General features: G+C 73.3%; 41 protein-coding genes. 25 read left to right on the forward strand and 16 right to left on the reverse strand.

The features are described 5' to 3' along the window. Nucleotides 1-72 precede the first annotated feature (72 nt). Nucleotides 73-366: a hypothetical protein gene (locus OERS_RS13415; RefSeq protein ID WP_068626153.1), complete on the reverse strand. Its 294-nt coding sequence runs from the start codon at nt 364-366 to the stop codon at nt 73-75. Between the two features lie 461 nt (nt 367-827). Here OERS_RS13415 and OERS_RS13420 point away from each other — a divergent pair, with 461 nt between their 5' ends. From OERS_RS13420 to OERS_RS13435, 4 genes are all read left to right on the forward strand, one after another. Then, nucleotides 828-3,857 (forward strand): helix-turn-helix transcriptional regulator, encoded by a 3,030-nt coding sequence (locus tag OERS_RS13420; RefSeq protein ID WP_139107839.1) that lies wholly within the window; start codon nt 828-830, stop codon nt 3,855-3,857. A 186-nt stretch (nt 3,858-4,043) separates the two neighbouring features. Continuing rightward, nucleotides 4,044-5,996, forward strand: coding sequence for a glycosyl hydrolase family 18 protein (locus OERS_RS22265; RefSeq protein ID WP_068626156.1), 1,953 nt, complete (start codon nt 4,044-4,046; stop codon nt 5,994-5,996). A 265-nt stretch (nt 5,997-6,261) separates the two neighbouring features. Beyond that, nucleotides 6,262-8,892 (forward strand): glycosyl hydrolase family 18 protein, encoded by a 2,631-nt coding sequence (locus OERS_RS13430; protein ID WP_211268484.1) that lies wholly within the window; start codon nt 6,262-6,264, stop codon nt 8,890-8,892. 237 nt (nt 8,893-9,129) lie between these two features. Further along, entirely contained in the window at nt 9,130-9,840 is a 711-nt protein-coding gene (locus OERS_RS13435; protein WP_068626158.1) for a hypothetical protein, read from the forward strand. A 79-nt stretch (nt 9,841-9,919) separates the two neighbouring features. Here the strand turns inward: OERS_RS13435 and OERS_RS13440 are convergent, their stop codons facing one another. Further along, the gene (locus tag OERS_RS13440; protein WP_068626160.1) at nt 9,920-10,636 is read right to left on the reverse strand and encodes a hypothetical protein; all 717 of its coding nucleotides are present in this window, start codon (nt 10,634-10,636) and stop codon (nt 9,920-9,922) included. A 183-nt stretch (nt 10,637-10,819) separates the two neighbouring features. After that, a complete protein-coding gene (locus tag OERS_RS13445) occupies nt 10,820-12,658 on the reverse strand; it encodes a DUF4012 domain-containing protein (RefSeq protein WP_068626162.1) in 1,839 nt (612 codons plus the stop codon). A gap of 175 nt (nt 12,659-12,833) precedes the next feature. Between OERS_RS13445 and OERS_RS13450 the strand changes: the two genes are divergently transcribed. The 9 genes from OERS_RS13450 (at nt 12,834) to OERS_RS13490 (ending at nt 22,853) form a co-directional block, all read left to right on the forward strand. Continuing rightward, nucleotides 12,834-13,430 (forward strand): RNA polymerase sigma factor, encoded by a 597-nt coding sequence (locus tag OERS_RS13450; protein WP_322788300.1) that lies wholly within the window; start codon nt 12,834-12,836, stop codon nt 13,428-13,430. Between the two features lie 56 nt (nt 13,431-13,486). Then, on the forward strand, nt 13,487-14,971 hold the full coding sequence (locus OERS_RS21565) for a hypothetical protein (protein WP_068626164.1): 1,485 nt from the start codon (nt 13,487-13,489) through the stop codon (nt 14,969-14,971). 313 nt (nt 14,972-15,284) lie between these two features. After that, nucleotides 15,285-16,505, forward strand: coding sequence for an inositol-3-phosphate synthase (locus OERS_RS13460; RefSeq protein ID WP_082849239.1), 1,221 nt, complete (start codon nt 15,285-15,287; stop codon nt 16,503-16,505). Beyond that, the gene (locus OERS_RS13465; protein WP_068626166.1) at nt 16,502-17,548 is read left to right on the forward strand and encodes an SCO3242 family prenyltransferase; all 1,047 of its coding nucleotides are present in this window, start codon (nt 16,502-16,504) and stop codon (nt 17,546-17,548) included. The genes OERS_RS13460 and OERS_RS13465 overlap by 4 nt, the downstream gene beginning before the upstream one ends. Beyond that, nucleotides 17,545-18,501, forward strand: a complete 957-nt coding sequence (locus OERS_RS13470; RefSeq protein WP_068626168.1) for a sugar phosphate isomerase/epimerase family protein — start codon at nt 17,545-17,547, stop codon at nt 18,499-18,501. Before OERS_RS13465 ends, OERS_RS13470 begins: the two co-directional genes overlap by 4 nt. Continuing rightward, nucleotides 18,498-19,292 carry an EboA domain-containing protein gene (locus OERS_RS13475; protein ID WP_068626169.1) on the forward strand — a complete coding sequence of 265 codons (795 nt, stop codon included), beginning with the start codon at nt 18,498-18,500 and terminating at the stop codon, nt 19,290-19,292. Before OERS_RS13470 ends, OERS_RS13475 begins: the two co-directional genes overlap by 4 nt. Next, nucleotides 19,292-20,170: a TatD family hydrolase gene (locus tag OERS_RS13480; protein ID WP_068626170.1), complete on the forward strand. Its 879-nt coding sequence runs from the start codon at nt 19,292-19,294 to the stop codon at nt 20,168-20,170. The genes OERS_RS13475 and OERS_RS13480 overlap by 1 nt, the downstream gene beginning before the upstream one ends. After that, nucleotides 20,170-21,450 (forward strand): metabolite traffic protein EboE, encoded by a 1,281-nt coding sequence (gene eboE, locus OERS_RS13485; RefSeq protein ID WP_068626171.1) that lies wholly within the window; start codon nt 20,170-20,172, stop codon nt 21,448-21,450. Before OERS_RS13480 ends, eboE begins: the two co-directional genes overlap by 1 nt. Further along, a complete protein-coding gene (locus OERS_RS13490) occupies nt 21,447-22,853 on the forward strand; it encodes an alkaline phosphatase family protein (protein WP_068626173.1) in 1,407 nt (468 codons plus the stop codon). The genes eboE and OERS_RS13490 overlap by 4 nt, the downstream gene beginning before the upstream one ends. Before the next feature lie 220 nt (nt 22,854-23,073). Here the strand turns inward: OERS_RS13490 and OERS_RS13495 are convergent, their stop codons facing one another. Next, a complete protein-coding gene (locus OERS_RS13495; protein ID WP_083201460.1) occupies nt 23,074-26,694 on the reverse strand; it encodes a S8 family peptidase in 3,621 nt (1,206 codons plus the stop codon). Nucleotides 26,695-27,015: 321 nt separating this feature from the next. Here OERS_RS13495 and OERS_RS13500 point away from each other — a divergent pair, with 321 nt between their 5' ends. Then, nucleotides 27,016-27,696, forward strand: coding sequence for a hypothetical protein (locus tag OERS_RS13500; RefSeq protein WP_068626177.1), 681 nt, complete (start codon nt 27,016-27,018; stop codon nt 27,694-27,696). Between the two features lie 7 nt (nt 27,697-27,703). On the opposite strand, the gene OERS_RS13505 is transcribed toward OERS_RS13500, so the two are convergent. The 6 genes from OERS_RS13505 to OERS_RS13530 form a co-directional block, all read right to left on the reverse strand. Next, entirely contained in the window at nt 27,704-29,344 is a 1,641-nt protein-coding gene (locus OERS_RS13505; protein ID WP_068626180.1) for an AMP-binding protein, read from the reverse strand. A 147-nt stretch (nt 29,345-29,491) separates the two neighbouring features. Then, a complete protein-coding gene (locus OERS_RS13510; protein WP_068626182.1) occupies nt 29,492-30,160 on the reverse strand; it encodes a hypothetical protein in 669 nt (222 codons plus the stop codon). Beyond that, nucleotides 30,150-32,090: a hypothetical protein gene (locus OERS_RS13515; RefSeq protein ID WP_068626184.1), complete on the reverse strand. Its 1,941-nt coding sequence runs from the start codon at nt 32,088-32,090 to the stop codon at nt 30,150-30,152. The genes OERS_RS13510 and OERS_RS13515 overlap by 11 nt, the downstream gene beginning before the upstream one ends. Next, on the reverse strand, nt 32,087-33,193 hold the full coding sequence (locus tag OERS_RS13520) for a hypothetical protein (RefSeq protein ID WP_068626186.1): 1,107 nt from the start codon (nt 33,191-33,193) through the stop codon (nt 32,087-32,089). The genes OERS_RS13515 and OERS_RS13520 overlap by 4 nt, the downstream gene beginning before the upstream one ends. After that, nucleotides 33,190-34,812 carry a MoxR family ATPase gene (locus OERS_RS13525; protein ID WP_068626188.1) on the reverse strand — a complete coding sequence of 541 codons (1,623 nt, stop codon included), beginning with the start codon at nt 34,810-34,812 and terminating at the stop codon, nt 33,190-33,192. The genes OERS_RS13520 and OERS_RS13525 overlap by 4 nt, the downstream gene beginning before the upstream one ends. A 111-nt stretch (nt 34,813-34,923) precedes the next feature. After that, complete coding sequence (locus OERS_RS13530) at nt 34,924-37,746, reverse strand: cation-translocating P-type ATPase (protein WP_068626190.1); 2,823 nt, start codon at nt 37,744-37,746, stop codon at nt 34,924-34,926. Nucleotides 37,747-37,905: 159 nt separating this feature from the next. Here OERS_RS13530 and OERS_RS13535 point away from each other — a divergent pair, with 159 nt between their 5' ends. Beyond that, on the forward strand, nt 37,906-38,223 hold the full coding sequence (locus OERS_RS13535) for a YbjQ family protein (RefSeq protein WP_211268485.1): 318 nt from the start codon (nt 37,906-37,908) through the stop codon (nt 38,221-38,223). 37 nt (nt 38,224-38,260) lie between these two features. Here the strand turns inward: OERS_RS13535 and OERS_RS13540 are convergent, their stop codons facing one another. Both OERS_RS13540 and pnuC read right to left on the reverse strand, forming a co-directional pair. Then, nucleotides 38,261-39,307 (reverse strand): AAA family ATPase, encoded by a 1,047-nt coding sequence (locus OERS_RS13540; RefSeq protein WP_068626192.1) that lies wholly within the window; start codon nt 39,305-39,307, stop codon nt 38,261-38,263. Then, nucleotides 39,304-39,939, reverse strand: coding sequence for a nicotinamide riboside transporter PnuC (pnuC, locus tag OERS_RS13545; RefSeq protein ID WP_068626194.1), 636 nt, complete (start codon nt 39,937-39,939; stop codon nt 39,304-39,306). Before pnuC ends, OERS_RS13540 begins: the two co-directional genes overlap by 4 nt. A 128-nt stretch (nt 39,940-40,067) precedes the next feature. Between pnuC and OERS_RS13550 the strand changes: the two genes are divergently transcribed. Beyond that, the gene (locus tag OERS_RS13550) at nt 40,068-40,508 is read left to right on the forward strand and encodes an OsmC family peroxiredoxin (RefSeq protein WP_068626195.1); all 441 of its coding nucleotides are present in this window, start codon (nt 40,068-40,070) and stop codon (nt 40,506-40,508) included. A 115-nt stretch (nt 40,509-40,623) separates the two neighbouring features. Here OERS_RS13550 and OERS_RS13555 read toward each other — a convergent pair whose 3' ends face one another. Beyond that, nucleotides 40,624-41,664, reverse strand: coding sequence for an NAD-dependent epimerase/dehydratase family protein (locus tag OERS_RS13555; protein ID WP_068626198.1), 1,041 nt, complete (start codon nt 41,662-41,664; stop codon nt 40,624-40,626). A gap of 180 nt (nt 41,665-41,844) precedes the next feature. On the opposite strand from OERS_RS13555, the gene OERS_RS13560 reads away from it, so the two are divergent. From OERS_RS13560 to OERS_RS13570, 3 genes are all read left to right on the forward strand, one after another. Continuing rightward, nucleotides 41,845-42,753: an ABC transporter ATP-binding protein gene (locus tag OERS_RS13560; RefSeq protein WP_068626200.1), complete on the forward strand. Its 909-nt coding sequence runs from the start codon at nt 41,845-41,847 to the stop codon at nt 42,751-42,753. Then, nucleotides 42,750-44,855, forward strand: coding sequence for a YhgE/Pip domain-containing protein (locus OERS_RS13565; protein WP_068626203.1), 2,106 nt, complete (start codon nt 42,750-42,752; stop codon nt 44,853-44,855). Before OERS_RS13560 ends, OERS_RS13565 begins: the two co-directional genes overlap by 4 nt. 217 nt (nt 44,856-45,072) lie before the next feature. After that, nucleotides 45,073-45,543: a DIP1984 family protein gene (locus OERS_RS13570; protein WP_068626205.1), complete on the forward strand. Its 471-nt coding sequence runs from the start codon at nt 45,073-45,075 to the stop codon at nt 45,541-45,543. Nucleotides 45,544-45,599: 56 nt separating this feature from the next. Here OERS_RS13570 and OERS_RS13575 read toward each other — a convergent pair whose 3' ends face one another. Further along, a complete protein-coding gene (locus OERS_RS13575; protein WP_068626207.1) occupies nt 45,600-46,202 on the reverse strand; it encodes a helix-turn-helix domain-containing protein in 603 nt (200 codons plus the stop codon). Between the two features lie 246 nt (nt 46,203-46,448). On the opposite strand from OERS_RS13575, the gene OERS_RS13580 reads away from it, so the two are divergent. The 5 genes from OERS_RS13580 (at nt 46,449) to OERS_RS13600 (ending at nt 52,424) form a co-directional block, all read left to right on the forward strand. Then, entirely contained in the window at nt 46,449-47,210 is a 762-nt protein-coding gene (locus OERS_RS13580) for a GNAT family N-acetyltransferase (protein ID WP_068626209.1), read from the forward strand. A gap of 98 nt (nt 47,211-47,308) precedes the next feature. After that, a complete protein-coding gene (locus OERS_RS13585; RefSeq protein ID WP_068626211.1) occupies nt 47,309-47,812 on the forward strand; it encodes a GNAT family N-acetyltransferase in 504 nt (167 codons plus the stop codon). Continuing rightward, on the forward strand, nt 47,802-48,401 hold the full coding sequence (locus OERS_RS13590) for a GNAT family N-acetyltransferase (protein ID WP_248948568.1): 600 nt from the start codon (nt 47,802-47,804) through the stop codon (nt 48,399-48,401). Before OERS_RS13585 ends, OERS_RS13590 begins: the two co-directional genes overlap by 11 nt. A gap of 60 nt (nt 48,402-48,461) precedes the next feature. Next, nucleotides 48,462-48,899, forward strand: coding sequence for a carboxymuconolactone decarboxylase family protein (locus tag OERS_RS13595; protein ID WP_068626223.1), 438 nt, complete (start codon nt 48,462-48,464; stop codon nt 48,897-48,899). Nucleotides 48,900-49,580: 681 nt separating this feature from the next. Then, entirely contained in the window at nt 49,581-52,424 is a 2,844-nt protein-coding gene (locus OERS_RS13600; protein ID WP_068626225.1) for an FAD-binding and (Fe-S)-binding domain-containing protein, read from the forward strand. A gap of 96 nt (nt 52,425-52,520) precedes the next feature. Here OERS_RS13600 and OERS_RS13605 read toward each other — a convergent pair whose 3' ends face one another. Both OERS_RS13605 and gadC read right to left on the reverse strand, forming a co-directional pair. After that, nucleotides 52,521-53,513: a DUF6301 family protein gene (locus OERS_RS13605; RefSeq protein ID WP_068626214.1), complete on the reverse strand. Its 993-nt coding sequence runs from the start codon at nt 53,511-53,513 to the stop codon at nt 52,521-52,523. Nucleotides 53,514-53,574: 61 nt separating this feature from the next. Then, nucleotides 53,575-55,101: a putative glutamine/gamma-aminobutyrate antiporter GadC gene (gene gadC, locus OERS_RS13610; RefSeq protein ID WP_068626216.1), complete on the reverse strand. Its 1,527-nt coding sequence runs from the start codon at nt 55,099-55,101 to the stop codon at nt 53,575-53,577. Between the two features lie 188 nt (nt 55,102-55,289). On the opposite strand from gadC, the gene OERS_RS13615 reads away from it, so the two are divergent. Beyond that, the coding region (locus OERS_RS13615) for a nitroreductase family protein (protein WP_211268486.1) at nt 55,290-55,511 on the forward strand (222 nt) is incomplete at its 3' end.

Raw genomic sequence — 55,511 nt, forward strand, 5'->3', positions numbered from 1 at the left:
GGATGTGTATAAGGGACAGGGTCGGGGCCCCGTGCGTGCCGGGGGCCTCGAGCAGGGTGGGTGGCGTGGTGGTCACGGGGTCACCTCCTGCACGGTCCCGCGGCCCGACGACGTCGCGCCGGGTCCGGTGGTCGAGGTCACCGCGGTGGTCGGGGCCTCGGGAGCCGCGTCCGCACGGGAGGCCACGAGGTGGGTCCCGAGCAGGGCCGTGCAGATGAACAGGTAGAGACCGATCGTGAAGGTGATCGACTGTCGTTCCAGGTTGGGCCGGGCGGGAGCGGGGTCGCCGCGTCCTGCGCGCGGGTGCGGCACGCGACCGCTGAACGTGGTGGGGCGTGCGGTGCTGAGGTGGGTCGTCGTCGACATGCTGGTCCTTCCCGGCGCCGTGCTCTCGACGGTGCCGACCGGACGCCGGGCCCGACGGCGCGCCGGAGCGCGGGGTCGAGGAGCGGCGGGGGAAACGGTGCACGGAGCGCACTGGCGACCGCCCCGGAGGGCCCGCCGGAAGGGCTGACGAAGGTCAGCGGGCAGGACGAAGGGGTGCGAACGCGCAGTGCGGGGATCTATGACTGCTGCCGTCCTGCATCGCTCTCACCTCCTTCTCATCTGCTTCTGGTTCCGTGCACGTACTGAGGTACCGAGCTTTCGGCAGTCAGGACGGAGGGACGAGGTCACCCTAGACCTCGTCTCAGGTGGCGGCAAGCCACCACAGGGGAAACCGTCGAGGATACGCACGGGTAACAGCACAGGATGCCTGGCTTTACGTCGGGTTGTTAACATTCCTGAGAGTCGTCCGGCCATCGTTGCCCCGGACGGGAGGGTCTGACATGCCAGCCAGCCAGCAAGACTTCCTGACCTCAGAGCAGGGACGCACGTCCCGCGCGGCCACCGAGCACCGGCCGGAGCGGCTGTCCTCGCGCAGGGCGGAGATCGATCTCGCGTTGGCCGCCGTCGCGGACGGCCGCGGCGCCTTCGTGTGGTCGGGCGAGCCCGGCATGGGAGCGAGCACCACGCTCGAGCTCGTCCACGAGGCGCTCCACGAGGCGCCGGGTCCCCACCCGCCCCTCGTGCTGCGGGTCGCGCAGAGCGTCGGTCCGCAGCGTTCGGGGGGAGCGGTGCGGTCGATCGTCTCCCAGCTGGCCCAGGCGACGGGGCACGACGTCCCCGACCGCCTGGTGCGCCCGCTCGACGTCGCGGACCCCGAGTACGGGTATCTCCCGGAGGTCGGTGCCGTCGCGCTCGCCGAGTACCTCGAGGAAGCGGTCCCGGACCGGACCGTCGTGCTGCTCGCCGACGACCTCCACCTCGTCGACGAGATCAGCCGGGCGGTGATCGTGGGGCTCGTCGCCCAGCGGCGTGCCTCGCTCGTGCTGCTCGCGACGTCGGTCCCGGGCGGGTTCGAGCGCCCGCTGCCGTACCCCGTCGAGGTGCGTGAGCTCGCGCCGCTCGGGCCGGCCGAGGCCCTGCACCTCCTCCTCGTCGAGGAGCGGCTCTCCGTGGCCCCGCACGTCGCCGCGAGGCTGTCGCGACACCTCGCGGGGAACGCCGCCGCGATCTCGCAGACCGCTCGGACGCTCTCGGCCGAGCAGCTCGCGGGGACCGCGATCCTGCCGGACCCGTTGCCGCCGGTCCCCGCGGTGCGCAGACTGCTCGGCGACCGGCTCGCCGAGCTCGCGCCCGAGGAGCTGCGGGCGCTGCTGGTCGCGGCCGTCGCGGTCGTCGAGCGCACCGACATCCTCCTCGCCGCCTCGGGCCTGAGCATCGAGGAGGTCCTGGACGGCCCCCTCTCGGGGCACCTGTCGCTGGTCTCGGGGAGGTTCGCGTTCACGGACCCCCGCGTCCGGTCGCTCGTGCACGGCGAGGCCCGGCTCGCGGACAAGACCGCCGCGCACCTGCGCCTGGCCACGGTCCACACCGCGGTCGACGAGCAGGACATCGCGACCTGGCACACGGCGCTCGCGACCCTCGCGGGGGACGCCGCGCTGGTCCCCGGCCTGGTGTCCCTCGCGCAGCGGCTGCTCGACCGGGGTGACGTCGTCTGGGCGCACGAGGTGGCGCGCGAGGCCGCCAGCCAGGCCACGGGGCACGAGCGCGGGGAGGCGTACGTCCTCGCGGGCACCGCGGCGCTCCAGTCCGGGCACGTGCACGACGCCGCGGACTGGCTGCGACGGGCCGCCCGCTGCGACGGGACCGTGAGCGCGGCCCGGATCCTCGGCCCGCTGGTCGTCGCGCTCACGCACGTCCAGGGGCAGGTGCCCGACGACGTGATCGCGCCCTACCTCGCACTCGCCGACACCGACGACGCGTGCACGTGCTGCGTCGACCGGGACGGGAACCCGCGCGAGGCCGCAGGGAGCTGTGAGATCGGGGACGTCGTGCGGGGGCTGACGAGCGCCGCGACGCTGCACGCCGAGCGTGGCGACGGCGTCGCGGCCGCCCAGGCGTTCGACGCGGCCAAGCGCCTGGCCCGGCGCTGCACGCAGGGCGTCGGGGGACTGGACATCACCCGGGCCTGGCTCGCGAACTACGGGGTCGGGGAGCGCGGCGAGGGGCCGTGCGCTCCGGGCTCGGGCCTCACCGCCGAGCAGGAGGCCTACTCCCAGGTCAGCCGCGCCTTCTCGCTCGCCGACGAGGACGCGCTCGACGTCGCGGGCCAGGCGCTCGCGAGCGCGGTCGCGAACCTCGCCCCGGTGCACTCCGGGGGCCGATGGTTCGACACCCCGTCCGGGGCCGTGACTCCGTACGTCGAGGCGCACCTGCGTCTGGCTCAGGTCCTGGTCCACTTCTGGTCGGGGAACATCACCAAGGCGCGCCGCGAGCTCGAGGAGGCGGCCTTCCGGCTCCCGGTCGGTCTGCCGTTCGCGGGGACCGGGGTCGCGGTCGCACGGCGCCTCGACATGGCTGTCCACGGGAGCGTCGGGACGCTCGCGACGGCGCTCGAGGAGACGTGCTCGTGCCCGACGTCGCGCCCCGTCCGGCTCGGCCTCCTGGTCGACCGGGCCATCGGGGCGTCGTTCGCGCGGCACCACACCCAGGCGGCGACCCTGCTCGAGCTCGCTGCGGAGACCGACCGACGCGACTGCGCGCACATGCTGCACCTGCCGGGCATGGACGACGTCGAGGCGTGGGTGCTCGCGGGACGGCCCGACGCGGCCGAGCGCGCCCTGGCCCGGCGCAGGGTCGAGGCCAAGGACCTCTCCCCGGCGAACCGGGTCGCGACGCTCGCCCGCGCGGAGATCGCCCTGGCGCGCTCGGAGGACGCGGTCGTGCTGCGCGACGCGGTCGCGTCGGCGGGTCGCGGGATCGCGTCACCGTTCGAGCACGGTCGCACCGAGCTGTGCCTGGGGCGCGCCCTCACCCGGTGGGGGGACCTGCCTGCCGCGCACGAGCACCTGCTCTCGGCGGTCGAGCTCCTCACGCAGTCGGGCGCCCGGGCGTGGGCGCGGCAGGCGCAGGAGGAGCTGGGCCGGGTCCTCGCGCTCCTCGACGACGGGCTCGCGACGCCCGACGCCCGGGTCGCCGCGGCCCCGCCCGGCGGTCCCGGCGCCCCCGGGGGAGCCGGGACGGGGACGGGAGCGACGTCGTCGGGCCTGGGGAGGCCACGGCTCGCCGCACGCGAGAGCGACGTGTCCGACGACGCGCTCGACGAGCTGCGCGGGCGATGGTCCGACGAGCTGACCGAGCGGGAGCTCGACGTCGCGCTCCTCGTCGTGCAGGGCGGCTCCAACCGTGAGGCGGCGGACCAGCTCTATCTCTCCGTCCGGACGGTCGAGGTGCACCTGGGACGCGTCTTCCGCAAGCTCGGGGTGCGCTCACGGGTCGAGCTCGCGGTGCTCGCGCACCGCGTCGGACGCTGAGGGTACGTACGTCCGCGGGCAGTACGTACGGGGGAACACCTACGCGACCTCGTGTATGTACGCGAGGTGAACAATGTGGGAAACGCTGATTCCCGAGGGCGTGCGCGCTCCCTAGGGTCGGGGTGTTCCTGGGCAACGACGTCCGGGGTCACCGGGCACAGAGCCCCCACCCAGTGAGGCAGACACATGCGACTGAGATCCCCACGAGGCCGCGCGAGGAAGGTGGCCGCGGGACTGACCGCGACGGCCATGCTCGCCGCGTCCCTGGTCGCCGGCACCGTCGCCGCGACCGCCGCCCCCCTCCCCGCAGCCACCACGACCGCCACCTCGGGCGACAGCGCGATCAACGGCTACCGCAACGTCGCGTACTTCACCCAGTGGGGTGTGTACGGGCGTGACTTCAAGATGAAGGAGCTCCAGGACTCCGGCGCCGCCGCCGACCTGACGCACCTCAACTACGCGTTCGGCAACATCCACCACCAGACCCTCACGTGCTTCGAGGCCAACAAGGCCCAGGGGACCGGCCCCAACGGGTCCGACGGCGCGGGCGACGCGTGGGCCGACTACGGCATGGGCTACACCGCGGCCAACTCGGTCGCAGGCGTGGCCGACGCCTGGGACCAGCCGCTCGCCGGCTCGTTCAACCAGATCAAGCAGCTCAAGGCCAAGAACCCGCAGCTCAAGGCCATGCTCTCGATCGGCGGCTGGACCTGGTCCAAGAACTTCTCCAAGGCCGCCGCGACCGACGCGAGCCGCAAGAAGCTCGTGTCCTCGTGCATCGACCTGTACCTCAAGGGCAACCTGCCCGTCGTCGACGGTCGCGGCGGCCCCGGTGCGGCAGCAGGCGTGTTCGACGGCTTCGACATCGACTGGGAGTGGCCCGGCTCGCTCAACGGTGAGGTCGGCAACATCGTCGACGTCGCGGGCGACAAGGCGAACTTCAAGGCGCTCCTCAAGGAGTTCCGCACCCAGCTCGACGCCTACGGCGCCACGACGGGCAAGCACTACCAGCTCAGCGCGTTCCTCCCGGCCAACCCCGACGACATCGCGTCCGGCGGGTGGAACGACCCGGAGAACTACCAGTACCTCGACTTCGGGAACATCCAGGGCTACGACCTGCACGGCGCCTGGAACAAGACCCTCACGGGCCACCAGGGCAACCTGTACGACGACCCGACGGACACTCGCCCCGCGAACAAGCGGTACAGCGTCGACAAGGCCGTCAAGGCGTACCTCGACAACGGCGTGCCGGCCAAGCAGCTCACGGTGGGCCTCGCGATGTACGGGCGTGGCTGGAAGGGCGCGACGTCGTCGGCGCCCTGGGGCGTCGCGACCGACGCAGGGCCCGGCACGTGGGAGGCCGGCAACGAGGACTACGACAAGCTGAAGAACCTCGGTACGGGGTACTTCGACCCGGTGTCCGTGGCCTCCTGGCGCTACGACGGCAACCAGTGGTGGAGCTTCGACGACCCGAGGTCCGTCGGTGTGAAGGGCGACTACATCGCCACCAAGAAGCTCGGCGGGGCCATGTGGTGGGACCTCACGGGCAACCAGGACGGCTCGCTGCTCAAGGGGCTCGCGACGAAGTTCCGTGCAGCCCCGGCAGGACCGGTCACGGGCGGCTCGACCGGTGGTGACCCGACGGGCACCGACCCGACGGGCACCGACCCGACGGGCACCGACCCGACGGGCACCGACCCGACGGGCACCGACCCGACGGGCACCGACCCGACCGGGACCGACCCGACCGGCGGGACGGGGACGGCGTGCGCGCCGGCCTGGTCCGCGAGCAGCCCTTACAACGGAGGCGCGACGGTCTCTCACAGCGGCAAGAACTACAAGGCCAAGTGGTGGACCCTGAACGAGACCCCCGGCACGGCCGGAAGCCCCTGGGAGCTCGTCGCCGCATGCGGCACGACCGACCCGACGGGTGGCACGACCGGCGGGACGACAGGTAGCACCGGCGGCACGACGGGCACGGGGACGTGCACCGCCCCGGCCTGGTCCGCCTCCGCGACCTACTCCGGCGGCGCGACCGTCTCTCACGCGGGCCAGAAGTACACGGCCAAGTGGTGGACGCAGAACAACGTCCCCGGAGCCGAGCAGTACGGCCCGTGGCAGGCGCTCGGCGCCTGCTGAAGCCGAGCCGGGGGCGGGCAACCCCGCCCCGCCCCCGGCTCACCCTCTACCCCCGCCGAGGACCGACGCCGGACGAGGCTCCGTCATCGGTGGGCACCACGGAGCGGTCCCTCCGCTGCCGGGCCCGGGGACCGTCGCGCAAGGAGAGCTCCTCGCGCTCGACCGGCTCCGGGCTCGGCCCTCCGCCTCCCGCAGGGCGAAGCTCTGCGGCCCTCTGCGCTTCATGCACACCGTGTGTCGCGCTCCGCACAACGAAGGCAGATTCATGCACGTGAAACTCACCGGGCACCGCGCTCGGGTCGGCGCGGCCCTCGCGACGACCGCAGCGTTGCTCGCGACGATGGTCGTCACGGCCACCGCCACGTCCTCGGTGGCAGCCACCGCCTGCGCGCCGGCGTGGTCCTCGACAGCCACCTACACCGGGTCCGCGACCGCGTCGTACGGCGGCGTGAACTACCGCGCGAAGTGGTGGACGCAGGGCAACGTCCCGGGCACCGAGACGACGAGCCCCTGGGAGTCCCAGGGCGCGTGCGGCACGCCGGACCCGACCGGCACGCCGGACCCGACGGGCACCCCCGACCCGACCGGTACGCCGGACCCGACGGGCACCCCCGACCCGACCGGCACGCCGGACCCCACGGGGACGACCACACCCCCCGTGACCCCGGCGACGGGCCACGAGGCGTGCCGTCCCGACGGCATGTACAAGACCCCTGGCGTCGACGTGCCCTACTGCGACGTCTACGACGCCGACGGCCGGGAGAAGCTCCCCAACGGGCTCGACCGCCGCGTGATCGGCTACTTCTCGAGCTGGCGCACGGGCACCAACGGGCAGCCGCGCTACCTCGCGAGCGACATCCCCTGGAACAAGCTCTCGCACATCAACTACGCGTTCGCCCACGTGGGTGCGGACAACAAGATCTCGGTCAACGCTCAGGCAGCAGGCAACCCGGCGACGGGCATGACATGGCCGGGCGTCGCCGGTGCGGAGATGGACCCGAGCCTGTCGTACCAGGGGCACTTCAACCTGCTCGCCAAGTACAAGAAGGCGAACCCGGGCGTCAAGGTGATCCCCGCCGTCGGCGGCTGGGCCGAGACGGGTGGCTACTTCGACGCCGACGGCAAGCGCGTCGCATCCGGTGGTTTTTACACCATGACCGAGTCCCAGGCGAAGATCGACACGTTCGCGGACTCGACGGTCGCGTTCATCCGTCAGTACGGGTTCGACGGCATCGACATCGACTACGAGTACCCCACGTCCAACAAGGGCGCCGGCAACCCGGACGACTTCGCGTTCTCGGACGCCAAGCGCGGCCAGCACTTCCAGGGCTACGTGAACCTGCTCAAGACGCTCCGCGAGAAGCTCGACAAGGCGGGGGCCGAGGACGGCGAGTACTACATGCTGACGACCGCGACGCCGTCGTCGGGATGGCTGCTGCGCGGCATGGAGGCCTACCAGGTCGTCCAGTACCTCGACTACGTCAACCTCATGTCCTACGACCTGCACGGTGCGTGGAACGAGCACGTCGGCGGCAACTCGCCGCTGTTCGACGACGGCAAGGACCCCGAGCTCACGGCCGCGGGCGTCTACACGGCGTACCAGGGCATGGGCTACCTCAACGGTGACTGGGCCGCGCACTACTTCCGCGGCGCGATGCCCGCGGGCCGGGTCAACCTCGGCGTCGGCTTCTACACCCGTGGCTTCCAGGGCGTCCAGGGCGGCGTCGACGGCATGGGTGGCAAGGCGGTCCCGCCGGCAGGGTTCTCGTGCCCGGCGGGCACCAACGGCAAGTGCGGCTACGGGGCCGAGGGCGTCGACAACCTCTGGTTCGACTCCGACCCCATGGGCAACGCGGTCCCGGCCGGCGTGAACCCGATCTGGCACGCGCTCAACCTCCAGAAGGGCATCGCGGGCGACTACGCGGCCTCCTACAAGGTCCCGACGGCGGTCACGGGCTCGTACGTGCACCACTTCGACCCGGTGACCAAGAACGAGTGGTGGTGGAACGCGAGCAAGAAGGTCTTCCTCTCGGGTGACACGACGCAGGCCATCGGCGCGAAGGCCGACTACGTCGCGGACACCGGCCTCGGCGGCATCATGATCTGGGAGCTCGCGGGCGACTACGGCTACAACTCGGCCAAGGGACAGTACGAGATCGGCCAGACCATGGTCGACCTCATGCACTCGAAGCTGAGCGCCACCACCGCCTACGGGGCCACCAAGGCCAACGCCGACCGCGTCATGCCGAAGCAGGCGATCGACATGAGCATCGACTACACGCAGTTCGCGCTCGGGGACAGCAACTACCCGATCAACCCGAAGGTCGTCTTCACCAACAGGTCGAAGACCGACATCCCGGCGGGGGCGACCATCTCGTTCCAGTACGGGACGACCGACACGGGCGAGATGAGCGACTGGTCCGGCATGAAGACCGCGACCGTCACGAAGGGGCACACGGGGCCGAACGTCGGCGGGCTCAAGGGCGACTTCCACACCGCGCAGTTCACGGTGCCCCTCGGCGGGATCCCCGCGGGCGGCAGCATCACGAACCAGCTGAAGTGGACCATGCCGATCGCGCAGTTCTCCAACGTGATCGTCACGATCGGCGGCGTGTCGTACTCGACGACGTACGACTACCCGCGGGGCGTCACGGTCGTCGAGCCCACCGGCGGCACCACGGGTGGTTCGACCGGCGGCACCACCGGTGGTACGACGGGTGGCTCGACCGGCGGGACGGGGACGTGCCTCGCGCCCGCCTGGTCCGCGACCGAGACGTACACGGGCGGCAAGGTGGTCAGCCACTCCGGGCGCACGTGGACGGCGAAGTACTGGACCCAGGGCGAGGCTCCGGGCTCCCAGCAGTGGGGTGCCTGGTCCGACAGCGGCGCGTGCTGACCCCCTGAGCACGTCGTCGACCCCGCGGCCGGTCGGGCAGGGACTCTGACCAGCCCGTCCGACCGCGGGGTCGACAACCGGGGTACGGGTTTCCCCGTACCCCGCCGGCAAGGATGTGGGATTCCCTCATCTCCGTCCCGGCCCGGCATCAGTAGCGTGAAATCGTCCGAGGCCCCGGCGCGACTCTCCCCAGTGGGTCGCGCCGGGGCCGACCTACATGAGTGAGGCAGTACCCCCGTGCACAAGCTCCAGCCGATTCTTCTTCCGGCCGCACCCGAGGTCGCCGTCGCGGCGGCTGTCCAGCCCGCCCGACGACGTCGCACCGGCCGTGCGCGCCTCGTCCCGATCGCGGGGGTCGTCCTGGGGGTAGGGCTCCTCGCGTCGGCCTGCACCGGTGGCTCGTCCGACAAGGCGACCGCGGACACGGACCCCTCGGGTTCTGGTCCTGCTGCCGCCGAGAACCACGACGAGCACGAGGGCCAGCACACGAACACCGTGGACGTGGGCCCGCTCGCGCTCTTCGCCGCCGACTACTGGTCGGTCGTGCAGCCCTCGGAGGGCTTGACCCAGGTGCGTGCTGGGGGCTGCCCCGAGGGTGAGGCGTGCCCGAGCTTCGACGTCCTCAGCGGCGACGCGGTCGGTGAGGTCGACACGACGCAGGCCTACGTCCCCGAGGGGGCGTTCTGCCCGGGCCCCGGCAAGCTCGAGGTGGGTGCGTCGAAGGAGACCAGCACGCTCGACGTCGAGATCGACGGCGCCAAGGGCACGCTGACGCGCTTCGACCTCAGCTGCGTCGACGCGGCCGGCGCCGAGCAGATGACGGTCGAGCAGCTGCAGTGGTTCATCCCGGAGTCGCCCAACGGCCCCACGCTGATCGCCGACCGGTGGGCCTTCGAGGGCCTCGAGTCGCGCCTCTACGCGGGCACCTGGGCGAGCGCGTCGGCCTAACCGAGGCCAGTCCTGGTCGTTGCACGCAAGAAGGCCCCCGGTGGTGATCACCGGGGGCCTTCGTGCTCTGCGGGGTTCGTCAGGCGTTGCCCTTGCGACCGCGACGGGCGACGAGCACGAGGCCGCCACCGACGAGCAGGAGGGCTGCGCCGATGCCGACGAACTTGCCGACCGTGGCACCGGTCTCCGCCAGGCCACCCTGGGACTCCGAGACGTTGGCCACGGTCGTGACCTTCCCGTCGACGGTCGTCCCCGGGGGAGGCGTCGTCTTGCCCGGCGGGTTCGTGTTGCAGTTCGGGCTGGACGGCGGGTAGGCCACGGAGACCGTGGTCTCAGGGTTGACCTGGAACAGGACGTCGACCGTGGGGCGGACCCAGCCGAAGCTGCCGCCCTCGACCCATTCGCCGTCCTCGAACACCCAGCCCGGCCATCCGGTGGGTTCGCCGGCGGAGTTCACGGTAGCCCCGGGCCACAGGACACGCCCGGAGAGGGGCAGCCCGGCCTGGACGACGTTCTCGCCCGTCGGGTTGAGCCACGTGATGGTGACGGTCTCGTTCGGCGTGCCCGTCACGTCGACGTCGTACACGAGATAAGGCACGTCGCCGTCGCACACGGGCTGGAGAACCGTGAGCTCGATCGTCGGGGGTGGCGTCGTCTCGACGTAGTCGCCGGTGGTCGGGGTCGCGTCGGGGGTCTCGACGGAAGCGTTCGCCGCGGGGCCGACGAGAGCCGTCGCACCCACGAGCCCTGCGACGACGAGTCCTCGCGCCCAGAGTGTGGTCCTTGATGTGCTCATGGCGTCATCACCAGTCTTGTTCGTGGCGGTCGATGAAAGGGAAGGTCAAAGCTCTGGTGCACGTTGGTACCGGCAATGGACCCTGACTTGTCAGGGTATCCACTATCGGGCGGCAGATGGACGGGTGTCCGGGTGAAAATCAATCCTCGCGGAATTGTTGCTTCGCCGTGACATCGCCGCCGGTCACCCGCAGACCGGCACCTCGATCGTGGCGAGACCTCCTTGGCGGATGGTCGGGGTCGACCAGAGGTCGATCTGTCGGGTGCCCGACGAGCTGCTCGTGCCACCTGTCCCGTCGCTCGTGACCGTGAACGTGACGCTCGTGCTCTGTCCCGGAGAGAGCTCGCGCGGCAGCGTCGCGACGGCGCGGCCGTGACTCTCCACGACCTTGCTGCCGGTCAGTGTCCCGTCGGCGACCGTGTTCACGATGCGCCCCCCGCGCGGTGGGTAGAGGAACAGATCGGTCCGGATGTTTCCCGGAGGTGTGCCGGAGATCCCCCCGCCGGTCACGTACCAGGGCAGGTCGGTCGCGGCGTCTGCCGGGGCGTCGGACGTGAGGTCCACGCGGAAGGTGTCCGTACGTCCGGAAGCGGAGCACTCGCTGGCCACGTGCTGGACGGTCGAGTCGAGGTAGTAGTCCATCTTTCCTGCGGTCGCGTCGTTGAAGAAGATGCCGATGCTGTCCGCTGCACGATCGGACGACGAGATGTCACCGGAGATCACGGTGTCGCTGAGAAGGTCCTGTTCGTCCTCGTGGCTCGACCAGACGAGGACGCGGTGCTCGCTGGCCGCACGGCGGACCGCGTCGAGCAGGCTCCCGGCGTCCGTGCCGCCGGACAGGGCCGTCGAGAGGACCGACGACGCGACGGCCGCGAAGAACGCGTCCGTCTCGTCGCCGGGCTCGAGCTCTGCGTAGGCGTCCGAGAGGAGGGTCGAGACGGCGTTGCCCGCGTCGATGGTGGTCCCCGCGACGTCGACCGGACCGGTCGCCTCGAGCAGGTAGGACAGGGCGACGGGGTCGAGCGTGAGGATGCCGTCGACCGCCTGCCCCTGCGAGGCCTCCCACATCGCTGCGGCCAGCGGCGCTGCTGTCGGGAAGTCGGGGGTGAAGACGGTGTCCTGGACGTAGACAGCCATGTTCGGGCCGAAGAGCTCCTCGTCGGCCGGAGCCAGCGGACGGATGCCCCCGGGGAACGGGCCCACGGCGCTGGTCGAGGCCTGCCCGCCGAGCGTGATGGTCCCGTTCTCGGTGCCGATCAGGGCGAACGCGCCCGGGATGCCGCCCGGCGAGCGGAGCTCGGCGCTGTTGAGGGCCATGACGAGGTAGGTCCGCGGCCCCTCGGCGCCGAGCATCGCGGGCAGGAGGGTCGTGGTGCGGTGCGCGGTCGTGACGAGACCGTCGAGCGTGCCGACCTTGTCCTGGAGGTCGACCACGGGCCCGGCGAGCTCGTCGTGCAGGTCGGCGACGTCGAGCGCGTCGACGCGGTCCACGACCGTGGACATGGTGCCCGCCGCGGACTCGATCCGCGGAGCGGCCGCGGTCAGCGGCGCGAGGTCGACCGTGCCGTCGTTCACCTGGACGCCGCCCTCGGACACCGTGGCCGCGGCGGCCGCGAGCGGCGGGAGCACGTCCTGGGTGATCTCGTCGAGCGCCCAGGCGGCGGTCGAGAAGGCGCGGACGTCCGCGCCGAAGAACGGTGCGCGCTCTGCGAGCCACCACAGCGGACCGTCCGTGCTGCTGCGGGCGTCCGCGGTGAGGGGCTGGACCTCGGCGAGGGCGGCCTCTGCTGCGGCACCGTCCCCCGAACGCAGTGCCTCCTCGACCGCCGGGACCTTCTCGATCGCCTCGGTGAGCGAGGAGCGAGCCGCGAGCGCGTCGCGCGCCAGGAGGCCGGCGCACACGAGGAACGCGACGAGCAGGAGGAACAGGGCGAGGATCACCCACCCGGCCGTGCGCCCCTTGCGCTTCGTCGGACGGTGGGTGGGCTGCGGCGTCGGGACGGCGGCGTCGGGGGCGCTCATGCCCCCAGGGTAGAGGCATGATCGTGGCAGGCACGTGGCAGGCACGTGGCAGGCACGTGGCAGGCACGTGGCAGGCACGTGGCAGGCGCGGGACACGTGCCGGTCGTGGTGCAAGGAGTCGCTCCGCCGCGACACAGGGAGGGTGATGATGCCGGCGATCCCACCTGGAGCCCCTGTGACGCCCCCGCCCCGCGACGACGCCTGGTTCGAGGCGCTGTTCACCGCGCACACGACGGCGGTGTACCGATACTTCCGTCGCCGCCTGCCCGCCCAGGGAGGCGGGGCCGGACCGGACGCCGAGGACCTGACGGCCGAGGTCTTCGCGACCGCGTGGCGTCGCCGGGCCGACCTCCCCGAGGACGCCGAGCTCCCGTGGCTCTACCGCACGGCCGGGTTCGTCCTCGCGAACCACCGGCGCAAGATGCGCCCGGTCCTCGTGGCCGACGTCCCCGAGGAGCCCGACGACGTCGACCCGATGTCGCTCGCTCTCGGTGACGACCACGTCCGTCGGGTGCTCGGCGTGCTCTCGCCCCGTGACCGGCGCATCCTGCTCCTCAACGCCTGGGACGGCGTCTCCGGGGACGAGCTCGCCGAGGTCCTCGGGGTGAGTCGGGGCGGCGCCGACGCGGCGCTGTCGCGGGCCAGGTCGCGCCTGCGTGAGGCCTGGGCCGCGCAGGCCCGGGCAGGCGACACGGGCGAGGTGCCGGTCGCGCAGGTCCGCGCCCGGACGGCGATGCCGACGCTTCGCCCGGTGCAAGACCCGGAGCGCTGACGACACAGACGGGGTAGAGGATCCGGGCCCCCGGATCGACGAGCTGGAGGCTCCCGATGAGCACCGACGACCGCACCCCTGGACCGACCCCCGAGCCCCGCGACGAGGCGTACGAGCGCGTGCGTGGCGCCGACCCGGCCGCGACGGCGACCCCTGACCTGGGGGCCATCGCGGCCAAGGACGAGACGGTCCGCGCGCACCTGTCCGGCACGTTCGGCGCCTCGGGTGCGAGCGAGGCCGCGGCCCGGGCGGGGGGCGCCGGGACGGACCTGCCGTCGTCGGGCAGCGGCGCGCTGCACGCGGGGGGCACGACGGCGGACGCCGACCTGCCCGACGAGCTGGCTGTGCACCGCGCGCGGCGGCGGCGCCGCTTCCCGCTCACGGCCGCTGCCGCGGTCGCCGGGGTGCTCGCCTTCGGTGTGGGCGGGTACGCCCTGGGGAGCGCGGGTTCGGGTACCTCGGACTCCACGGCCTCGACCGCGGACGCACCCATCACCCTGCAGGCGCCCGCGACCGAGCAGGGTGCGGCGTCGAGCATGGCGGCCGACAGCAAGATGAGCGGTCTCGGGTTCGGTGGGTTCGGTGGCCGCACGGTCTTCACCGCGTCGGGGCTCGGGACGGACGGCGGCTCGGCCCCCGCGTGGGCCCTCGACGCGGCCGGCGTGTTCTCGGCCGAGTCCGCGGCCAGGGTCGCCGCTGCGCTGGGTGTCACGGGCGAGCCGCGCCAGGAGTACGGGGCGTGGGTCGTCGGGGCGAACGACGGCACCGGGCCCGGGGTCACGCTCCAGCCCGACGGTCAGGCGAGCGTGTCGTTCAACGACCCGACCAAGGACCCCTGGGGCTGCGTGCTCGTGGACCCGGCCGTGGGGTCGGGCTCGCCGAGCACCGAGGAGATGCAGGTCGATCCCCAGGCCGGCTGCGGCCAGGCGGACCTGGGCAAGGCGCCCGCGGCCGACGCGGCGATCGGGGCCGCGAGGGACGTCCTCACCTCGCTCGGGGTCGACCCGGCGGGCTACGAGCTCACGACCGACTCGTTCGACGAGGAGGGCAGGGCCGTGTCGGTGACCGCGGCGCAGGTCGTCGAGGGGCAGCGCACGGGGCTCGCGTGGAACCTCACGTACTCGGGGGCCGGGCTCTCGTCCCTCTACGGGTCGCTCGCTCCCACGGTCTCGATCGGCGACTACACGGTCGTCAGCCCGACCGCGGCGGTCGAGCGCCTGGGCGACCCGCGGTTCGCGGGCTCCGGGATGATCGCGTACGCCCAGGGCGGGCAGATCGGCGTCATGAGGGAGGACTCGGCCGTGGCGCCCGTCGAGCCGGCCGAGCCGACGGTGCCCCCGACGGCCGGCGAGGGGGCTGCGATCTCCTGGCCCGTGAGCGACGTGACGATCACCGAGGCCCGCCTGGGCTGGGCCGTGCACTACCAGAACGACGGCGGCGCGGTGCTGGTCCCGTCGTACGAGCTGAGCGACGCCGAGGGCAACGCGTGGTCGGTCGTCGCGGTGACGGACGACGAGCTGGACTTCGCGCCGGTGGGCTGACCGCCGGGGGTGACGGCCCTGACCGCCGGGGGTGACGCACCCGGGTGCCGGGGGTGACGCGAGAGCGTTGCTCCCGGCACCTTTCTTTTGCCGCCATTTCCAAGACTCCACGGCAGAACCCACCGGCTTTTGATTGACCATCGACAAAAGGGGGGTTAGGGTCAGGCCACGGCCTCGGCCCGGACAGCAGGAGCACGTCGCGCAGCAGCGAGAGTGCGCCCACCGCCGGGCTCGCAGGCCCGTCGGGGGCGACGAGGCCCTCGGCTCGCCACATCGACCCCGGTCCCCGGGGTCGACGGGACCAGGAGCGACGATGCACCTTTCAGCCCACCAGTCGACGTGGAACCACGGCCGCACCGGCATCTGGTTCGTCGGGGCCCGCGGGTCGGTCGCCACGACCGCGACCCTCGGCCTGGCAGCGATCGCCTCGGGGCTCTCCGCCCCCACCGGCTGCGTCACCGCGCAGGCCCCGCTCGACGACGTCGCCCTGCCGGCCTTCGCGGACCTCGTGGTGGGTGGCCACGACATCAGCGACACGCCCCTCGGCAAGAAGGCCGAGCAGCTCGTCGAGGCCGGCATGATCCCCTACCGCCTCCTCGAGGCGGTGCGTCCCCAGCTCGACGCGGTCGACGCGGACATCCGCCCCGGCTACGACGCGGCCCACCGCTCGGGCTCCCAGGCCGCTGCGGCCGAGGCGCTCGCAGCCGACATCGTCGACTTCCGCGAGCGCCACGGCCTGGCCCGCGTCGTGGTCGTCGACCTCGCCTCGACCGAGCCGCTCCCGGCCCCGGCCCCCGAGCTCGAGGACCTGGACCTGCTGCGCGCGGCCCTGGAGGACCCCGAGCGCGAGGTCCTGCCCGCGAGCTCGGTCAACGCGTACGCGGCGCTCCTCGCGGGAGCCCCCTACGCGGGCTTCACGCCCTCGGCGAGCATGAACCTGCCCGCGCTGCACGCGCTCGCGGCCGAGCGTGGCGTGCCGTTCGCGGGTCAGGACGGCAAGACCGGGCAGACGTGGCTGCGCTCGGTCCTGGCACCGGCCATCACGGCCCGCGGCCTGCGGGTCCTGTCCTGGGCAGGCTCGAACCTGCTGGGCGGTGGCGACGGCGCGACGCTCGCGGACCCGCACGCTGTCCAGAGCAAGCTCGTGTCGAAGAACCGGGGCCTGCAGGACCTGACGGGCAGCACGGTCACCCCGCTGCACATCGACAACGTCCCGGACCTCGGCGACATCAAGGTCGCGTGGGACCACATCCACATCGAGGGCTTCCTGGGCTCGCGCCTGACGCTCCAGACGACGTGGAGCGCGTACGACTCGATGCTCGCGGCGCCCCTCGTCCTGGACCTGGCGCGTCTCCTGGCGCTCGCCGACGCTGCGGGCCTGTCCGGTCCCGTGCCGGAGATGGGCTTCTTCTTCAAGGACCCGTGGGGCTCGGACGTGCACTCGTTCGCCGAGCAGTCCCGCGTGCTGGGCGTGTGGGCGCACCGGACGAGCGCGCAGGCGGACGCAGTTCAGGCAGGGGTCGACGAGCCGTGACGCTGCGCGACTACCTCGACCTGGTCCGTGCTCCTGCGGTCCTGTCCGTGGTGGGGGACACCCTGGCCGGGGCGGCCGCGGGTGGGCGGCTGGGCTCGGCACGCACGGTGCGTGCCGGGGACGTGCGGGCGTGGCGGCTCGCGCTGCTGCCGCTGTCCTCGGCCTGCCTGTACGCGGGCGGCATGGCGCTCAACGACTACGCGGACCGCGAGCTCGACGCGGTCGAGCGCCCCGAGCGCCCGCTGCCCTCGGGGCGCGTCTCGCCGGCCCAGGCGCTCGGCGTCGCGACGGGCCTCACGGCCGCGGGCCTGACGCTCGCGGCGGCCGGGGGAGGACGACGGTCGTTCGTCCTCGCGCTCCCGCTGGCGGCGAGCGTGTGGACGTACGACCTGGTGGCGAAGAACCACGCGTCCGGTCCGGTCGTCATGGCTGCCTGCCGCGGCCTCGACGTCCTCATGGGGGCGGGCGCCGGGAGGGTCCGCGCCGCGCTCCCGGCCGCGGCCGCGCTCACGGTGCACACCGCGGGCGTGACGGTCCTCTCGCGCGGCGAGGTCCACGGCACGACGCCGCCCGTCGCGGCCGCCGTGGCCGCGGGGACGGTCGGGGTCGCGGGCGCCGTGGCGGTCGGCGCGCTGCGGTCGCTGCGCTCCGGCCCGACGGCGGACCTCGCCTCGGCCGCAGCCCTCGCCCCGGTGGGTGGCTCGGCACGCCCGACGGCGGAGCCCGCCCTCGGGCGGTCCGGTGCGGGGCGGCGCGCACGCGCCGTCGTCCCGGCGCTCGCCGCGCTCGCGTCGGCCGGGGTCTACGCGGCCTCGTGCCTGCCGCAGCAGGCGCAGGCGGTCGGCGCGCCCGACGCCGCGAACGCGTTCGCGGCGACCAAGGCGGGCATCCGCTCGATGGTGCCGCTCCAGGCGGCGCTCGCCGCGCGGGGCGGGAGCCTGGGCTCGGTCGCGGTCCTCGCCGCGGTCGAGGTCGTGGGTCGCGCGCTGCGCGCCAGGAGCCGGCGCAGCACGAGCCCGAACCCGGGGCTGAGCGAGTCATGAGCCCCTCGACCAGCCCCTCGACCAGCCGCTCCACCAGCCCCGGCGCACCACCGTTCACCCTCGGGTACGGCACCAACGGCTTCACCGACCACCCGCTCGACGTCACGCTCGACGTGCTCGCGCACGAGGGCTACGGTGCCGTGGCGCTGACGCTCGGGCACCCGCACCTGGACCCGTTCGCGGACGACGCAGACGTGCAGGTCGCGCGGCTGCGCGAGCGTCTCGACGACCTGGGCATGCGCGTGGTCGTCGAGACGGGCACGCGCTTCCTGCTCGACCCGTTCCGCAAGCACCACCCGACGTTCCTCGATCCCGACGAGGACCTCGCGGACGTCCGGGTCCGCTTCCTGTGCCGTGCGGTCGAGGTCGCGGCGGGCCTGCGCGCCGAGTGCGTGTCGTTCTTCTCGGGGGTCCTGCCCGCAGGAACGACGGCGGAGGCAGGCTGGGAGCGCCTGCTCGCCCGGGTGCCGCGCGTCGTGGCCCACGCCCGCGAGCACGGGGTCCGGATCGCGCTCGAGCCCGAGCCCGGGATGCTCGTCGAGACCGTGGGGGACGCCCTGCGGCTGCGCGAGGACGTCGGGTCGCCCGCCGAGCTGGGCGTCACGGTGGACCTGGGGCACTGCGTGGTCGTCGAGCCCGACGGCGTGCGCGGCGCGCTGCTCGCCGCGGCGCCGCACCTGCTCAACGTGCAGGTCGACGACATGCGGCACACCGCGCACGAGCACCTGCCGTTCGGGGACGGAGAGCTCGACCTGTCGCTCGCCCTCGGCACGCTCGGCGAGATCGGCTACACGGGCGTCGCAGCCGTCGAGCTGCCCCGCCACTCGTACGACGCCCCCGGGCTCGCGCACCGCAGCATGACCGCGATGACCGAGGCCTGGGCCGCGTGGAGCGCGACCGACCAGACCTCTCCGACGACCACCGCATCCGCACCCCAGGAGGCACTCCGATGACCACCCCCGACCTGACCGCCGCACCGGGCGCCACAGCGACGGCGGGCCCGCCCGCAGCCGGTCACCCCGACGCCCTCGTGGGCCTGCTCACCGACGAGCAGGCCGCCTGGCTGGCCACGGCCTGCGGCGAGATCGCCGCGGACCCGGGCTCCGCCGTCGGGCACCTGGCACGGGCCGGGCGGGCCGTGGGACGCACGTCCCTCGACCCCGACCTGGACCCCGCCGGGGTCCTGCACGGGACGCTCGACGACGCCGCGCGCGCCCGCCTGGTCGTGGCGCTCGCGGACGCCCTGCCCGCCGACGGCGAGTCGCTCGCGGCACGCCTGACCGAGACCTACCAGCGCGGGGACACACCCGAGCGGCGCGGCGTGCTGCGCGGGCTCGACGCCCTCACGCTGGCCGGGCAGCCCGACGGCGCCCTGGCGCCCGCCGTGGTCTGCGCCGGGACGGCGCTCGCGGCCGACGCCCTGCGCGCCAACGACCAGAGCCTCGTGGCCGCCGCGGTCGGGCCGTTCGCGGCCGCGCACCTCGACGACCACGCCTGGCGCCACGCGGTCCTCAAGCTCGTCTTCATGGGCGTGAGCCTCGACGCGGTCGCCGCGCTCGACGAGCGCGCGGACGACGAGCTCGCGCGCATGGCCCGCGACTTCGCAGCCGAGCGTCGGGCCGCGGGGCGCGTCGTGCCCGACGACGTCGCCCGCATCGCACCCGAGGCGCCCGACAGGACCGGCGCCCCCACCCTGCCCACCGTGCCCACGACTTCTCACGCGAACCACAGCAAGGACGCCTGATGCGCATCTTCGACCCCCACATCCACATGACCTCGCGCACGACCGACGACTACGAGGTCATGTACGCCGCGGGCGTGCGCGCCGTCGTCGAGCCCGCGTTCTGGCTCGGCCAGCCCCGCACGACCGTCGGGTCGTTCGTCGACTACTTCGACGCGCTGCTCGGCTGGGAGCGGTTCCGGGCCACGCAGTTCGGGATCCGCCACCACGCGACGATCGCCCTCAACCCCAAGGAGGCGAACGACCCGCGCTGCACCGAGGTGCTCGACGAGATCCCGCGCTACCTCGACAAGGACGGCGTGGTCGCGGTCGGCGAGGTCGGCTACGACTCCATGACCCCCGCCGAGGACGAGGCGTTCACGCGTCAGCTCGCCATGGCGATCGACGCGGCCCTCCCCGTCATGGTCCATACCCCGCACCGCGACAAGCTCGTCGGGACCCACCGCACGCTCGACGTGGTGCGCGAGTCGGGGATCGCCCCCGGGATGGTCGTGGTCGACCACCTCAACGAGACCAACGTCGCGCTCGTCAAGGACGCCGGGGCATGGATGGGCTTCTCGGTCTACCCCGACACCAAGATGGACGAGCACCGCATGGTCTCGATCCTGCTCGAGCACGGCACCGATCGGGTCCTGGTGAACTCGGCCGCCGACTGGGGGCGCTCCGACCCCCTCAAGACGCTCAAGACCGGGCGCGCCATGCTCGCGGCCGGGTTCACCGACGACGAGGTCGACAAGGTCCTGTGGCGCAACCCCGTCGAGTTCTACGGCCAGTCCGGCAACCTGCTGCTCGACCCCGTGCCCGGGTTCGTCGAGGGCGAGGCGCCCGCGGCGAGCGCGAGCTTCGAGGGCAGCTCGGTGCTGCGCGGGGCACGGGTCTGATGCTGCTGTCCTACTGCACCAACGTCCACCCCGCCGAGGACCTCGACGGGGTGGTCGAGCAGCTCGCCCGGTACGCCGGGCCCGTGCGCGAGGCCGCAGGGCTCGACGTGCTCGGGGTCGGGCTGTGGCTGCCCGCCTCGCTCGCGCACCGGCTCTCGGCCTCGCCGCGCGCGGCCGACGACATGGCCCGGCTGCGGGCCGCGCTCGACGAGCACGGGCTGCAGGTGCACACGCTCAACGCGTTCCCCTACGGCGGGTTCCACGACGACGTCGTCAAGCTCGCGGTCTACTCGCCCACGTGGGCCGACGCCGAGCGGCTCGCCTACACGCTCGAGTGCGCCGAGGTCCTCGCGGCCCTCCTGCCCGACGGCGTGGACGGGTCCATCTCGACGCTCCCGCTCGCGTGGCGCGAGCCGGGCGGGGAGCCCTGGTCGCCCGCGCAGGACGCGATCGCGACCCGGGCGTTCGAGGAGCTCTCGGACGGGCTGCGCGACCTCGCGGCCCGCACGGGCAAGGTCGTGCGCGTCGCGGTCGAGCCCGAGCCCGGCTGCGTGCTCGACACGGTCGAGGACGTCGTGACCTGGCTCGAGGCACGTACCGGCGGGGCGGGCGAGGCCGAGGCGGAGCGCCCGGGGCGTGTCGGGGGCATCGACCCCGCGTTCGTCGGGGTCTGCCTCGACACGTGCCACCTCGCGGTCTCGTTCGCCGACCCGGCCGCGGCCGTCGCGCGGATCACGGGGGCCGGGCTGCGCGTGGTCAAGGTGCAGGCCTCGGCCGCGCTCCACGTGGCCGAGCCGTCGGCACCCGAGGCGCGTGCCGCCGTCGGGCAGTTCGTCGAGAAGCGCTACATCCACCAGGTGCGCGAGCTCGCCCCGAGCGGCGACGTCCTGCCCGTCGACGACCTGCCCGACGCGCTGGGCGACGGTGACGCGCTGCCCGGGCTGCCGGGGGACGGCCCCTGGCGCGTGCACTTCCACGTGCCCCTGCACCACGAGCCCGCCGCACCCCTGACCGCGACGACCGACGTGCTGCGCGAGGCCGTCGAGGCCGTGCGCGCAGCGCCCCACGGCGACGAGGCGCACCTCGACGTCGAGACCTACACGTGGGCCGTGCTGCCGCCCGACTCGCCGGCGTTCGGTTCTGCCGGGTCGGTCGAGCCGCTCGTGGGCGGTATCGCCGCCGAGCTGCGCTGGGCCACCGACCATCTGCTCACCCCCGGTGCTGCCCCCGGCCCCGTGGAGACCGTGACCATCCCCGCACCCTCAGGAGTCCCCGCATGAAGCCCGTGCTGCTGCTCGACGTCGTCGGGCTCACCGAGAAGGCCCTCGCCCACATGCCCCGCCTGCGCCAGATGGCCGCGGGCGGCTGGCAGACCCAGCTCGCGACCGTGCTGCCCGCGGTCACGTGCAGCGTGCAGGCGACCATGATGACGGGCCTCGCGCCCGCCCAGCACGGGGCCGTGGGCAACGGCTGGTACTTCCGCGAGCTCGGCGAGGTGTTCCTGTGGCGCCAGCACAACAAGCTCGTCGAGGGCGAGAAGATCTGGGAGGCCGCGCGCCGCTCGAACCCCGACCACCGGACCGCGAACGTCTGCTGGTGGTACGCCATGGGCGCCACGACCGACGTGACCGTGACCCCTCGGCCGATCTACCACGCCGACGGGCGCAAGTCGCCCGACGCGTACATCCGCCCGCCCGCGCTGCACGACGAGCTCACGGGCCGCTTCGGCGAGTTCCCCCTGTTCACCTACTGGGGCCCGACCGCCGCGATCGCGTCCTCGGCCTGGATCGTCGACGCGACCCGCCACGTCCTGCGCACGCACTCGCCCGAGCTGACCATGGCCTACGTGCCGCACCTCGACTACGACCTGCAGCGGTTCGGCCCCGACTCTCCCGAGGCCGACGCCGCGGCCGCCGAGCTCGACACGGTCCTAGCCCCGCTGCTCGACGACGCGGCCAACAACGGGATCGCGGTCGTCGTGGTCTCCGAGTACGGCATCGCCGAGGCGAACCGGCCCGTGCACCTCAACCGCATCCTGCGCCGCGAGGGCCTGCTCGAGGTCTACGTCCAGGACGGCAAGGAGCAGCTCGACCCGTGGACATCCAAGGCGTTCGCGGTCGCCGACCACCAGGTCGCGCACGTCTACGTCGACGACCCCTCGCGCCTCGCGCGCGTCGCCGACCTGCTGCGGGCCGTGCCCGGCGTCGACGAGGTCCTCGACCGCGAGGCGCAGGCCCGCTACGGGCTCGACCATGCGCGCTCGGGCGATCTCGTGGTCGTCGCCGAGCCGGGCGCCTGGTTCACCTACTACTTCTGGCTCGACGACGCCCGCGCGCCCGAGTACGCACGCGGCGTCGACATCCACCGCAAGCCGGGCTACGACCCGGCCGAGCTGTTCTTCGACCCCGCCGACCCCCTGGCCAAGGCCAAGGCGGGGCTCAACCTCGTCAAGAAGAAGGTCGGGCTGCGCTACGCCATGAGCACCGTGCCGCTCGACGCGTCCTACGTGCGTGGCACGCACGGTCGGCTGCCCGACTCGGCGGCCGACACCCCGCTCATCCTGTGCTCGGAGGCCGAGATCCCGGCGTCGGTCGCGGCGCTGGTCGAGCGCGGGGGACAGGTGCCCGCCGCGGCGATCAAGGGGCTCGTGCTCGAGATGCAGAACCTGGGCGTCAAGGTGTAGGGGCCCGTCGCCCCCTGGTGGGCACAGAGCTGTCAGGACGAGCGTGAACATGGGGCCACGCTCGTCCTGAACGGTCCCTCGGTGTCTTCTGGACCCGGGGACGCCAGAAGGGCGCGACCCGTGGGTCGCGCCCTTCGTCATGCACGCTGCTCCGGGGATCAGGGTCGGCGTGACCGCGAGGTCACGCCGACCCTGAGCACTCTCTGGAGCGGTCGAGGCCTCAGCCGCAGCTGATCGCCTCGTACCCGGCCTCGAACGGCGTCGTGACCTTGACGCCGTCGATGACCGCAGTGCCCGTGACCGTCGCCGCGCCGGCGCCGATCGAGACCTCGCGCGAGTTGAACGACTGCGACGCGGACTTGCCCGGCGCGACGTTCTTGAACGTCTTGGTCCCGAACGGCGTCTCGACCACGACGTCGGCCTTGACGTCACCGTCGTTGACCGCGCGCACCGAGACCTGCGCCTTGCCCGACACGCAGCGCGACTGCGCCGTGACCGAGAGCTCGACCGACGCGTCCAGGGTGGAGACCCCGACCGTCTGCCAGCGCTTGGCCGCCGTGGCGTTGTGCAGGTGCAGCAGGAGCAGCTCGCCCGTGCCCGCCTCGGTGGCCGCGGCCGACCGGTTGACCGTGACCGGTGCGTCGTCGGCGCCCACGAACAGGAGCTGTCCGCCGCCGCTGAACCAGTACGCGGGGTCGTACGGGTCGCCCGTGAACGGTCCGACCCGGTCGATCGACTGGTCGGGCTGCGTCCCGTAGTACGAGTACGTCGCGACCGTGAACGACGGCACGGTGCCCGGCTCGATGCCGAGCTCGCCGATCGCGATCGGCACCACGAGCACGTTGCTGTCGAAGACCGACGTGTCGACGTTCGCCCAGACCGAGTTGACCGGCTCGAGCAGCACGCCCTCGCCCGCCCCGTACTCCTCGCCGTCCGGACCGGTCCAGTCCTTGAGCGTGTACGTGGTCGCCAGGGTCAGGTCCGACTCGTTGTACTTGCGGACCACGGTCTCGAACTCGGCCGAGCCGTCACCGTCCACGTCGGTCTCGACCGACGGGAACATGACCCCACCGAGCGAGGCCCAGTCACCGTCCATGGCCACGCCGATGCCGATCCGCCCCGCGCCCGGGTCGTCGCCCGCGGCCGCGTACTGCGGCGCGCTCGACGTGAAGCCGACAGCGCGGATGTCACCCGACGCGACCGCCGAGGCCGAGGAGCCTTCGGCCGCGTCGGCCTCGAGCCGCGGGCTCGTCGCCTTGAGCTCGAACGGCGCCACGAGCGACGTCCAGCCGCCCGAGGCCACGCCGCGTCCGTCGAGGTCGAGCTCGGCCGACGTGTCCTGGTTCAGGAACGTGACGTCCTTGCCCGTCAGGTCGCTCACGAGCTTCGGCGCTGCCTGGACCGGGACGCGCAGCTCGCTGCCCGACTCCGGCGTCAGGACCAGGCGACCGGTGAGCATGCCGACGAAGTCGCGCGGCACCCCCGAGGTGGTCGCGGCCGACGTCGGGTCGAGCTGCTTCGCGAGCGTCGCCGGGTCGGCCGTCAGGGTCAGCGTGACCGTCCGGGTCTGCCCCGCGGGGATCGTGAGGTTCGCGGGCGAGACCGTGACGGTCGCGCCCCCTGCGGAGCTCGACGTCGTGAACGCCGCCGCGTACTTCACGGTCTGCGAACCCGTGTTCTGCACGTCGACCGTGCGGCGCTCCTTGACGGTCTTGTCCGCCACGGGCACGAGCCCGTACGACACCGAGACGAGCTCCTTGTCCTGCGCCGAGAAGGCGAGGGTCGAGTTCTTCACCGCGTCGACCGCGTCCACGCGCCCCGACCCCACGCGCTCGGGGCCGTACGCCGTGCCCGTGCCGCCCTGACCCGTCCACACGTCGTGCGAGGCCGTGTTCATGACGGCCGTCTTGACCTGCTGCGCGCTCCAGCCCGGGTGGGCCTCCTTGACGAGCGCCGCGATGCCCGCCACGTGCGGGGTGGCCATCGACGTGCCCGACTTGATGCCGGGCTGCGTGAGACGACCCGAGGCCACGGACGAGATCCCCGTGCCCGGTGCGGCGACGTCGGGCTTCACGACGCCCAGCGAGCCGTGCACCCCGCGCGAGGACCCCGCGTTGAGCGTGTCCCCGATCGCGGGGATCTCGACGAACGACGAGTTCGCGAGCGACGGGCCCAGTGTCAGGACGACGCCGCCCGCCTCGATCGCCGGACGCAGCGCGTCGTGGCTCGGGCCCGTGAGCTGCGCGCCCGGGATGCCCGCGTTGCCCGCGATCCCGGCCGCGAAGACCTCGAGCTCGGAGGACAGCAGGACGCCGACCGCGCCCGCGGCCTGCGCGTTGTTGAAGCGCGCCGCGCTCCCGCACGCCCGCGTGGCGTCGTCGTCGTCCCAGTAGAGGAACGCGATCTTGCCCGCCGTGGCGGTGGCCTGCGCCGGTGTCAGGGGCGTGCACCCGCTGACCGTGGCGCCCAGGAACGCGACCTCCGCGGTCACGTCGGCGGCGCCCGCGTAGCTCTGCGAGTTCTGCGCGGGATAGGAGCCCGCGACGCCCGCCGGGGCCGTGACCTCGACGCCGTCGAACGTCTGGGTGTTGCCCACCGAGTTCGCGACCGTGAGCGAGGTGCGCGCGTTGCCGGGCGAGCCCCCGACGTCGGTCACGTCGCCCGCGTTGCCCGACGCGACGACCGCGAGCGTGCCCAGGCGCGAGAGCTGGTCGATGAACAGGTTCTCCGGGTCGTCGGCCGGGCTGTTGTCCGAGCCGAGCGACAGGTTCACGATGTCGAGCCGGTCGGACAGGTCGCCGTCACCGTCGGGGTCGGCCGCGAACTCGAGCGCGTCGACCACGACGTTCGTCGAGCCGCCGAGGTCACCGAAGACCTTGAGCGCGTACAGGCCCGACTCGGGGGCCGAGCCCGGCCCGACCGTCCAGTCGGAGATGTCGGTGAGGGTCGTGTAGTCGCCGTCGAACGTCGTCCCGTCAGCCAGGACGCCGTAGCCGCCCGTCGTGCCCGCGACGTGCGAGCCGTGACCCGAGCCGATCGTGTCGAGCGAGTCGATGGGGTTCTCGTCCGGGGTGGGGATCAGCGACGTGCCCGGCACGGTGCCCGACGCGTCGTAGTCGTACCCCGCGAAGTCGTACCCGCCGAGGTACTTGGCGTCGTCGAACGTCCCCGCGGGGACGGGACCCTGGCCCTTGACGCCGTACGCCTCGTCGTAGGCGGCCTGCGTGCCCGGGCCGCCGAAGCCCGCGTGCGTGTAGTCGATGCCCGTGTCGATGATGCCGATCCGGACGCCCTGCCCCGTGTAGCCCGTGCTCTGCCACGCCTCGAGGGCCCGCGTGAACGCGTCGGTGCCCTTGTTGGAGGGCGTCTTGGGGACGATGCGGTAGACCGTGACGACCTTGTCGTCACCTGCCAGGGCCCGGACCTGCTCGGCGTCACCCGTCACGACGACACCGGGGACGAGCTTGCTCGTGACCGACACCTGCTGGGGCGCGCCCGCGGCACGGGCGCTGCGGGCGTTCGTCTGCGCGGGGACGACGCTGTCCGCGAGCTGCTCGACGACTGCCTGGTTGTCCTCGACCTGCGCGGCGCTCGCGCCCTGCTCCGACAGGTCGACCCCCGAGGGGGTGTCGAGCTGGACGAACGCGGTCACGGTCCCGGAGGACTCGGCGAGCGACGGGGCGACCTTGCCCTGGTCGAGCGCGAGCGACTCCGAGGACTGCGAGGTGAGGGTAGGGCCGGACGGGCCGGCCGGGTCGGACGGTGCGGACGCGGCGGGCAGCGCTGATGCCGCGACCACCGCCAGTCCAGAGACTGCAGCTAACAACGAACGGTGCTTCATCGACACTCATTTCCCCGGTACGGACCGGTGGCGTTGAAGGTGCTTGGTGTTTCCCCCGTTGCGGTCGCCGACGGCTGTGTGCAGACGACCGTGCCTGCACGCTATAGGGGAAGCCGTGCGACCGCGCGTCACGCGGGCCCGGGGCAACAGATCCGGGGGCTGTGGGTGAACACAGGGGACAAACGGGACACGACTCCGACCTACCCCTAGGATCGGTGCGGGGGCGTGGGACGAGGTTGTCCCGCTGTCGGTCCTCACCCACGTGTCGGTCCTTCGCGAGGTCGCGAAAGGCTCCCGGCCCACGCTGTGAAGGAGCACCACATGTCACGACGCATCACGCGCTTGGCCGCCGTCTCGGCGGTCGTCCTGGTCCTCGGGGGGATCGGTGGGGCACCGGCCCTCGCGAGCGGTCCCGACCTGACGTCGCAGGGATTCCCCACCGACGACCAGGTCTGCACGGTCATCGCGCAGCCGACCCCGGCCGGGCAGGACATCGCCCTGACCCCCGCGCCCACGACCGCGTGCTTCGACACGCTCGGCGAGGCGCTCGAGTCGGTCTCGGGGGAGCCCGTGACGGACCTGCGCGTCCTCGCGGGGGACATCACGGCCCTGCGGGGCTACGCGAACGAGCAGGCGGCCAAGGCGGCGGCCGCGCCCCAGGCGGCGAGAGCGGGCACGGTCACGACCGCCGCCGCCAGCTCCATGATGCTGGGCATCGCGTACAAGAACACCAACCAGACCGGTGGCGCCAAGGTCTTCTACGGCAGCAGCGGCTACGGGTGCATGACGGGCAACACCTACGGGTTCCCCAAGATGTCGGCCTACCTGATGAACAACAACATCAGCTCCATGGCGACGTACGCCCGGTGCTGGTCGACGCTCTACGACGGCGAGAACTACTCGGGCACCACGACCAACTGCGTCCCGCTGTGCACGAGCCTCGGGTCCATGAACGACCGCACCTCGTCGATCGTCTTCCGCCCGGAGGGCAACATCGGCTGACCGGGACTCACGCCTGACCGCCGGGCACGTCGCTCGAGTAGCGGCGTGCCCGGCCGTGTCCCAGGCGGGCCGGCGTCGTGACCGTCACGACGACGTCGCGCCCGATCCACCGTCGCAGGGCATGCGCAGCCGAGCCCGCTGCGGGTCCTCCCGACCCGGACGTGCCGCCCGGACCGTGGCCCGACGGCGCCCCGCCCGCGGGTGCGTCCGGCACCACGGTCAGGTCGATCGTCCCGTCGGCGCGCTGGTGGAGCTGCCAGGCCGCGATCCCGGCCGCCTGGAGGACCTGGGTCGCGTCGACCGAACCGAGCCAGCGCCCGTCGGCGTGCAGGTAGCGCACGGGCGAGCGCCCCTCGAGGTCGTGCAGCTCGACCCGCCCACCGGGCCCGTGGGGACGGACGAGCCGTGCGCGGTCTCCCGTGCGGTAGCGCAGGAGCGGCAGGTAGGGGTTCTCGTCCGTGGTGACCACGACCTCGCCCGGCGACCCGTCGGGGACGGGCGTGCCGTCGTCGGACAGGATCTCGACCCAGACACGACGCGGCACGACGACGAACGGGCCGTCGTCCGCGCGCGAGGCCACCGCGCCCGTCTCGCGCAGGCCGTACAGGTCGATCACCGGGACGCCCCACGCGGCCCGCAGGCGGGCCCGCGCGGGCGGGGTGAGGTGAGCGGCCCCGCTCACGACCGCGACCGGGTGCAGCCCGAGCCCTTCGCGCGCGTCGAGGTCGGCCAGCGCCAGCAGCGGGAGGGGTGAGCTGCTGAGGACCTGCGGGTCGGTCCCGCGCAGGAACGTCGAGCGGTCGGCCGGGTCCCGCCACGCGCCGGGGTCGAGGTTCACGCGCGCCATGAGCGGCACGGCGACGTCGCTCGCGGCCCGACCAGAGGCCGCGTCGAAGCCCGTCATGGCCGACGCGTACGTGAACGCGGCCCGCTGGTCGACGAGGTTCACGAGACCCAGCCGGTCCTCGCGCGGTTCCCAGGCTGCGCCGGCGCCCCGGACGAGGAGGTGGAGGAGCGCGAGGTCGGCCGCGACCGCGACGGGGTGCAGCGGGACGACCACGGCCGCCCCGGTGCTGCCCGAGCTCGTGCCCTCGAGGACGCGCGACAGGTCGACGTCGACGGGCACGAACGACGCGAGGTCGGCCCGCAGGTCGTCACGGGTCACGGGGGGCAGGTCGGTGAGCGGGGAACGAGCGAGGCTCCGGCGCTGGTCCCGGGCACGCCGGTAGCGCGGGACGACCGTGTGCGCGCGCTCGACGAGGTCCGTGACCCACGCGGGGACGTCGCGCCCGGCCGCTGGGTGGGGGGTGCCGGTGCGGAGCGCTGTGCCTGGGCCGGCGTCGTCGCGGCCGTCGTCCCTGGTCCCGGCATCTCTGCCGCTGTCGGCCCCGGCGAACCGGCGCGCGGTCGCGGCGAGCACGGGCAGGTCGTCGGCCGTGAGCCGGTCGCCCGTCGCGTGCACCCAGACCGGTGCCGCCGGGTGGTGACGCAGCGCGTCGAGGCGAGCGGCGCCGTCGGGCGTGAGCGTGGGCCAGCGCTCGGCGTCGTCGAGGGCGACGTTGCCGAACGGTGCGTACTCGCCGAGCAGCGCGTCCGGGACACCGCTGGGAAGGTCGGGGGACCGGGGTGCGTCAGGGGCGGGGGTCACGGGACTCCTCGACGGGTGAGGGACAGGTCGTCGTCGGTCGTCGCACTGTACGTGAACGGTCGGGCTGCTGGGGTGGCGGGGCTCGATGGGCTCGCGCTCTGCGACGCGCTCACGAGCGCGGCTCGCCCCCCTGGCCCGCGCGACGCCTCAGTAGTTCGCGTACTGCGCGGCGGCCTCGGCCGCGCGCTTGGCCGCGAGGGCCTTGGCGAGCTCCTCCGAGCGCCGGACCTCCTCGGCCATCTCCCGGTCGACGCGACGCTGCTCGACCGTGCTGACCGCGGACCACCGATCCTCGGCGACCGCGTCGCTCTCGCCCGCGGGGCGCAGCCGTGCCGCGCGCAGGAAGGCGCGCGCGGCCTCCTCGCGCCCCTCGGGGGACGAGACCCAGGTCTGCGGGTCGCGCACGGGCGCGAGATCGTGCGCGAGGGCGTCGACCACGGCGAGGAGCCAGGCTGCGGGGCCGTCGGGCGCGGCCTCCCGCAGGTGGGGCAGGCGCGTGAGCTCGGGAGCGCGCACGAGCCAGACCGCGATCCCGGCCCCGGCGCGCGAGGCCGCGGGCGCCCCCGCCCCGCACGTGCGGTCGAGCGCGGTGCGGGCGTGCGCGTCGAGCTGCCACCAGCCGGGCACGCTCAGGGCCAGGAGGTCGACGGCGTCGCCCACCAGGGCGGGCACGTGCACCCCGGGGTCGAGCACGTCGGGCGGCGTGAGCGTCAGGCGCTGCACGAGGACCGCGAGGGCGGGGCCCTCGACCGTGGGCCGGGAGGATCGGGGTCCGACGGAGCCGACGGGCCCGGCAGAGGTGGTGTCAGCGGGCACGGTCCGCTCCCTTCGTGGTCCACAGCGTGCGGGAGAAGTCGCGCGAGAAGCGCACGAGGTCTTCGGTCGAGCTCACCGCGAACGTCCGGTAGCCGGGCGCCCAGCCGGCGACGCGTCGGGCGAGCTCGTCGCTGCCCTGCAGGACCAGGCTGCCGCCGCCCCCTGCGGCCCGGACGGCGCGCGCCGCGAGCGTGTCGTCGGGCGCGGCTCGCGGTGCGGAAGGGTCGAGCGGCCAACCGCCCAGGTGGTCGAGGAACATCGAGCTGATCCCGTCGTCGGAGATGACCGACACGTGCGCGGGTCGGGTGCGCACGGGCGGGGCGCCCGTGACGGGGTCGCCCAGGTGGGTGCGTTCGAGCAGGGGGACCGGGAACGAGGTGCCGCCGCCGAAGTGCGCGACGATCGCCGCGAGGATCGCGTCGGCGTCGCGCGTGAAGCCGTCGGTCCCCGCGATCTGCCCGGGTCCGCTCCACGTCGTGGCCTGGACGCGTGCCCCGGCGCGCAGCGCCGACAGGGCCAGGACCGCCCCGGCCAGGGCGATGGGCGCGAGCCGCTGCTTGGGGTCGGGCATGGACCCCGACGAGTCGAGGTAGAGGTCCAGGTCGTACGGGCGCGGTGCGGGGTCGTGCCCGTCCTGCTGCTCGTGCACGCGGCGCACGGTCGTGACCCCCGGGACGATCACGGGCGAGCGCAGCACGGTCGCGGCCCAGTCGACGTCGGCCAGGTCCTCGCCCAGGTCCCACTGCTCGTGCCCGCCGAGCAGCTCCTCGTCGACCGGGGAGTCCGTCCGGACGGGGAAGGGGACGAGGAAGCGCATGGCGTGCTCGCGGTACCAGCGTGCGGCGGACTGCGCGCTCGACGTCGTGAGGCCGAGCAGCCGCAGGACCGCGTCGTAGTGCGCGGGCGAGATGGCCTGGCCCAGGGCGTCGGCGGCCCCGGTCGTGTCGCTCGCCGCGACCGGGAGGGGACGCTCCTCGTCCGGGCCCGACGGCGTCGCGCCCGTCACGCGCGGATCGACCGCGGGGTGCAGCACGGGTCGTCCGGGCGTGGGGTCGGTCGCGAGGCCCGCGGGCACGGCTCCCGCGGGCTCCGACTGCGAGCACAGGATGCCGTGCTGCCCGCCGGAGAGGGCTGCGCCGCTCCCGCCGTCCGCCGCGGGACCTGCTCCGTCGGCCGAGCCCCCCGGCGCGGCGCCCGGCTCGTCGGACGGCGGGGCCACGAGCAGCGGGCGGATCAGGGCGGCGAACCCGCCCGCACCCCCCACGGGGTCGTTGGCGTAGGCCCGCACGAGGCGCGCGCACAGGCTCGCCTCGCGCTCGGGCACCGGGTGGTCGGGATGGGTCAGCGTCCCGCGGGGCAGGCCCCAGAGGATCTCGTCGGTCCGCATGACCATCTGCGCGAGCGGTGCCCGCCCTGCGCCGAGGGCCGCGAAGATCGCCGCCATGTCGAGGCCCGCGCGCCGCTGCAGGCGGTCGTTGACCAGCAGGTCGGACCAGAGGTTCGCCATGGCCCCCGCGAGCGGGTCCAGGTCGACCAGCCCGTCCCGGACCCGCGAGAGGATCCGGGCGCTCGTCGTCAGGTCGCCGGGGGACAGCAGGTGGTGCCCGATCTCGTGCGCGAGCACCGCGACCGCGTGGTCCTCGAGCCCGCGCTCGGCGATGTCGTCGAGGTCGATGTGCACCTCGACGTCCACGGTCGAGAACCACGCGAACGACCCGACGTCCTGGGGCCGGTCGTCGCCGTGGTGCAGCACGGGCGCGTGCAGGCGGGTCTGCGTGCCCCAGGCGGCCAGGGCCTCGGGCCAGGCCGCGAGCCACCGGTCGCGGAGCCTCGTGCGCGACGGTGCGTGCCGCCTGCCGGCGCCGGGCACCGGGGCGAGCGACGCGGAGCCGCCCGCCGCCGTCGGGCCCGGCGTGGGCGTACCCGTCATCGGGGCGCCCGTACCAGGTCGAGCGAGTACGAGTGCTCGCGGCTGACGAGCGTCAGGTGGGTCGAGGGCGTGAGCGTCGAGGCCTGCCCGGTCACGTCGTCGAGCCAGGGGACGCCGGCGGGCGGGGTGCGGTCGGTCGCGCCCGGGGCAGGCCGTTCCTCGGCCCCCGGGGCGGCGCGCAGCGCGGCCCACCCGTGGACGTCGCACACGAGCGTCCAGTCCTCGGCCTGGGGCCGGGCCGTGCGGACGGCCCACAGCAGGCCGGGCTCACCGGGCAGCGGCCCGACGACGAGCGGCAGCGTGAGCCACGGACCGCCGAACCCGCGGAAGCCCCCGAACCGGCTGACCGCGGGGGCCGCGCCGTGCGAAGCGGCCGCGGCCTGCCCGGGCCACCACCACGGGTCGTTCGCGTGCCGCTCGAGGACCGCGCCGACGTCGGTCCCCGGGGCCAGGTCGAGCGCCGCCGCGGCGACGGGCGAGGGGAGCGACGCCGCGGCGCGCAGCGCGGCCTGCCGGTAGCGGACGAGGCCGCTGCGCCACGCTGCGACCAGGACGACGTCGCGGACGGTGGCGGCAGGCGAGCCGGGCGCTGCGAGCCCCTCGGACGCCGGCCCGCCGCGGGCCGCGAGCGTCGCGGCTCCTGCGACCTCGGCCGCAGCGGACACACGCCGTCCCCAGCCGGTCGCGTCCCCGCGCGCCGCGACCGGGCGCGCCGCGTCCGTGAGCGCGGCCACCGTGACGGCCGGGGCAGTGCGCAGCCACGGCAGGACCTGGGGCGCGAGCGCGAGGACCGCCCACCGCTCGGCCGAGTCGGGGCGCCACCGGCGAGCCGCCACGCACCGCGTCGCCGTGGACACGAGCGCGTCCACGACGCCCGCGAGCTCGCCGGCGTCGAGCGCAGGCGCGAGCCCGTCGACGACCGGGCGCAGCTCGCGCACGGCCGCGGCCACGTCGTCGCGGTCCGCACCGAGCGCGACCGCGCGCGCGAGCACCGCGTTGAGGTGGTCGCGCTCGCGCACCAGGTGCTCCGCGAACGGCGAGCGCGTCGGGGAGTCCTCGCCGGGCCCGGGGCCGCTGCCGTCGTCGGGGTGGCGAGCGTTCACTGACCGCTCCAGCGCAGCCACGCGAGGTAGTTCGTGTAGCGCTGGTGCGCGTACTTCAGGACCAGGGCGTCCTCGTAGACGTTCCCGTGCAGCTTGACCGCGTCCTGCCACAGGGACAGCAGCCCCTCGATCTGCGCGGTGCGCCGCAGGACCTCGGCCTCGCCCAGCCCCTCGAGGCCCGCCTCGACCGCCGAGAGGATCTCGGCCACGGGGTCGTCCTGGTCGAGCCCCGCGGCGTCGTACTGCTGGCAGGCCGTGTCGAACAGGTCCCGGATCCACGAGACGCGGTCGGCGCGCAGGGGCTCGCGCTCCTCGTCGTCGAAGGGTGCGGACTGCAGGTCGGGGACCAGCTTGTCGTGCAGCACGAAGGGGAGCACCGCGCGCAGGTCCGCGAGGTCCACCTCGGCGTTGCCGCGGAAGAACGCCATGGCCTTGGCGTACGAGATGAGCGACTGCAGGGCCCGCACCGAGAGCCCGTTGAGGGTCTGCGCGCCGATGTCGCCCAGCCGGTCGCGGCCCGTGTCGGCCGCGGCCAGGAGGTGCGGGTCGATCCCCGCGAGCTTCGCGGTGTCCTTGGTGCGGTACTCGAACTGCCACGCGGCCCGCTCCAGCACCTCGAGCTGGCTCGCGAAGAACTCCAGCCGTCGCCGCACCGGGACCGGGATGCGCACCGCGAGCACGTCGCGGTGCAGGCGGTCGTGCTCGTCGGCGTCGAACACGATCTCGGGGGGCACGTTCTCCTCGGGACGCACCCCGCGCTCGGCGCGCGCGACCAGGTCGCCCAGGAAGCGGTTGTTGAACGGCAGCGCGTGCACGACGACGTCGATCCGGTCCCGCAGCGCGTCGACGACCTGGTAGGTCCCACCGCCCGCGTCGTCGTTCGCCGTGAGGTACCAGGCGGCGGCACCCGTCTCGTAGACCTGGTCGTAGACCTCGACGTAGCCGTCGGCCAGGACCGTCAGGAGCGCCGACTGCGTGCGCGTCGGGATGCGGTTGTACTCGTCGACGATCTTGACGCGCATGCCCAGCCACGCGCGCCACGCGACGTCGACGTCGGCGAGCGAGTCTGCCTGCACCAGGTCCTTGGGCAGGGGCGTGCCGAACAGGTCCGAGACCGTGAGCTGCGGGTGCCCGTGCTGCATCGCGCGCCGCACGTCCCGGACCGGGTAGCCCGCGAGGACGCCCATGAGGACGGCGCTCGCGGTCTTGCCGCGCCCCGGGCCGCCGACCATGAGGCAACGGCCCCGCACCGCGAACGTCAGCAGAGGGAGCAGCACGAAGCTCGAGTACGACTGGTCGCTCGGCAGGTTCAGGCGTGCCCGGGAGTCCCCGAGGCGGAACGAGACGTCCGGGGCCGTGGGGCCGGCCGAGAACTCGACGTCGTAGTGCGGGCTGATGATCGCGTGGTTGACGACCCAGAAGTACGCCTGGCGCAGCTTCTCGTCGAGCGGCGCGAACGTCGTCGAGCCGTGACTCGTCCCGGCTGTGCCCGGGACGCCGGACACGGGCGTGCGGAACAGGTCCGCGACGTCCAGGTCGAACGGGTTCGTGGCCGCCGGCCCGGGGCGCGTGGGAGCGGAGGAGACGTGGTCGAGGTCCTGCTGCTCGGCGGGGGTCACGGAGCGATTCTGCCAGGAGAGTGCGTGGGTCTTCGCCGTGACGTAGAGGGTTCTCGTCGAGAAAGAGGTCTGGGGACCTCTACCTCGACGGAAACCCTCTACCTCGTCGATCTACCTCGACCGTGCGGCGGAGGTCCGCCTCCTCCCGAACGCCTTGGCGGCCTCGACGAGGAGGAACACCACGACCGAGAGCCCGAGCGTGATGCCCCACTCGCGCAGCCCGATCGGCGCCGAGCCGAACCACGAGTGCATGAAGGGCGCGTAGACGAACACGGCCTGCAGCGCGACGAGCGCGCCCGCCGAGTACCAGACCGCCCGGTTGCCCCGCAGGACCGCGAACGTGATGGACGACCGGTCCAGGAAGCGGCAGTTGAACAGGTAGGCGAGCTGGCCGAGCGCGAGCATCGTCACGGCCGTGGTCTGGGCCTCGGGGACGCTCATGCCCTGGTCGCGCTCGACGAAGTACACGGCCATGGTCGCGCCGCCGATGAGGACCGAGACGAGCAGGACCCGTCGCAGGTAGGCCGCGGTGAGGATCGAGGCCTTGGCGTCGCGCGGCGCGCGCGACATGATGTCGGGCTCGGCGCGCTCGTTGGCCAGCGCGAGAGACAGCGTGACGGCCGTGACCATGTTGATCCACAGGACCTGCACGGGCTGGAGCGGCAGTGCCCACCCGAGCAGCACCGCGACGAGGATCACGAGCGACTGCGCGCCGTTGGTCGGCAGCAGGAACAGGACCGACTTGCGCAGGTTGTCGTAGATCCGTCGCCCCTCCTCGACGGCCCGCTCGATCGTCGCGAAGTTGTCGTCGGCCAGGACCACCTCGGCGGCCTCCTTGGTCGCCTCGGTGCCCTTGATCCCCATCGCGACGCCGACGTCGGCCTGGGTCAGCGCGGGGGCGTCGTTGACGCCGTCGCCCGTCATGGCCACGACCTGCCCGCGTGACTGGAGCGCCGAGACGATGCGGATCTTGTGCTCGGGGCTCGTGCGCGCGTAGACGTCGACGTCCTCGACCACCGCGCGGAGCTCCTCGGTGCTCATGGCCTCGAGCTCGGCACCCGTCAGGACCTGGGGCGCAGGTGCTCCGGCCCCCGCGCCGGTCGGTGGCACGATCCCCATCTCGCGGGCGATCGCGAGGGCCGTGCCCGAGTGGTCGCCCGTGATCATCTTGACCGTGATCCCGGCGTCCTGGCACTGGGCGATGGCCTCGATCGCCTCAGGGCGGGGCGGGTCGACGATGCCGACCAGTCCGACCAGCTCGAGGCCCGCGTCGACGTCCTCGGGGGAGAGCGTCGTCCGACCAGGGGCCGCACCGGCGCGCGCGGCGGCCAGGACCCGCAGACCCTGGGCGCCGATCGCGTCGATCTGCTCGTACCAGAGGTCGCGGTCGAGCGGCTCGGGCCGCCCGTCCGCACCGGTCTGGGTCGCGCACCGGTCGAGCACCCGGTCCGGGGCACCCTTCACGAGGACGTGGAGACCGCCGTCGGGGTCCTGGGTCAGCGTGGCCATGTACTTGTTCTCGGACTCGAACGGGACGAGCGCGACGCGCCGCCACCCGGTCGGGTCGAACCCGGCCTTGAGGCCCAGGGTCCGCAACGCTCCCTCGGTCGGCTCGCCCACGAGCCGCCAGCCCGGCGCGTCGCCCTCGCCGGCGTCGTCCTGTCCACCCGGCCCGTCGGCCCCCTCGGGGCCCCGGTCCTCTCCCTCCACGGTGGACCGGACGATCCGGGCGTCGTTGCACAGCGTCATGACCTCGGCCAGGCGCCGCACGTCGGCGTGCTCGGCCAGCAGCGCGGGGGAGCCGTCGAGGTCGACCTCGCCGTCGGGCGCGTAGCCGATCCCCGTCACGGCGTACTCGTGCGCCGCGGTCCGCACGGTGCGGGCCGTCATCTCGTTCTTGGTCAGCGTCCCGGTCTTGTCCGAGCAGATCGTGGTCACCGAGCCGAGCGTCTCGACGGCCGGGAGGCGGCGCGTGATCGCCCGTCGTCGGGCCATCTGCTGCACGCCCAGAGCGAGCGTGATCGTCACGAGGGCCGGCAGGCCCTCGGGCACGGCCGCGACCGCGAAACCGATCGCCGCCGAGATCAGCTCGGGGGTGTCGAACCCGTGGACCACGCGCCCGATGACCACCATGACCACGGCCATCACGAGGATCAGGACCGCGAGCTTCTTGCCGAACGCGTCGAGCGTCCGCGACAGGGGGGTCTCGAGCGAGTCCACCTCGGAGATCAGGGTCTGGATGCGGCCGATCTCGGTCGTCTCGCCCGTCTCGACGACCACGCCCGTGCCCGTCCCCGCCGAGACGAGGGTGCCCGAGAACAGCATGCTCGACCGGTCGCCCACCCCGGACCCGGCGGGGACGGGGTCGCTCGACTTGGACGCAGGGACCGACTCGCCCGTGAGCGCCGACTCGTCGACCCGGAGGTTGACCCCCTCCAGCAGCCGCAGGTCGGCCGGGACGCGGTCGCCCGACCGGACCCGCACGACGTCGCCCGGGACCAGGTCGTCGGCGTCGATCTGCGTCCAGGCGCCGTCGCGCCGGACCTGCGCGTGGACCGAGAGCATGCTGCGGATGCCGTCGAGCGCCTTCTCGGCCCGGCCCTCCTGGACCAGCCCGATCGCGGCGTTGATGACCGCGACCGCGAGGATCACCGTGAAGTCGATCCAGTCGCCCACGATCGCCTTGAGCACGGCCGACACGAGCAGGATGTAGATGAGGACGTCGTCGAACTGCGAGAGCACCCGGCGCCACCAGGGCGTGCGCGCGGGCGGGGCCAGCCGGTTGGGGCCCACCTCGGCGAGCCGCGTCCGGGCCTGGTCGGCCGTGAGCCCCTCGTCGCTCGACCCGACCTCGGCCAGCACCGCCCGTGGCGGGAGCGCCCAGGGCGTCGGCTCGGCGGTCGCGGTCGCGGTGGGGGAGTCCGAGGCGCTCATGCGTCCATTCAAACCCCGCGGGCCCGCGACCACGCGGCGAGCCGCCGGGGTGGGACGAAGCGTTCCACGGCCCCTCGGCCCCGCCGGGCGCGGCGCCCGGGGACCTCCTACGGTGAGGGAGACGTCGCGCAGGTCGCGCGACCGTGAGGAGGACGTACCGTGCTGGTCTCCACCATGAACGATGTCCCGGGCCGGACCGTGCAGCAGGTCATCGGCGAGGTGACCGGGCTGACCGTCCGGTCGCGCAACGTCGGCGCGCAGATCGGGGCGGGGTTCAAGTCGATCGTCGGCGGCGAGCTCAAGGGCTTGACCAAGCAGCTCCAGCAGTCACGCGACGAGGCCGTGGCCCGCATGGTCGAGGAGGCCACGGCGCAGGGCGCCAACGCGATCCTCGCGATGCGCTACGACAGCGACGAGGTCGGCAACGGCTATCAGGAGATCGTGGCGTACGGGACGGCCGTGGTGCTCGCGCCCTGACGGCGGGGGTGCGCCCGAGGGGCGCTCGCGGCCCGGCTCAGTAGGCGTCGGTCCCGGCCTGCGTCATGGGCGCGGCCACGGCGCGGGGCGTGGCGAGCAGCGGCCCGACGGCGTCGATCGCGCGGGCGAGCCTGCTCGCCCGGTCTCCGCGCACCTCGAGCCACGGCACGTCCTGCCCGGCCAGGACCTCCCGGAAGCGGTCCTGCATCGCGTGGCGGATGTGCTCGCCGTCGCGCAGCCCGTCCTGGACGAACGGGATCTCGTCGCCCGTGAGGAGGTAGAGGTCGGGACGGCGGGTCGCGGCGAGCGCCTCCACGCTCGCCGACCGTGAGCCGACGTAGCGCTCGTGCCACAGGGTCGTCGCGAGCACGTCGGTGTCGCACACGACCAGGGGGACCGGGGTCAGGGCCGCGGCCTCGTCCTCGCGCCGGGCCTGCTCCCGGGCGACGAGGTCGAACTCGGCGGTGTGCCACGGCGCCTCGAGCCCGCCCGGCCGGACCTCCGACCACTCGCGGCCGAACTCGAGCACGGGTTCCAGGCGGTAGTGCTCGGCGAGCTCGGTGGCCAGGGTCGTCGAACCGGTCGACTCGGCACCGAGCACCACGACGCGGCGCGCGAACCACGCTCGGACCGAGGCGGGCAGCGCCCACCAGTGCGCCCCGGGGTCGGCGCGGACCGCGGTCCCGGACACCGAGACCACCGCGCGGCCCGGGTCGACCTGGACCCACTCGGCGTCGAACCGGCGAGCCAGCTCGACGCCGTACCGGTCCGACGTGAACACGGCGTCCACGGGGGCGTCGGCGGGGTCGAGGAGCGACTCCATGACCTTGACGTGCTCGGCCCACGCGTCGGGGCTCGCGTAGTCGACCGGGGCGTCGTCGAGCCCCGTGACGACGTGCGCGCCCGGCACCTCGGCCCGCAGCCACCCGGCGCGGACCTTGCCCGGGATCGACTCCTGCGAGGCCGTGAGCACCTGGACGGTCACGCGCTCGCACCGCGACAACGCCGTGCGCACGAGGTTCACGTGGCCCGCGTGCACGGGGTAGAACTTGCCGATCACGAGGCCGTGCGCGAACCGGGTCATCGGGCGTCCTGCCGGGCCGCGGGCGCGGCGCCGTCGGGCTCCGTGGGCGTGCCCGCGCCCGTGCCCGTGTGCGTGCCGGCGCGCAGCTCGGCCGACCAGTCGCGCAGCCCCAGCGCGCACAGGCCGATGAAGCCCACGTAGAGGACGGCCGTCAGCCACAGCCCCTGGCTCGCGTAGAGGCCGACGAGCATCACGTCGGTCACGATCCACACCCACCAGCTCCCCACCCACTTGCGCCCCAGCATGAGCTGGGCGACCAGGCTCGTCGAGGTCGTCAGGGCGTCCCAGAACGGCACGGTCGAGTCGGTCCACGTCGACAGGACCCAGACCAGCAGCGCGGTCGCCGCGGCGGCGCCCACCGCAGCGGCGGGCCAGACCCACGCGGGGGTCCGTCGCACGGTCAGCGCACGGTGCGCCTCGCCGCCGCGCACCCACCAGTACCAGCCGAGCGCGCCCAGCACGAGGTACACGACCTGGAGCCCCGCGCCGGCGTAGAGCCCCGTCGAGGCGAACAGGACCACGTACACCGCGTTGTTCGCGAGACCGATCGGGAAGGTCCACACGTTCTGCCGGACGGCCAGCCAGACGCACAGGGCGCCCGTCACGAAGCCGATGATCTCCTCGATGCTCACCGGGACACCCTAGGGGCACCCGGGGGGCGGGGCGGGCGACGGACCCTTCTGCGAGCGGCCCGCCTCCGGGGTTACCGTCGGTACGCACGGTCCTGCACCCCTGATCCCCCGCTCGAAGGAGCCACATCATGGCAGTCCGCACCGCACGCACCGCATGGAACGGCACCCTCCAGGAGGGCACCGGACAGGTCGAGCTCACGAGCTCCGGCGTCGGGACGTTCGACGTCAGCTTCCCGCGCCGCACGGCCGACGCGGCCGAGGGAGTCACGAGCCCCGAGGAGCTCATCGCGGCCGCGCACACCTCGTGCTACGCGATGCAGCTCTCCGGCGTGATCGGCGCCGCGGGCGGCACGCCCCTCGCGCTCGACGTGTCGGCCGACGTCACGCTGACCCCGGACCCTGCGGGCGGCCTGCGGATCTCCGCGATCGCCCTCACGGTCCGTGGCGAGGTCGACGGCCTCGACGAGGCCGGCTTCCTCGAGGCGGCGGAGACGGCCAAGGCCACGTGCCCGGTCTCCAAGGCGCTCACGGGCACGACGATCACGCTCGACGCGACCTACGAGTCCTGACCCGGAACCTCCGAGTCCTGACCCGGACCCCGCGGGCCGCCGGGCGCGAGGAGGGCGGCTCGACCGAGCAGCCCGCACCACGCGCCCGGCGTGCCGCGGCTCGCGGCCGCCGACCCTAGTGCGGCAGCAGCGGCGGGCTCTGGGTCCCGGCACCCTCGACAAGCCCGTCGACGACCTCGGTGACGGTCGACCGGGCGTCGTGCGACGGTGCCCAGCGCAGCAGCCGGCGCGCCCGCGACGCGTCGAGGACCGGTACCGCGAGCGCGACGTCGAACCAGCCCGGGTCGAGCGGGACGGCTCGTGCCGCCCAGGCCAGGGCGACCAGGCGGCGCAACGACGTGGGCGAGACCTCACGGAGCCGTCCCTGCGAGACGATCGCGGCGACGTCGGGCCCTGAGAGGACCTCCGGAGCGGCGACGTTGAACGTGCCCGCGTGGCGCCCCACGAGGATCGCGCGGTAGGCCTCCGCGAGGTCGTCCGCGTGGACCACCTGGAGCCGCATCCCGCGCGGCCACACGAGCGTCGGCAGGAAGCCCTTGCGACGCAGCGGCAGGGGCAGGAGCCGCCCGAAGAACAACCGGGACACCTCGCTCGCGGCGTCGCGCTGGAACGTGAACGGTGCGCGCACGCGCGTCACCACGACGCCCGGGTGAGCGGCCGAGAACCGGTCGAGGAGCTCTTCGACCTCGACCTTCTGGGCGCTGCTGACCGACCCCGCGATGCCCGCGGTGGGCCAGTACTCGTCACGCGGGACGTCGTCGAACGCGGGCGAGCACGCGCTCGCGCACGACGCGACGACCAGGTGCCCCACCCCCGCGCGCGCCGCGGCCGCGGCGACCCGTCGAGTGCCCTCGACGTTGACGCGGGCCAGCTCGTCCCGGTCGTGCGCGGGATCGATCGCCCACGCGAGGTGCACGACGGCGTCCGCGCCCACGAACGCCCCCTCGAGCCGCGAGGTGACGACGTCCTCCGGGTCCCTCAGGTCGCACCGCACCCACTCGGCGGTGTCGAACGGCGGGACGACCGTGCTCGAGCCGTCCGCGCGCGGCACCCGGCTCGCGACCCCCACGACCGAGGTCACGACCGGTTCGACCGCGAGCCGGCGCAGCAGGGCCGACCCGACGTTGCCGCTCGCACCGACGATCACGACGCGCATGAAGTCTCCTCTCGTCGCCCGTTTTCCCAGGCTACCGACGATGGGCCGCCTCGGCCGGGGGACGTGCGACCTTCACCCGGACGGCAGGGGACAAGGTGCGCTCCCCGGCGGTCCAACGGAAGATCGACGGGAGGCTGCCGCGGCGTATCCCGGTGGGCCTCGCCACGAGAGGACCCGAAGGTGCAGATCACGTTGGACGCCGTCCAGGTCGAGGGCCGGCGCGCGCCGATGCTCGAGGCCACCACCCTCAGCGTCTCGTCGGGCGAGTGCGTGCTCCTCGCGGGCGAGCCCGGGCACGGGCACACCGCGCTCGCGCTCGTCGCGACCGGGCGCCTCGCGCCGTACACGGGGACGGTCACGCTCGTGGAGGACGACGGCTCGACCACCACGTCCACGGCCGAGCTGCGTCGTGTCACGGCCGTGGTCGACGTGCCGGGCATCTCCGAGCCCGACGAGGCGCTCACGGTCGGCGACGTCGTCGCCGAGGAGCTCTCGCTCGCAGGCCGGCGGTCGCTGCCCGGCGACGCCACGCGGTGGCTCGCCGACCACGACCTGCTCGACCGTCGGGGCGAGCGCATCGACGCGCTGCACGGCGCGGTGCGGACCGCGCTCCTGTCCTCGCTCGCGTCCGAGCGCAGGGACGTCCGGTTCGTCGTGCTGACGCTCCCCGACCGGCACAGCGGCGAGCCGTCGGGCTGGTGGTCGGTCGCGGAGTCCCTCGCCTCGCTCGGGTACGGGGTCCTGGTCGAGTGCACGCGGTCCTCGGCCCGTGACCTCGGGGCGGAGCTGCCCCCCGCTCGCGGTGCGGACGCCCTGCGGGCCGCGCCCGTCGAGGCGTTGCGGACCCGGCCCGAGCCCGCGGTGCTCGCACCGGTGGGCGGTGGTCCCGAGGAGGAGGGCGTCGAGGAGACCGACCCGACCCGGCTCTTCGACCGCGAAGCCCCCGGCCGGCACCAGGCCACCGGCGATGCCCCTGGCGGTGCCGAGCCGCCGGCGCCCGCCGGCGCAGCGGACCCTGTCGTGCCCGTCGTGCCCGTCGTGCCCGTCGAGCCCGACGCTCCCGCCCCCGGGAAGGAGACCGACCGATGACCGCCATCCGCCTGGGCATCTCGGAGCTGCGGCGCATCAGCGCGGGCACGCTGCCGAAGCTCGCGATCCTCGCCATGATCGTCATCCCGACGCTCTACTCGGGCCTCTACCTGTTCGCCAATGAGAACCCGTACGACAAGCTCCAGGAGATCCCCGCGGCCCTCGTGGTCCAGGACCGCGGCGCGACGGTCGAGGACGCGGCCGACGGCACGTCGACCCAGACCAACTTCGGTGACGAGGTGGCCGAGCAGCTGCTCAGCGGCGACGGCGGGTTCGGCTGGGTCGAGACGAGCCAGGCCGACGCCGAGGTGGGCGTGCGCTCCGGGCGCTTCGACGCGGCGCTCATCATCGGGCCGACGTTCTCCGAGGACCTCGCGTCCTCGGGCAAGTTCGAGCCGCAGCAGGCGAGCCTGATCCTCATCACCAACGACGCCAACAACTATCTGGCCGCGACCATCGCCGACACGATCGTCGGCAAGGTCCGCGACTCGATCGCCGAGCAGGTCGGCACCGAGGCCGCGGACACGTTCCTCAAGGGCTTCGCGTCGATCCACACCAACCTCGCGAGCGGGGTCGACGGCGCCCAGAAGCTGGTCGACGGCGCCACGCAGCTCTCGGACGGGACCGTCCAGCTCGTCGACGGCACGGCCCGGCTCGCCTCGGGGGCAGGGGAGGCCGCGAGCGGTGCGTCGCAGCTCGCGACGGGGGCCGACGAGCTCGCGACCGCGAGCGGAAGGCTCTCCTCGGGCGCGGCCACGCTGTCCGACGGGCTCGACACGCTGCGCAGCAAGACCGCGAGCCTTCCGTCCCAGACGCAGGAGCTGGCCGACGGTGCGCAGCAGGTCGCGGACGGCAACGCCCAGGTCGCGGGCTACGGGCAGGAGGCGGCCGCGGCGGCGAGGGACGTCGTCGGGCAGCTGGGGAACGCCCAGACGGACGTCGCGGCCGTGCTCGCCGAGCTCGTCGCCTCGGGCGAGCTCACCCAGGAGCAGGCGGACCGGATCCTGCCCGTGGTGACCCAGGTGATCGACGACGTCACGCCGCGCGTGGAGGCCGCCGCGACCCAGGTCGAGGGCGCGTCGCAGAAGCTCGACGAGCTCAGCTCGGGCTCGGCGCAGGTCGCGGCGGGGGCAGCGACCCTCGCGGGCGCGACCCCCGCGCTCACGCAGGGCATCGCGACCGCAGCGTCGGGAGGCGACCAGCTCGCCTCGGGCGCGGCGCAGCTCGACGCGGGCGCGGACACGCTCGCGAGCGGGGCGGGCACGCTCGCCTCGGGCACGGCCCAGGTGTCCGACGGCGCCACGGAGCTGGCGTCCTCGAGCGTGACCCTGCGCGACGGGACGGGCGAGCTGCTGTCCGGCATGACCGAGCTGCGGGACGGGCTCGTGGCAGGGCTGGGCAAGATCCCCGACGTCGACGAGCAGACGCAGGAGGACACCGCGAAGACGATCGGCAACCCCGTCGAGGTCAAGAAGGACACGATCGCCAACGCCGGGACGTACGGGGCAGGGCTCGCCCCCTTCTTCATGTCGCTCGCGGCGTGGATCGGGGCCTACGTGCTCTTCCTGCTCGTGCGTCCGCTGTCGACCAGGTCGCTCGCGGCCGGACGGCCCGCGTGGCAGACCGCGCTCGGCGGGTGGATCCCCCCGGCCGTGATCGGGATCGCGCAGGTCGCGCTCATGTTCACGGTCGTGAAGTTCGCGCTCGACATCGACCCCGTCTACGCCGTGGGGACCGCGGTGCTGCTGGTGCTCGCGTCCGCGACGTTCGTCGCGATCCTCCAGGCGCTCAACGTCTACCTGGGGGCCGTGGGGCAGTTCCTGGGGCTCGTGCTCATGCTGGTCCAGCTCGTCACGGCCGGCGGGACGTTCCCGTGGCAGACGATCCCCGAACCGCTGCGCTCGCTGCACCGGTTCCTGCCCATGTCCTACACGGTCGAGGGGCTGCGGCAGCTTCTCTACGGCGGGGACCTCGCGACGGTCGCGCGCGACGTCGGGGTCCTGCTCGTCGTGCTCGCGGTCGCGCTGCTCGCGACGACCTATGCGGCGTACAAGCAACGGGTCTGGAGCCCGTCGAGGCTGCAGCCCGAGCTCGTGCTCTAGCGATCGGTCCCGGTCCGCGGGGCCGAGATGCGGCGGACGGGGGTCGGACCGCCGGGACGACCCCCGTCGGCCGCATCTCGCGGCGGACGGGAACCCGCGTGCCGCCATCGGCTCGGGGCGCAGTGCCGCGCAGTGCCGGGCACAGTGCCGTGACGACGGTCCCGGGATAGGTTCGGACCCACACCCTGTCCCCCCGAGAACCAGGAGTCGACCCACGATGAAGCTCGCCGAGGCCCTCGCGCAGCGCGCCGACCTCCAGCGCCGGCTCGCCCAGGTGGCGAGCCGTGCGGTCGCCAACGCACGGCACCAGGAGGGGGACCGGCCTGCCGAGGACCCCGTGGCGCTGCTGGCCGAGCACGAGCGGCTCGCGGCACAGCTCGAGTCGCTCATCGCCTGGATCAACGCGGCCAACCTCGCGACCGAGGTCGAGCCGGGTCTGACCATGACCGCGGCGCTCGCCCGCCGGGACGTGCTGCGCCTGCGGCACCGTCTGCGGACCGACCTCGCCGACGCGGCGTCGGCCTCCCAGGACCGGTTCACGCGCACCGAGCTGCGGTACGTGTCGGGCGTCGACGTGCCCGCCACCCGGGCGCAGGCCGACGACCTGGCGCGCACGCTGCGCGAGCTGGACACGCGCATCCAGCAGGTCAACTGGACCGCGGACGTCGAGGGCGACGCCGGGGACTGAGACCGTCGTCGTGAAGCCCGTCGCGTCCGGTCAGGACGGCCGGACGGTGCGGCGGATCACGGTGCCTCGTCGGCGCCTTCCCGCGGGGTGGACGCTCGGATGTGCATGCGTTCGCCATGCTTGCCGAAGAGGCTGAGGACCTCGACGTCCCCCTGACCTGCGGAGCCGAACCAGTGGGGGTTCTCGGTGTCGAACTCGGCGACCTCTCCGGGCCCCAGGGTCAGGTCGAGGTCGCCGAGGACCAGTCGCAGGCGGCCGTGCAGCACGTACAGCCACTCGTGGCCTGCGTGGCTGCGCGGCGTGGGGTCCTTCTGGTCGGCGGGAATGGTCATCTTGTAGGCCTGGGGGCCTTCGTGGTGCCTGGAGAGGCGGACGTAGAGCCGGCCGCCGGTCTGCTGCTGCCGCTGGGGCATGCGCGGGTCGACGACGCGAGGTGGAGCCACCAGGTCGTCGAGCGGGGTCGCCAGCGCGACGGAGATCGGGAGGAGGAGCTCCAGGCTCGGCTTGCGCCGTCCGCTCTCCAGCCTGGACAGGGTGCTCTTGGAGATACCGGTGCGCTCACCGAGCTCCGCCAGGGTCAGGGCACGCTTCCGCCTGGCGCGCCGTAGGCGTGCGGGCACCTGGTCGAGGGTCGATGCGACCGCCGGGTTCGAGTCCATGCCGCCACCCTAGGAAGACGGTTCCTGTTCTGGCAAAAGTCAGTTGCTCTTCAAGATCGAGCGGGTCATCGTAGGAGCCCTGCCGACCTCGCTCGTCGCCCACCACGCCATCGGCACCGGCACCGCCGGTCTTCTCTGCGCCCACCCGGGCCGGCGAGCACGCTCGACGTTCCTGCCCGCCCTCGCCGCAGCGCATCCGACCATCGCGCCCAGAACCCCCACCCGACTACTCATGGAAGGGCCGTCATGAGCCACTTTCCCGACAGCATCGTCACCACCTGGCGCAAGCCGTTCCTCGGCGACACCATCCACAGGGACAGCAGCGTGAGCCTCGTCGTCAATCCTCGGCTGGACGAGGACAGGTCTGTCACCGTCCTGCGCACGGCGGCCGACTCGCACACGGCGATCGCCGTGCTGCCCGACGTCGTCGAGAGGCTCGAGTCCACCGGCCTCTTCCGGTCTGGGCCGATCACCGAGGCGCGTGTCCGTGAAGCGCTCGTGGCGGGGGGAATCACCCTGCACGGCGCGGACAACCTCTACTACCTCCCAGCAGCCCTTCGCGCAGACGTGACCTCCGAGAGGGACCGCGAAGGCGTGCGCCGCCTCTCGCCCGCCGACACCGAGGCGTTCGGGGAGTTCGAGTCTCGGGCGACCGAGCAGGACCTGGACGACGCACAGGTGGGGATCGACGACTGGGCCGCTCTCGGGGCGTTCGGTCCTGACGGGCGCCTGTCGAGTGCGGGAAGCATGTACCCGTGGGGCGAGGGAGCCGTGTTCGCGGACATCGGGGTCCTCACCCTCGCTGAGGCGCGTGGGCAGGGGCAGGGGCGCGCCGTGGTCCGCGCGATGATGCGTCACGCCCTGAGTCGCGGCCTCGAACCCCAGTACCGGTGCCAGCTCGACAACGTCGCGTCCGTCGCCCTCGCGGCCGCGAGCGGCCTCGCGCTGTTCGGGACCTGGGAGGTCCCCACCCCTGAGGACGACCCGGCAGAGGACGACAGCAGGTGAAGCCGTCGCGGGGACCTCTCGTGGCGAAGGGCCCGTGCCGGCACTCTCGACGAGTATCGGATGGACCGAGCTGGGACGGTCGTGCCACGATCGATCTCATGGCTGCGAGTACCGAAGAACTCACTGTTCGCCCCGTCGACGGGCCGTCAGAGTACCCGGCGCTCGTCGAGATCTGGCGCAGTGCGGTGCGGGCCACGCACGACTTTCTCGACGACGCCGACTTCGAACGTATCGAGGCCGCCCTCTCTCCCGTCTACTTTCCCGCGGTGACCCTCGTCGTCGCCGAGCGCGAGGGAAGGTCGATCGGGTTCGCCGGTGTCTCCGAGGGCATTCTCGAGATGCTCTTCGTGATGAACGAGACGCGGGGCGAGGGCGTGGGGTCGGCGCTGCTCGCTGAGGCGATAGCCCACCACGGCGTGACCAGGGTCGACGCGAACGAGCAGAACGTTGGTGCACGCGACTTCTACCTCGCCCGTGGATTCCGTGTGGTCGCGCGGAGCCCGCTCGACGGTGACGGTCGCCCGTACCCGATCCTCCACCTGCAGATCCAGGAGCCCGTCAGTCCCACGGTCGACGGGCACACTCGGCGTCATGAACACTGAAAGGCCCTGCATGAATCACTCGATCCGCACCGCCACCTCCCATGATCTTCCCGCCGCGGCGCGCACGCTGTCGGTCGCTTTTGCCGACTACCCGTGGACTCGATGGACCATTCCTGACGACGATTACGCGCACCGGCTCGAAGAGCTCCAGTCTCTGTATCTTTCTCATGCGATCGAGCACGGGCTGGTGCTGGTCGACGCCCACGGACGAGGAGCTGTCGCCGTCCTGCCCTCGAGTGCGCCGCCTCTCGCCGACGACCTGCAACGGCAGGTGCGCGAGCTGCACGGAGACCGTCTGGAAGCCCTGCTCGCAGCCGACCTCCCCGCACATCCGATGCCGTCGTGGGAGCTTGCCACGCTCGGAGTGCGCCCCGAGGCGCGCGGTGCAGGCCTTGGCTCGGCCCTCGTCGACGCGGTCGTCGCGGAGGTGGGCCGTCTCGACCCGGGCTGCACCATCGCGCTCGAGACGTCCGACGACCGGAACGTGCGACTGTACGAGGGACGTGGATTCTTCGTGACAGCGCACACGTCCACGGCAGACGGCCCGGCCGTGCACTCGATGCAGCGAACCCTGCCGGCCACGAGCTGACGGCACAGACGAAGAGAGGGCAGCACCCAGATGGTCACGTCGACGGAGCGGAGCTCTCGGATGCCGCGGGTCAACATCAGCAAGGAGCACCCTGACGTCTATCGGCACGTCGCTGAGCTCAGCAAGGCAGCAGGAGCGGCCGCGGCAGGAGCCGGACTCGACCCACGGCTCGTCGAGCTGATCCGGCTGCGCGTGTCCCAGCTCAACGGATGTGCCTTCTGCTGCCGTCTGCACACGCGCGACGCGCTGCGTGCCGGCGAGAGCGCGGACAGGCTCGCAGTGCTGCCTGCCTGGTGGGAGACGCAGTACTTCACGGAGATCGAGAAGTCGGCCCTCGGACTGGCGGAGGAAGTGACACGGCTCTCCGTCCCTGCGCGCGACGACTGGGACGACGGGTCGCTGACCGCCGAGCAGGTGTCGGCGGTCAGCTGGCTCGCCGTGGTGATGAGCGCCTGGAACCGTGTCGCGATCCGCAGCGGCTACCGGGTCGCGCCCTAGCCGACGGCTCGTGGCGCCCCCGTGCTGAACAGCGGATGCGGAGGTCGTGGCCTCCCCGCCCGCGGCGCACCCTGCGGCGACCCGCAGTACCGTTGCCACCGGAGCGGACGGAAGTCGGTAGCCACGAGCGGGAGCGAGCACGACCCGGCCCGGGCAGGGCACCTCCAGGAGCCGGCGGGCAGGCTTGCACAGGGTCTCCCTGGCACATCGCAGCCCAGCACGGCGCACACGTGCACCGCGCACCCGGCACAGCGCACCACCGAGTGCTGACCCGCACGTGGCGAGGGTGGGTCCGGGGACCTTCCGTCCGCTCCGCACGCTCGACGCCGCAGCGCACCGCGCCACCCGGAGCTCCAGCGCCCCGCGCCACCCCCGAACCCCCGCGCCACCCCCGAACCCACGCTCCGCCGTCGGGCACCGCGCCCGGCCTCGTCCCACGCCGGACCCGGATCCGGGACACTCCCCGGACGGGCGTCACCCCCTCCCGGGAGTGGTGGGAGAATCGCCGACGTGACTGCTGAACTCGACGCCGCAGGAGCCCCCGTCCCGCCAGAGCGCACCACGGAGGCAGACGCCCAGCACGCCGCGAAGGCGGCCGCCGCCGAGGCGTCCGCACGGTCCGCGGCCCGCAGCGAGGCAGAGCGCGCAGCGGACGCGGCCCGCGAGGCCGTCGCGACCGCGGTGCGGACCACGACGCGCGGCATCGTCGACACCTCGACGCGGCGCCGGGCCGAGTACTCGACCGACGCCTCGAACTACCGCGTCGTCCCGGAGATGGTGGTCTTCCCGATCTCGACCGACGACGTCGTCGCGACCCTCGACGTGACGCGCGAGCTGGGCGTCCCGCTCACGGCGCGCGGCGCGGGCACGTCGGTCGCGGGCAACTCGATCGGCCCGGGCGTCGTGATCGACTTCTCGCGGCACGTCAACCGCGTCCTGTCGCTCGACCCGGAGGCACGAACGGCCCGCATCGAGCCGGGCGTGGTCATGTCGACGCTCCAGAAGGCCGCGGCCCCGCACGGCCTGCGGTTCGGGCCCGACCCCTCGACGCAGAACCGTGCGACGCTCGGCGGCATGATCGGCAACAACGCGTGCGGCCCGCACGCGGTCGCGTACGGGCGCACCGCGGACAACGTGGTCGAGCTCGACGTGGTCGACGGCACGGGCCGGCGCTTCACCGCGGGTAAGGGCGACCCGACGTTCGCCGCCGTCCCGGGCCTCGCGAAGATCGTCAAGGACAACCTGGCGCTCATCCGCACCGAGTTCGGGCGGTTCGGCCGCCAGGTCTCCGGCTACTCGGTCGAGCACCTGCTGCCGGAGAACGGCTCCGACCTCGCCAAGATGCTCGTGGGCACCGAGGGCACGCTCGTGACGATCCTCGAGGCCACGGTCGCCCTGGTCCCGATGCCGAGCGCGCCCACGCTCGTCGTCCTCGCCTACGAGGACATGCCCACCGCGGCCGACGACGTCCCCGCCCTCCTCTCGCTGGGCCCGCTCGCGGTCGAGGGCCTCGACGCCCGCCTCGTCGACGTGGTGCGCCGCGCCAAGGGCGCGGACTCGGTCCCCGAGCTGCCGCCGGGCGGCGGCTGGATGATGGTCGAGGTCGGGGGCGCGACTCCCGAGGAGGCGTACGCGAACGCCGAGGCGATCGTCGCGGCGTCCGCGTCGACGTCCACGCGCATCCTGCCCGCGGGCCCCGACGCCACGGCCATGTGGCAGATCCGGGCCGACGGCGCCGGGCTGGCCGGGCGCACCCCCGCGGGCGAGCAGGCGTGGCCGGGGTGGGAGGACTCCGCGGTCCCTCCGGAGAAGCTGGGCGCCTACCTGCGCGACCTCGACGAGCTCATGGCGCGCTACGGCGTCGACGGCCTGCCGTACGGGCACTTCGGCGACGGGTGCGTGCACCTGCGCATCGACATCCCGCTCGAGACCTCGGGATCGGTCCTGCGCACCTTCATGACCGAGGCCGCGCAGCTCGTGGCCAAGTACGGCGGCTCGCTGTCGGGCGAGCACGGCGACGGCCGCGCGCGCTCGGAGCTGCTGCCCGTCATGTACTCACCCGAGGCCATCTCGCTGTTCGAGCAGATCAAGGCGCTGTTCGACCCGCAGGACGTGCTCAACCCGGGCGTGATCGTGCGGCCCAGCGCCGTGGACGCCGACCTGCGCCGGCCCAGGGCGCTGCCGGTGCTGCCGACCAAGGGCGGCTTCTCGTTCAGCCACGACCACGGCGACATGACCCAGGCCGTCCACCGCTGCGTCGGCGTCGGCAAGTGCCGCGCGGACTCCTCGGCGTCGGGCGGGTTCATGTGCCCCTCGTACCAGGCGACCAAGGACGAGAAGGACGTCACGCGCGGCCGCGCCCGCGTGCTCCAGGACGCGATCAACGGCACGCTCGTGGGCGGCCTCACGTCGCCCGAGGTCCGTGACTCGCTCGACCTGTGCCTGTCCTGCAAGGCCTGCTCGGCCGACTGCCCCGCGGGTGTCGACATGGCCCAGTACAAGGCCGAGGTGCTGCACCGGACCTACCAGGGCAAGCTGCGCCCCATGAACCACTACGCCCTGGGCTGGCTCCCGCGCTGGGCCCGTCTCGCGGGCATGATGCCGCGGCTCATCAACGCGGTGCTCGGCATCCGTCCCGTCGCGAAGCTCGTGCTCACGCTCGGCGGCATGGACTCGCGCCGCGAGGTCCCCCGCTTCGCCGAGGTCCCCTTCCGCACCTGGTGGAAGCGCGGAGGCGCGACGAACGGGGTGCCGGGGCTCGCCGTCGGGCAGACGCCCGGGCGGCCCAGGACCAGCAAGCGGCCGCAGGTCGTGCTGTGGACCGACTCGTTCAGCGACGCGCTCGCACCCTCGGTGCCGCAGTCCGCGGTCACGGTGCTCGACGCCGCGGGCTACGACGTGATCGTGCCCGACCAGCAGGCCTGCTGCGGCCTGACCTGGATCAGCACCGGCCAGCTCGACGGGGCCCGCAAGCGCCTCGAGAACCTGCTCCAGGTCCTGGGGCCGTTCGCGGTCAACGGGATCCCGATCGTCGGGCTCGAGCCGTCGTGCACCGCGGTGCTGCGCTCGGACCTGCTCGACCTCTTCCCCGACGACCCGCGCGCGAAGGCCGTCGCGGGAGCGACCCACACGGTCGCCGAGCTGCTCACGCGCCCCGAGACGCGGCCCGCACCCGAGACCGGGTGGAAGGTCCCCGACCTGTCCGACGTCACGGCCGTCGTCCAGCCGCACTGCCACCAGCACTCCGTCATGGGCTTCCAGGCCGACGAGAAGCTGCTCCGCGGCGCGGGCGCCACGATCGACACGCTCGCCGGGTGCTGCGGGCTCGCCGGGAACTTCGGCATGGAGAAGGGGCACTACGACGTGTCGGTGCAGGTCGCCGAGAACGCGCTCCTGCCCGCGCTGCGGGCCGCCGGGCCGAACGACATCTTCCTGGCCGACGGGTTCTCGTGCCGCACCCAGGCCGACCAGCTCGGGGGAGTGCAGGGCAAGGCGCTCGTCGAGCTGCTCGCCGAGCGGCTCTAGACCCGTCGCGGGGTGTGCGCGGGTCGCCCCTCGGGAGGGGGCGGCCTCGGCGGAGCAGCTCTCAGGTGGACGTCGGACCGGTCCGGGGGCAGGGGCTCAGCCCTCGGACCTGAGGTCGAGCGCGACGCCCTGGGGCGTCCGGAACATCGCGCTCAGGCTGCTGGGGGCGCAGCGGAAGGAGATCTGCGCGCCGGAGGCAAGGTCCCAGGTCGCGGAAACGGTGCCGTCGAGCTCGTGCATCGCCGGCCTTCCCCAGCCCGCTTCGCCGGCGCGCACCATGCGCGTGAAGCCGTCGCCGAGGAAGGCCGTGGACTCCGGGGTGACCTGGCGGATCACGTCGGAGGTCCGCAGGCTCAGGTAGTTCAGGTCCTGGTGGGCCCCGATCGTCGAGACGTCCGGGACGGTGAAGCCGGAGACGGTGTTCATCAGGTACGGGGTGCCGTCCTCGACCTCGATCGTCCAACCGAAGCGTTCGACGGCCAGACGCTGCACCTCGTCCCGCGACAGCGGCCAGGGGCGAGCCGCCCAGTACTCCATGAGGTCGCGTACCTCGGAGGGGGACATCGCCTTCCAGGTCCTGAGGGCGGGCGCGACGGACACCCCAGGAGTCCGGGGTCGGTTCGCGTCGAGCCCCAGGGTGGGGAGCTCCAGCGCACGGACGCCGCGATCCATGCGCTGGAGGCGCTCGGCGGACCACGTCCGACCTGCCGGCATCTGCTCCGGCTCACGCCACGCGCGATAGCCGAGGTCGTCCGGGCTCCCGATGCCGTACGCGTCCCGCAAGGCGTTCACGCACCGCAGGGCGAGCGCTCGATACTCGGCGGTGAGCGCTGGGAGCGCGGTCGACGCCGTCCAGTTCGGCTGTGCGATCCCCGGAGCCGTCCAACCAGCGGCGCTCAGCACGGACTCGTCCGCATCGGCGACGACGTCCGTCGCCGGAGCCTCCGCGTCGATCCTGCCAGGACCCCCTGCGAGCTGCACGTACCGCACAGGGGTCGACCTGGAGGCGACGATCAGGAAGACCCGATCGGACACGCTCCGGAACGTCGCCGCGAGCCGTTCGCCGAGCTCCGTCCAGTCCGACGTCATCGGTCACCGGCCTCGGCCGGTGACATCGTCCGCCAGAGCGCAGGAGATCCGTAGGACGCCCTCATCCACCCATCACATCACGTGAGGTGTGAGATCCCGGCGCATGACCGGAGCTCTGATCCACCGGCGCCTCGACCTGCCAGGTGAAGGGCGCGAAGTCGAGCGTCTCGTCGCGCCACGACGGCCTGCGGGCGCTGTACGCCCAGAACGGCAGCGCCACGAACACCACGCTGAGACCGACGAGCAGCCCCACGTACGTCGTCGCGCTGCCGACCTCGATCTGGGCGGGAGGCACGAAGCTCACGACGAGCGCGAGCGTGGCCGCGAGCAGCCCGCACCCGCCGATGACCCACACCCCCACGATCCCGCCCGGCACGTGGTACCGGCGCGGTCGGTCGGGCTGCGAGTACCGCAGCGCGATCACGGCCGCGAACATCAGGACGTACGCGACGAGGTACAGGATCACGGTGAGCTGGCTCAGGAGCTGGTACGCGGCCTGGACCGACGGCAGGATCACGAACATCACGGACAGTGCCGTGACGATCGCCGCCTGCACGAGCAGGATGCGCGACGGCATGCCCGCGCGGTTGGTCCGGTGGAACCAGCGGGGCAGGTAGCCCGCGCGGGCCACCGAGAGCAGGCCCGTCGCGGGGCCTGCGACCCAGGTCACGACGCCCGCGAGGACGCCCACGGCCAGCATCGCGGCCAGGACGGGCCCGGCCCAGCCGATGCCCGCCCAGTCGAGCAGCGTGTCGTACGCGGTCAGCAGGCTCTGCGTGAGGTTGATCTGCCCCTTGGGCACGACCACGGCGATCGCGAGGGTGCCCAGGACGAGGACGACGACGGCACCGAGCGCGGCCACGAGGATCGCGATCGGGTAGTTGCGGATCGGGTTCTTGATCGACCGCACGTGCACCGCGTTCATCTCCATGCCCGCGTAGAACAGGAAGATGCCCGCGGCGAGCACGATGTTCGAGAACTTCGACAGGTCCGGCACGAACGCGCCCCACGAGAGCTCGACCTGCGAGGTGTTGCCGCCCGCGAGATAGGCGGCCGCGAGGCCCACCAGGAGCGCGGCGGGCACGAGCGTCCCCACGATCCCGCCCCACTTCGCGACCTGCGAGAACGACTTGACGCCGCGCAGCGCGATGAGGGTCGCGAGCCAGAACACGCCGAGGACGACCACGAGCACGAACAGCTTGTTGCTCGAGATCTGTTGGGCGGCCTCGGCGTCGGACCCCGTGTAGGCGAGCGTGACCGCGGCGAACGTGAGGATGGTCGGGAACCAGATGCAGCCCTCGATGAAGACCATGAGGATCGCGAGGAACCCCCAGCGGCTCCCGAACGCCTCGCCGACCCAGCGGAACATGCCGCCTTCCTCGGGCCAGCCGGTCGCCAGCTCTGCGGCCACGAGGCCCACGGGCGCCAGGAAGAAGAGCGCCGCGAACAGGTAGTAGAACGTCGAGGCGAGGCCGTACTCGGCCTCGGCGGGCAGCCCGCGCAGGCTCACGACCGCGACGATGTTCATGACGGCGAGCCCGGCGACCGTGATGGTCCCCGCGCCGGGTCTCGTGCGTTCTTGGCTCACTGGCTGGGCCTTCCTGCGACGGGCTGGTGCGGGGTCGGGGCCGACGGTGCGACTCACGCATCCTGGCACCGGAGGGGCGGTGGCGCGCGGGGAGGAGCGGCGAGGGGGTCGTGGGACCGGCCGTGCTCGGTGCGGGCGGGCGCAGCGAGCGTCCCGCGGCGCGGGCGCGGGCTGGCAGCATGGTCGGCATGGAGTTCCAGGACGTCGTCCGCCGTCGCCGCATGGTCCGTCGTTTCACGGGGGAGCCGGTCGCGCCGCGGGCTGTGGAGCGCATGCTGCGCAACGCGGTCCGCGCACCGAACGCGGGCTTCACCCAGGGCTGGGCGTTCGTCGTCCTCGACCGGCCCGACGACGTCGCGCGCTTCTGGTCCGCGACCTCACCCGTGGCGGCGGGAGAGCCGGGCGGGGGC

The sequence above is a fragment of the Oerskovia enterophila genome, from assembly GCF_001692445.1.
Classification (GTDB): Bacteria; Actinomycetota; Actinomycetes; order Actinomycetales; family Cellulomonadaceae; genus Oerskovia; species Oerskovia enterophila.

Coding starts and splice junctions, on each gene's coding strand:
- OERS_RS13415 (WP_068626153.1), bottom strand. CDS start 366: ATGTCGACGACGACCCACCTCAGCACCGCACGCCCCACCACGTTCAGC.
- OERS_RS13420 (WP_139107839.1), top strand. CDS start 828: ATGCCAGCCAGCCAGCAAGACTTCCTGACCTCAGAGCAGGGACGCACG.
- OERS_RS22265 (WP_068626156.1), top strand. CDS start 4,044: ATGCGACTGAGATCCCCACGAGGCCGCGCGAGGAAGGTGGCCGCGGGA.
- OERS_RS13430 (WP_211268484.1), top strand. CDS start 6,262: ATGCACGTGAAACTCACCGGGCACCGCGCTCGGGTCGGCGCGGCCCTC.
- OERS_RS13440 (WP_068626160.1), bottom strand. CDS start 10,636: ATGAGCACATCAAGGACCACACTCTGGGCGCGAGGACTCGTCGTCGCA.
- OERS_RS13445 (WP_068626162.1), bottom strand. CDS start 12,658: ATGAGCGCCCCCGACGCCGCCGTCCCGACGCCGCAGCCCACCCACCGT.
- OERS_RS21565 (WP_068626164.1), top strand. CDS start 13,487: ATGAGCACCGACGACCGCACCCCTGGACCGACCCCCGAGCCCCGCGAC.
- OERS_RS13460 (WP_082849239.1), top strand. CDS start 15,285: ATGCACCTTTCAGCCCACCAGTCGACGTGGAACCACGGCCGCACCGGC.
- OERS_RS13470 (WP_068626168.1), top strand. CDS start 17,545: ATGAGCCCCTCGACCAGCCCCTCGACCAGCCGCTCCACCAGCCCCGGC.
- OERS_RS13475 (WP_068626169.1), top strand. CDS start 18,498: ATGACCACCCCCGACCTGACCGCCGCACCGGGCGCCACAGCGACGGCG.
- OERS_RS13480 (WP_068626170.1), top strand. CDS start 19,292: ATGCGCATCTTCGACCCCCACATCCACATGACCTCGCGCACGACCGAC.
- eboE (WP_068626171.1), top strand. CDS start 20,170: ATGCTGCTGTCCTACTGCACCAACGTCCACCCCGCCGAGGACCTCGAC.
- OERS_RS13490 (WP_068626173.1), top strand. CDS start 21,447: ATGAAGCCCGTGCTGCTGCTCGACGTCGTCGGGCTCACCGAGAAGGCC.
- OERS_RS13495 (WP_083201460.1), bottom strand. CDS start 26,694: ATGAAGCACCGTTCGTTGTTAGCTGCAGTCTCTGGACTGGCGGTGGTC.
- OERS_RS13500 (WP_068626177.1), top strand. CDS start 27,016: ATGTCACGACGCATCACGCGCTTGGCCGCCGTCTCGGCGGTCGTCCTG.
- OERS_RS13515 (WP_068626184.1), bottom strand. CDS start 32,090: ATGACGGGTACGCCCACGCCGGGCCCGACGGCGGCGGGCGGCTCCGCG.
- OERS_RS13530 (WP_068626190.1), bottom strand. CDS start 37,746: ATGAGCGCCTCGGACTCCCCCACCGCGACCGCGACCGCCGAGCCGACG.
- OERS_RS13540 (WP_068626192.1), bottom strand. CDS start 39,307: ATGACCCGGTTCGCGCACGGCCTCGTGATCGGCAAGTTCTACCCCGTG.
- OERS_RS13550 (WP_068626195.1), top strand. CDS start 40,068: ATGGCAGTCCGCACCGCACGCACCGCATGGAACGGCACCCTCCAGGAG.
- OERS_RS13555 (WP_068626198.1), bottom strand. CDS start 41,664: ATGCGCGTCGTGATCGTCGGTGCGAGCGGCAACGTCGGGTCGGCCCTG.
- OERS_RS13565 (WP_068626203.1), top strand. CDS start 42,750: ATGACCGCCATCCGCCTGGGCATCTCGGAGCTGCGGCGCATCAGCGCG.
- OERS_RS13570 (WP_068626205.1), top strand. CDS start 45,073: ATGAAGCTCGCCGAGGCCCTCGCGCAGCGCGCCGACCTCCAGCGCCGG.
- OERS_RS13575 (WP_068626207.1), bottom strand. CDS start 46,202: ATGGACTCGAACCCGGCGGTCGCATCGACCCTCGACCAGGTGCCCGCA.
- OERS_RS13580 (WP_068626209.1), top strand. CDS start 46,449: ATGAGCCACTTTCCCGACAGCATCGTCACCACCTGGCGCAAGCCGTTC.
- OERS_RS13585 (WP_068626211.1), top strand. CDS start 47,309: ATGGCTGCGAGTACCGAAGAACTCACTGTTCGCCCCGTCGACGGGCCG.
- OERS_RS13590 (WP_248948568.1), top strand. CDS start 47,802: ATGAACACTGAAAGGCCCTGCATGAATCACTCGATCCGCACCGCCACC.
- OERS_RS13595 (WP_068626223.1), top strand. CDS start 48,462: ATGCCGCGGGTCAACATCAGCAAGGAGCACCCTGACGTCTATCGGCAC.
- OERS_RS13605 (WP_068626214.1), bottom strand. CDS start 53,513: ATGACGTCGGACTGGACGGAGCTCGGCGAACGGCTCGCGGCGACGTTC.